This window comes from Actinobacillus suis ATCC 33415, assembly GCF_000739435.1.
Taxonomy (GTDB): domain Bacteria; phylum Pseudomonadota; class Gammaproteobacteria; order Enterobacterales; family Pasteurellaceae; genus Actinobacillus; species Actinobacillus suis.
On sequence record NZ_CP009159.1, the window covers coordinates 2017930 to 2075600 of the forward strand.

Sequence of the window (57671 nt, forward strand, 5' to 3'; positions counted from 1 at the left end):
AGACCGCTTGTTGAAGCGTTTAGCGAAACAAGCAGAGAGAGGAAATTTCTAGCCAGCTAACGCCTGATCAATCACCGCATAAACATCTTCTTTAGTTTGGCAACGTAAGATTTTGGCTAAATCGACTCCCGTATCACTGTCCGGATCATCCAATACTTGGGTAATTTCCATTAAACCTTCCATATGTTTATCCGAATCACTACCGGCTAAGGTGACAAATACCGAAACAGGCTCATCTTCGCCATCAAAATAAACCGGCTCTTTTAAAGTCACTAAGGCGAACGAGGTTTTAATCACACCTTCTTCCGGACGAGAATGCGGCATCGCTAAACCCGGTGCAAGAATGATATACGGTCCCATTTTTTCAATATTTTCAATAATACTGGTGTAATAACGAGGTTCAATCGCGCCTGATTTTTCTAGAACATCCGTGCCTAATTTAATCGCTGCTTTCCAATCTGCCGCACTTTGATTTAAAAGGATTGAGTTATTTTCGATAAGCGATTCTTTTAACATAGCTTTACTTCCTTCAAGTTGGATAGCTTTAAATCAAGGTAACCACCTCCCTTCTTGGAAGGTGGCCTTGAGGGTTATTGATATTTTTTGATAAGAGCCAATAACTCTTCACCAAAGGTATTCGGATTTAACATATTTTGTACGCCTAATACTGAGATATGATCATTTGCCACAATCTCATTTTGTAAGTGTTTAGAACATACGATGATATCTACCGAACCGACTTTACCTTTATGGTCGGTTACCGCACATGAATCCATCACATTTGGAATACCGCGTTTATCAAGGTATTGTTTAATTTTCATTTTCATCATCATTGATGAACCTTGACCCGAGCCACATACCGCTAAGATACGCACCGCTTTTACATCACCTTCCGCATTGCCTTCTGTAGCTTGAGCTGGTTCAGCTTCTTGTTCAGCCGGTTCACCGAAACCGTACAATTGGTCTACAGTTTTGCCTTCTGCTTTCGCTCTTGCTTCGTCAGCACGTAATTGTTTGCCCGCAAATGCCATATATACAAGCGCTAACACGATACATACGAAGGTTGCACCGGTCGGGCTAAAGAACATACCTTGGATAATCGGTGGGAATAATAACGCCCAGTCCGCCATACCCATCCAGCCGTTAAAGCCTGCACCACCTTCTGTGCTGGTAATTAAGCTTACTACCCATGCAGAACCAAGCACTTCAATAATACCCATCACGAAACAGATTTTCATTACCGCTTTCCAACCACCGAAATGGTTTGCGAATACACCGATTGTCGCATTAGAGAAGAACATCGGGATAAAGCCCGGAATAATTAATACCGCAGCTGAAGCGTCACCGCCACCGAATTGTTGATAAGCAATTAATGCGCCTACTGCAACAAACTGACCGATAGCACCCCACATGAAACCGAATACCACAGCATTTGGCGAGAATGCATAAGTTGCCGCACAGTCAATCGCTAATACTGCATTTGGAATTAAACGTTCGGAAATCCCTTTAAATGATTCAGATAATTCCGCTACGAACATACGTACACCAAGTACGATAACTTGGATTGCCACCGCAAATTTTAAGCCGGTTTCAAAGATGTAAATCGTCCAGTGCGTTTTACCTGCCATTTGTTGTAGGTTATCTAAACCGAATGACATTAGGATAATACCGAAGAACACTGTCATCACGATCGCGGTTGCAGAGATACTGTCGTGGAAAATATGTAACCATTTAGGTAAGTTGAGTTTATCAACCGTTTCTTCTTTTTTACCTAATTTCGGTGCAACTTTTGCTGCTAACCAAGATGCGAATTGTTGTTGGTGACCGATAGAGAAACCCGCACCGCCGGTAATTTGTTGAGTTGCTTGGTACATCATATTAGAGAAGATACCCCAATAGAGCGCCATAATGATTGCAGTATATACGACCACTTCCCACGGTTTTGAGCCAAGTACCCAGAACACTACCGCAACTAAGCCTGCTTGTTGGAACATAATATGACCGGTAAGCATAATGGTACGAATACCGGTAAAGTGTCTGAATAATACAAGTAGGATATTAAGGAATAAGGCTAAAATTACTGCATAACCCACATACGCATAAGCGTCACCCATGGTACTCATTGTCGCTTGCCAACTTGTATATGGGTCAATCACCGCACCTTTAAGGTTATGGTATTTAGATAAACCTTCGATAACCGGTTTAAAGTTTTGCACAAGCGTACCTGAACCGACTTGTACCAACATAAAACCGACGATCGTTTTAATGGTACCTTTAAGAATGGTAGTTGAATCTTTTTTTAGGAAAATGTAACCGATACAAGCGACAAGACCGAGTAACAGCGGTGCTTTCGAAAGAATCTGGTCATTGATTGCCATAAAGATACTCATTACTGTATCCATAGTGAGCCTCTCTTTTTATGTTGAGTAAGAATGATGAGATTTGGAAGATCTCGTTATTTTTAGATTGGTTAAGTTAAAGATTAAAAAAATATAGGCATATCTATACCTACAGAACAAATGATAAACAGTTATCGCACCTCAAAAAAGATTATTTTTGATTATTTGTGAGCAAGATCACATTTTATTTTTCATTTTCGTGATTTTCGTGTTCATTTGTTAAAAATATGTATAATCCTTTTTTCTCCCCTCTCGTCACAAACACAAATAACCTATTGATTTTATTAGAAAGTAATCGTTTGTTAAGTTTCAAAAAAACACAAGATAAATGAGAAGAATTCCTATCCATGCAGAATCGACGAAAAAATTAGAGGTAGATCACATTTTTTAAAAAAAGCGTTTTACAAAAAAATATGATTATTTATGATTGCACTTGATTAAATATTTCATCTTTTCCTTATTATACAAACTAGGAGTTTACTATGGCGAACGTTAATGAAATCACACGTGAAAGTTGGATTCTTTCTACCTTCCCGGAATGGGGTACTTGGCTAAACGAAGAAATTGAAGAAGAAGTGGTACCGGAAGATAACTTCGCAATGTGGTGGCTAGGTTGCGTAGGCGTGTGGATTAAAACACCTGCAGGTGCAAACATTTGTATGGACTTATGGTGTAGTCGTGGTAAGTCTACTAAAAAAGTAAAAGATATGGTGCGTGGTCACCAAATGGCAAATATGGCGGGTGTACGTAAATTACAACCGAACCTACGTGCGCAACCGATGGTATTAGACCCGTTTGCAATTAACGAAGTAGATTTCATTCTTGCGTCTCACTATCACAGCGACCATATTGATGTAAACGTTGCAGCCGCTATCGTAAACAATCCTAAGTTAAATCACGTGAAATTTGTTGGCCCATGGCACTGCGGTGAATTATGGAAAAAATGGGGTGTGCCGGAAGATCGTATCATTGTGGTAAAACCGGGTGACATTGTAAAAATTAAAGACGTAGAAATTCACGCATTAGATTCATTCGACCGTACTTGTTTAGTAACTTTACCGGTAGAAGGCGCAGAAGAACGTGGCGGCGAATTAAAAGGTTTATGTCCGTCTGACGAAGAAATGGGTCGTAAAGCAGTGAACTATGTATTCAAAACTCCGGGCGGTAACATTTATCACGGTGCAGACTCACACTATTCAATCCAATTTGCAAAACACGGTAAAGAATTCGATATTGATGTAGCGTTAAATAACTATGGTGAAAACCCAGTGGGTATTGCAGATAAAATGACTTCTATCGACTTACTCCGTATGGCGGAATGTTTACGTGCAAAAGTGATTATTCCGGTACACCACGACATTTGGACAAACTTTATGGCAAGTACGCAAGAAATCATTGATTTATGGCGTATGCGTAAAGATCGCTTACAATATAAATTCCATCCGTTTATTTGGGAAGTTGGTGGTAAATATGTTTATCCGCGCGATAAAGACTTAATTGAGTACCACCACCCACGTGGCTTTGATGATTGCTTCGAGCAAGAACCAAATATTCAATTTAAATCTATGCTTTAATTGAAGTTAAGCCACTCTTAATTCGAATTAGGAGTGGCTTCTTTAGTAATTGTTCATGATTTAAAACGTGATAAGAATGAAAAGGGAAATAGTCATGAATGAAAGTTTTAGACATAAAAAATTATTAGCCATGTTAGAAGCAAGACAAATGCTTTCTACCTTGGAAATTATGAATCTTTTAAATATTTCGCCGGCAACCGCCAGACGAGATATTAATAAATTAAGCGAACAGAAAAAATTACGCAAGGTGCGTAACGGTGCGGAAGCAATCGGCACACAGCATTCGTTAGAAAAAGATAAACCAATTAATAATTTTGAAGAAAAGCGCCGCATTGCCGAAGCGGCAAGCAAGTTATGTCGAGAAGGCGATAGCGTACTTCTCACCTGCGGCTCGACTATGCAATTACTTGGACAAGCGTTATGCGGTCAAAAATTGCAAATTATTACCAATTTTCTACCGCTTGCGAATTATCTGATTGAGCATCAACACGAAGATATCGTGATCATGGGCGGACAATACAATAAAAACAAAAAAATTACCCTATCGCTCAATCAACAAAATGAATTTACTTATGCGGCAAATATTATGTTTACCAGCGGTAAAGGCTTTACTCAAGAAGGTTTATTTAAAACCGATATGATTATTGCTAATTCCGAAGCGCAAATGTCATCGAAGGCGAATAAATACGTGGTATTGCTGGATAGCACCAAGCTCGGCACAGAAATCGGTATGTTATTCAAAGACATTCGCCACATTGATTTGCTGATCACCGGCAAAGAAGCTGATCCAAAAATTATCCAAACAATTAGAGATAAAGGGTTGGAAGTTATTCTGGCATAGCAACATTTAATTATATTCATAAAAACAAGCGGTTAAATTTACCTGATTTTTTACCAAAAGCATCATTCAAACCAGGGGATGAATATGAGAAAACATAAACTCGGTATCTATGAAAAAGCATTGCCAAAACATATTTCTTGGCAAGACAGGCTTTCTATTGCTAAAGCATGCGGTTTTGATTTTGTGGAAATGTCTGTTGATGAAACGGATGAACGCTTGGCCCGCTTAGATTGGACAAAAGAACAACGTATAGAATTAGTGAAAGCGCTCATCAATACCGGTGTAACAATTCCATCAATGTGTTTGTCCGGTCATCGCCGCTTCCCGTTCGGTTCTCGTGATGAAGCCACTCGTCAAAAAGCCTATGAAATCATGGAAAAGGCAATCCAACTTGCAGTGGATTTAGGTATTCGCACCATTCAATTAGCCGGCTACGATGTGTATTACGAAGAACAAGACGAAGGCACAATCGAACGTTTCCAACAAGGCTTAGAATGGGCGACCGAACTAGCGGCAAGTAACCAAGTTACTCTCGCAGTCGAGATTATGGATACTAAGTTTATGAGTTCGATTAAACGTTGGAAAAAATGGGACGAAATTATCAAATCACCATGGTTTACCGTCTATCCGGATATCGGCAACGTTTCGGCTTGGAATGATGATATTGAAGCGGAATTTGCCTTAGGCATCGATAAAATCTCGGCGATTCATTTAAAAGACACGTATAAAGTGACCGAAACGTGTAAAGGACAATTCCGTGATGTGCCGTTCGGTGACGGCTGTGTTGACTTTAAAGGTTTCTTTGAAATTCTCGCCAAATTAAATTATCGCGGTGCGTTCTTGATTGAAATGTGGACGGAAAAAGCGGAAGAGCCAATTGCAGAAATTATTAATGCTCGCCGTTGGATTGAACAAAAAATGAAAGAGGGTGGTTTCCAATGTTAACAGAATTATCTCCAAAATTATTGGCAATGCGTGATCGTGTATTTAAAGCGAATCTGGAATTACCAAAATACAAATTAGTGACTTTCACTTGGGGTAACGTGAGTGAAATTGATCGTGAAACCGGTTATGTTGCAATTAAACCTTCCGGTGTGGAATATGAAACAATGAAGCCAGAAGATATCGTATTTGTCGATTTGCAAGGTAACAAAGTATTCGGCGATAAAAAACCTTCGTCTGATACCGCGACCCATTTAGAGTTTTATCGCCAATTCCCGAATATCGGTGGCGTAGTACATACCCATTCACGCCATGCAACCGCATGGGCGCAAGCCGGTGAAGATATTCTTGCCTTAGGCACAACACAAGGTGATTACTTCTATGGTTCGGTGCCTTGTACACGCCGTATGACACCGGAAGAAATTGCCGGCGAGTACGAATTAGAAACCGGTAAAGTGGTGGTAGAAACCTTCCGTAAACGTGGTATTAATCCGGATATGGTACCGGGCGTATTAGTCCACTCACACGGGCCTTTCACTTGGGGTAAAGATGCGCATGATGCGGTACATAATTCGGTAGTGTTAGAAGAAGTGGCGTATATGAACTTCGTTAGCCACCAAATCCGTCCGAATATCGGTTCAATGCAACAAGAATTGCTTGATAAACATTACCTCCGCAAACACGGTGCGAATGCGTATTACGGTCAATAAGCTTTGTTGAAATTGTGTGTGTTTAAGCGGTCAAATTTGCAGAATTTTTTGCAAATTTGACCGCTTTTTGATCGGCTATTTCTGAATTAAATAGCGTAAAATTGGCCCATTTTGTTCCACGCTTAATAAACTATAACCGTGATTTTTAACATCTACGGGAATATTATTAATCGATTGAGCGCAATCACTTAACACTTCCAATACTTCACCTGATTTTAACGTCGGCATCGTTTCCAATGTTGCAATTGCCGGATACGGACAAGGTTCACCGAGCATATCTAAAGTGTAATCCGGTGTAATTTCCGAAGGGTGTTTATCTTGTTGTTGAATTACTGTAAAAGCCATAATATTTTCCTTATTTCTCAATCACGGCAAGCATTATGCCGTTGTATCACCTTGAATTGCAGCAAGGCGAGCTTTTGCCTTACGCAGAAAGCGTTTTTCCCACCAAACTACAAACACTAAACAAGCAATCATTAAGCCATAATTGAGTAATAAACCCGAGATAGGCCCGAATGATTTCAATAAATTGATTTTTTCATAATCTAATGCCAATACCGGTGCGAGACTATCCCACCAATATGCCAGCAAGGTTGAGCCGGCCACATTACCGACACCTACCCACATAAAATGGACCTGCCCTTCCATCGCTCGATACATCCAACCGGTTTCACAGCCGCCGGCAAGCACAATACCGAAACCGAACAACAAACCACCGATGACTGCATTTGGCCCCGCCCACATAATTTTCGGATTTGCTCCCAACTGAATATAGCTAAACACACAGATAGTACTCACCAACATCCCATAGATAATCGCCTTACCCATATAAGCACGGCCGGTTGCCCATAAGTCACGAAAGGCGGAAGTAAAACAAATTTGCGCCCGCTCAATTAGCAAACCGAATCCCAATCCGAATAACATTGCAAAACCTAATTTAATTGAACTTTGCATCACATAAAAAGAAGCAATCAACCAAATGGCAAAGATCAACATACCGAATCTAAAACGGTGTTTAGCTTGCTGAGGATCCGCGTGCTCTACTTTGCCCGCGCCTTTTTTGAGTTTCAACGGCGGACGAAATATCGGCAGTAAGGTAAATTTTACCCCTGCATAAGAGCCGATAGCGGTGGTTAATGTGAAAAACCAGGCATGTAATGAAAACTGAGGAATACCGGTAAACAACGAAGCCAAATTACAGCCCATGGCTAAACGTGCTCCAAAACCGGCTAATGCGCCGCCGATCAAGGCTTGTACAATACGAATCCGATTTTGCGGCATCCGAATCTTGATATTATTTGCCCAGAGCGCTGCGGCAATACAGCCGGCAAACATCCCCAGAATCATCAACCCGTCAATACGGCTGAAAATCGTACCGTCTAAACCAATAATTTTGTAATAGCCCCAGTCTGAGACATTTACCCCCATAGACTCTAGAATCTCTCCACCCCAACGAGTGAATTCTCCTGTCACGGCCCAATATGTGCCAGTCAGCCCAAAATAATAGGCAGAAAGGATACCCGCAGCAATAACCGCCGCAGTCGGATTCCAAAATCTAATCAGGTAATCTTGTTTGAATTGTTGCCATATTTCTAACATAAAATTTCCTAAATAGAATATGAAGAAAGGCAAGCAGGTATAACGATGAATAAATAGAATTGCGCCTAAAAGCGATGATTGAATTTGCTCATTTCCTATACACAAAACTTGCGATATAAATAAATGATGTCAAAAGACGTATAAATTCTAATCTTTTTAATTCCGTTGTCAATTTAGGCGTAAAAAAGCCCCGAGCTTATTTTGCTCGGGGCTTGGTTTTCATATAACAAGCGGTCAAATTCCGCCATTTTTTTGCAAATTATAGGATATCTAATAATTCCACTTCGAAAATTAAGGTTGCAAACGGAGGAATTGATGCACCTGCGCCACGCTCACCGTATGCTAACTCTTGTGGAATAGTTAAACGCCATTTTGAACCAACTGTCATTAATTGTAACGCTTCAGTCCAACCTTTAATTACGCCGCCAACCGGGAATTCTGCCGGAGTACCACGTTTTACAGAACTGTCGAACACCGTACCATCAATTAAAGAACCGGTATAATGTACACGCACTGTGCTGTCAGCCGTTGGTTTTGCACCAGTGCCTTCAGTTAATACTTCATACTGTAAACCAGACTCAGTAACTACAACGCCTTTTGCTTTCTTGTTTTCTTCTAAGAATGCTTTGTTGTCCGCTTCAATGGCTTTAAATGCTTCCGCTTGCGCCGCTTCTGCACGAGCGCCTAACTCTTGTAACGCTTTAGTCACTTCGTTAAGGTCAATTGCCGGTGGGTTTTGATTTAATACATCGTTGATACCACGTGCAACCGCTTCGGCATCTACTTCCATACCGCTACCTAATAATTGTTGACCGATTTGTAAACCAATACCGTAGCCACCTTTTGCTTCTGTGCTTTCTAAAGCAACTGCGTTGAAATCTAATGCCATTTGTTGTTTCCTTTTTTGTTAAAAAATATAAAGACGTTCAATGTTATGGGGGTAATTTTTGAAAATACAAGCCTGATAACAAAGAAAGCGGTCAAATTTGGCAAATTTTTTGCTAAATCCGACCGCTTGATTCGTATTGAGTTTAAATTAGAAAGTTAAATACGGTGCAACTTTTTGAATGGTTGCTTCACCGATACCAGAAATGTTTGATAATTCCGCTACATTTTTGATTTTGCCAACCTTATTACGGTAATCAATAATCGCTTGCGCTTTCGCTTCACCAATGCCACTTAATGTTTGTAGTGTTTTCGCATCCGCTGTATTCACATTTACTTTTGCCGATGCGGGCACTTTTGCGGCTGCCGATTTTGTTGCGGCCACTTTTTCAGCAGCACTTGCTTTCACTGCCGTTGTTTTCTCTGCTGCTTGCGCTTTAACCGCTTTCACTTTTTCTTTAGCGTTTGTTTTCACGTCATCTAATGCATTCGCTTTGCTCGCTTTAGACGTTTTTAACGCTTCTTTAGCGTTGGTTACTTTATCCGTCGCAGATGCTTTTACTTTCGCTAAGTTTTCTTTTGTCGCAGTCACTTTATCAGTTACTTGCGTTTTAGCGGTTGCTAATGTTTCTTTTGCTGTCGGCGCTTTGTTTGCTACCGAACTTTTTACTTGTGTAACTTGATTAGTTACCGCACTTTTAGCATTGTCTTTTACTGAAGTTAATGGGTTTGCCGTCTCTGCGAATGAAGTCGTAGAAACTGCCATTGCTACGCCTAAAGCTAGAAGAGTTTTTAATGATTTCATAATTTGCTTCCTATAAAAGTTACGGATATACAAAAGGGGAAAGTCGAGAGGTCTGCTCAACTTAAACTGAATTCTAAGACTGAATGCAAAAATATTAGTTCAAGTTTATTAGCCGACCGAATGAATATTGTACAGCATTTTGCCTAAAATTTTGTTCTAATAATAACCTTTTCGCCTATCATTAAGATAAGCGATTAAATGAGTGTGACAGGATAAAAATAATGAATATAAATAACGAATTATCACAAGCGATTTTAGCTACCGTGCAACAAGAAGTTGTACCGGCATTAGGTTGTACTGAACCGGTTTCTTTGGCTTTGGCATCTGCGGTAGCACGTCAATATTTAGGCGCATTACCGGATAGAATCGAAGCTAAGGTTTCGCCGAATTTAATGAAGAACGGAATGGGTGTAACCGTCCCAGGAACAGGTACGGTCGGCTTAACGATGGCGGCGGCAATTGGTGCAATTGGTGGCGATCCGAACGGTGGTTTAGAAGTCTTAAAACATATTACTACCGAGCAAGTAGAACTTGCTAAACAGATGATTAACGAGCAGAAAATTGAAGTCAGTATTTCTGACACTGAACATATTCTCTATTCCGAAGCGGCTTTGTTTAAAGCCGATCAGCAGGTAAAAGTACGTATCGCAGCTCACCATACCAATGTGATTTATATTGAGAAAAACGGCGACTTGCTGTTTTCCAAACCCTGCGTAGTGGAAAGCGAAAATGCAGAGAATGTCTTTGCAAATCTGACCGCAAAAGATATTTATGATTTTTCCTTAAATATTGCACTAGAAAAGATTCGCTTTATTCAACAGGCGGCGATTTTAAATAGCGCGCTTTCACAGGAAGGACTGAATCAAGATTACGGCTTACATATCGGACGTACCTTGCAAAAACAAATCGGCAAAGGGTTAATTAGCGATGATTTGCTCAATCGTATCGTGATTGAAACCACCGCCGCCAGCGATGCACGAATGGGCGGAGCAAATTTACCGGCGATGAGTAATTCCGGTTCGGGTAACCAAGGGATTACTGCGACAATGCCGGTTGTCGTTGTCGCTCGCCATTTAGCCGCTAGCGAAGAACAGCTCACTCGAGCCTTGTTCCTTTCGCATTTAATGGCGATTTACATCCATAGTAAATTACCAAAACTTTCTGCGTTATGTGCCGTAACCACGGCAGCAATGGGCAGCTGCGCCGGTGTAGCATGGTTATTAACCGGTAAATTTGAAGCGATCAGTATGGCGATCAGCAGTATGATCGGCGATATCAGCGGCATTATTTGTGACGGTGCAGCAAATAGCTGTGCGATGAAGGTTTCAACGAGTGTGAGTTCCAGTTATAAATCAATTTTAATGGCGTTGGATGATACCCAAGTGACTGGCAACGAAGGGATTGTTGAACATCAAATCGACCGTTCTATCAACAACCTTTGTGCGATCGCTTCTCGTAGTATGCAGTACACCGATCGTCAAGTGATCGAAATAATGGTGAGTAAACCTAAAACGCTCTAAACATCTTCTCATAAAATCATAGCGCTAATCTTATTACATTAGCGCTATGCTCTTAACGTCGAATCGCACAATCAAAATTACAAATTATATACAGTTCTATATTAACTTTTGACAATTATTGAAAAAAGCGATTCATAATTGAGCAATTGTAAGTTTTGAAATATAATCTATAGACTCTTTTTTTGATCGATACAGGGTTCTCAAAACGGATGCTTAGAATTATCAATAAAATTGTCTCATCTTCACTTTCAATAGCGTTTTTAGGAGCGCTTAGTTGGTCAGCCGCTTATTCCTATGGATGGGCACAAGCTTATTTCTACGGATTTTCGTGGTGGTATGTTGATGTTGGTGCCGGCAATGTCGCTCGTAGCTTAGGTTATGTGCTCTATGTCACTTTAGTTCTTTGTTCCACCTATTTAATCGGATTGTTCTTATTAGTAAAAGCCAAACCGTATCTCAGTCATTCTTGTATCAAAATGGTACGTGCAGGTATTTTATGTGCGGTAACCTTCTTACCCATTTTAATCGTTAGTACCTTAATTACCGGTAAAATCTATCAACTGGCAGTGATATCTTATTTCTGTACTGTCTTCATTTCTACGTTTTTATTCAGCAACCCGATTAACCGTCATATCGGTAACATTAATATTCATACGGCAATTAACTTTTTCCAAAGCCACAAAAACTATGTGATGATTTTTACCTACGCATACTTCGTGTTATTTGCTTTTCTGGTCGGTTACTTACGCCCTCACTTTAAAACACGTTTTAATATGCTCGAGGTAGATCATAAGATGTACTATGTACTAGCTAAATATAACAAGACCTTTATATTGTCTAAAGAACTAAAAATTGATAACGATGATTTTTATCTCTATGAATTAGTGCCGAACCAATTAGGACACGTTCAAATGGTTTGTATTAATCACCCGTTTTAAACGATAAATAAAAAAGCGGTTAGATTCTGCAAAAATTTTGCAAAATTTAACCGCTTGTTCAATAAATTACATTAGTTTTTCATTGATTGAACCGGTGCCGGAATTCGTCCGCCACGATTTACAAACACTTCGCACGAACCTTCTTTAACCGGCATAATCGGCGCATAGCCGAGTAAGCCACCAAATTCCACGCTTTCGCCAACGTCTTTGCCAGTTACCGGAATAATACGAACTGCTGTGGTTTTGCTGTTGATCATACCGATAGCCGCTTCATCGGCAATGATGCCGGAAATAGTGTGTGCCGGTGTTTTACCCGGTACGGCTATCATATCTAAACCGACCGAACAAACTGCCGTCATCGCTTCTAGTTTATCTAAGGTTAAAATACCGCTCTCTGCGGCTGCGATCATACCTTCGTCTTCCGAAACCGGAATAAATGCACCACTTAAACCGCCGACCGAGCTAGATGCCATCATACCGCCTTTTTTCACTGCATCATTTAACAATGCTAACGCTGCTGTCGTGCCGTGTGTACCGCATACACTTAAGCCCATTGCTTCTAAAATACGAGCAACGGAATCACCGATTGCCGGTGTTGGTGCGAGCGATAAGTCTAAGATACCAAACGGAATATTCAGCATTTTTGACGCTTCTTGACCGATTAATTCACCGACACGGGTGATTTTAAACGCGGTTTTCTTCACTACTTCAGCCACTTCGGTTAGTGTTGTCGCATTTGAATTTTCTAACGCTTCTTTCACCACACCCGGGCCGGAAACGCCCACGTTAATAATCGCATCCGCTTCACCTGAACCGTGGAATGCGCCCGCCATAAACGGATTATCTTCCACCGCATTACAGAACACCACGATTTTGGCACAACCAAAACCTTCTGGGGTAATGTCAGCAGTACGTTTAATCATTTCGCCGGCGAGTTTTACCGCATCCATATTAATTCCGGCACGGGTTGAGCCGATATTAATAGAGCTACATACGATATCGGTAGTTTTCATTGCTTCCGGAATCGAGCGAATTAAAACTTCATCGGAAGGTGACATGCCTTTTTGCACTAACGCAGAAAATCCGCCAATAAAAGAGACACCGATCGCTTTTGCTGCTCGGTCGAGTGTTTGTGCAATAGAAACATAAGAATCCGCTTTAGTTGCTGCTGCAATTTGTGCGATAGGGGTGACAGAAATACGTTGATTAACGATAGGTACGCCATATTTGGCAGAAAGGATTTTGGCAGTTTCGACTAAGTCTTTGCCGATGGTGGTAATTTTTTGATAAATATTTTGGTTTAATTGGTCGATATCAGCACTGATACAATCGTGTAAATCGATACCGATGGTAATGGTTCGCACGTCAAAATTTTGGTCGGCGACCATTTTTATCGTTTCAATAATTTCGCTGGATTGAATACTCATTTCGCCACTCCCTTAAATACGGTGCATTGCTTTGAAAATTTCTTCGTTTTGAATACGAATATCTAACGCAAGTTTTTTACTTTCTTGTGTGAAAAATTCGGCTAATTGTGGGAATGATTTTTCACATTTTGTTGTATCCACCAAAATCACCATGGTGAAAAAGTCATCCATTAATTGTTGGCTGATATTCACGATATTAATTTGATTTTCCGCTAAGATTTTCGATACATCGTACACGATACCTACACGGTCTTTTCCAATAACAGTAATCACTGAATTGCTCATTGTTGCTTCCTCGAGTTTGCATATTATTAAATAGGAAGAATGAGTATAGCGCTGTTTCAATTTTTTGACTAGATAAATTGCGCAAACGTTTGCGCAATTAAAATAAAAAACCACGGCAGAAATTCCGTGGTTAATGTTTAAACTAAATCGAATAATAAAAATTCAACATCGTTATCCGTCTCAATCGTCAATAATTGCTCAGCACGGATCCCTAACGCATCACTGGTTTCAACTTTTGTACCGTTTACGCTTAATTGACCTCTCACTACTTGTAACCAATATGAACGGTTGCTATCCAATTCAATTTGCGCACTTTGGTTTGCAGAATACTGATAACGCCAAAGTTTCATATCTTGATAAATCTTAAATGAACCTTGTTCGGCAGTCGGCGATAAAATTAACGTACCACCTTCACGATCGGCAAATTTATCTTGGCTGTAACGAGGCGTTACGTCTTTTTGATTCGGGATAATCCAGATTTGATAAAGATGTAGCGTATCTTCTAAGTCCGGATTCATTTCCGAATGGAAAATCCCCGTACCTGCCGACATAATTTGAAATTCGCCCGCTTTAACCTCGGTTTGATTCCCCATACTATCCTTGTGAGCGACACGCCCGTTAAGTACATAAGTGAGGATTTCCATATTATCGTGTGGGTGCATACCGAAGCCACGTGCCGGTGCAATAAAATCTTCATTAATCACACGTAAATGTGAAAAATGGATATGCTTCGGATCATAATAATTGGCAAAAGAAAAAGTATGATAACTTTCTAACCAATCAAATGAACCGTCGCCTCGCTCGTTTGCTTTTCTAACTTGTAACATTTTAAATTCCTTATACATTTGCTATTTTTTGCGGAAATTAGACCGCTTATGAACGGCGAGCATTTTAATGTTATTTTTAACGGTAAATAAATATATAATTTATTGAATAACTATTTACTATTAGTTAATAATATTCTTATTGCAAATGAATTTCAGAATCATTAATAGGATATATCTATTATGTAATGCATTTTGATTAGTTTTAACTATTAAAACCAATCACACTTATCAGTGATAACAATTAGACAGCAACATAACTTTCACTCATAATTCACCCAGTTAAATGATGAAAAAGAAAACAATAGGAGTATAAATTATGACAAATAAAACGATTACTTTCCCAGTATTAAAATTAAACACTCAAACACAAGAATTAAGTGCAGATATCAATAAAAATGCCTCTCATACCGTTCCCGGTTTAACCGTTTCTACCGGTCACTTAATCGCTGATGCGCTACAAATGCGTTTACAAGGTTTAAATGAATTATCCATGATCTTAAAACACGCACACTGGAATGTTGTTGGACCAAATTTTATTTCGGTACACGAAATGTTAGACAGCCAAGTGGATGAAGTACGTGATTTTGTTGATGAAATTGCGGAGCGTATGGCAGCATTAGGCGTTGCACCGAATGGTTTATCGGGTAATTTAGTTGCAACACGTCAAACGCCTGAATATCCGCTAGGCCGTGCCACAGCACAAGATCATTTAAAAATGGTTGATTTATATTACTCACACAATATCGAAGCGCATCGTGTGGTACTTGAGCATAACGGTCATTTAGATCCGATTAGCGAAGATTTATTAGTCGCACAAACTCGAGCATTGGAAAAATTACAATGGTTTATCCGTGCGCACTTAGATAACGGCAGCGGTAATATCTAATTAAAAATTGAACAAATCCCTCTAAGTAAGCGGCTAGTTGTTGCAATATGCAAACAATTAGCCGCTTTTTTATGACCTACCTCTCATTCTGAAATCAAGCCAATTTACATCTCCAATTTTTTAGAGTATGGTATTTCTTAGTATTTTAGTAAGGTATTAATATACTGACTAAAATCAATATCAACACAACTTAACTAAAATGGAGCTTCAATATGGCTGAACAAATCGTGCCTTCAAATGATGCAATTCTAAAAGCAGTACAAGATACTCTCGTGATTTCAACCACCGATTTACAAGGTGTGATTACCTATGCGAACGATTTATTTTGCAAACTTACCGGTTTTTCACGTGAGGAATTAATCGGTCAACCGCATAACATCGTACGCCATCCGGCAGTCGCAAAAGAAGTTTATAAAGAGATGTGGGATACCATTCAAGCAGGGAAAATCTGGACAGGTATCGTGCCGAACTGCGGAAAAGGCGGCGTTGTTTATGTGGTAGATACGACAGTTCAACCGATGTTTGATGAAGCGGGTAATATTACCGGCTATATTAGCGTGCGTCGCGTGATTAACGACTTAATGGATAATTTCGAAGCCGTTGAATTATCAAAAGAAATTTACGACGAATTCTACGATAAATAATTTGCTAAAGCGTACGCAATCTCTTCTGCGTACGCTTTTTAGTTCAGGAGAAGATTTAATGCAATCTATTTCTCATGTCCATATTGCTTACGGTTCAGAATCAGGTAATGCAGAACAACTCGCTCAGCAGCTTGCACAACAACCCTTTCTACAACCATATCAGCCAACTATCGCAACGCTAAACGAGACAGAACTCACTCACTTAGATCCACAAAGCCTGTTATTAATCATTACTAGTTCGTTTGGTGACGGTGAACCGCCAGAGAATGCGGAAGATTTCATTGAAAATTTCCTTGCAAATTCGACCGCTTATCAAGGACGTTACGCCATTTTTGGTTTGGGTGATGTCAGTTATGATAAGTTTTGCGGTTATAGTCGCAAGCTCGATCAATTCTTTCAAACGCAACAATTACCTGCATTGATTGAACGAGTGGATGCCGACCTAAACTATCAGGAAATTTTTAAACTCTGGCTCCCGTTACTCGAGCAAGCGCTGAATAAACCGGAAGCTGCGCCACTAACACATAAACTCTCCGTGAAAGTGTATGATGAAAACCAAACCTATGCGGCACAAGTGTTAGAGATTCAGCGATTAGCGCAGTCCGAGCCGGCGGTTTATCACCTACGCTTATCGCTTGAAAATAGCGGCATTTTTTACCAAGCCGGCGATTTAATTTATGTGCAAGTTCAACAGCAGGATGATTTACTCAATATGTTCGTCCAATGGTTTGGCGATGACAATGCGGCACAGCAATTACGCCATAAAGAGTTGCGCCTATTAACTAAAAACGCATTAAGAGAGCTGGCAAAAATTTGTTCGAATCATGCGTTAAAAGAGTTACTTAAAATTGCCAATAAAAAAGCGCTTGAACAATATCTTTACGGGCATGATTTACTCGATGTATTGCGTGATTTTGACCCGCAAAAAATCATCTCGCTTGCTGATCTGCAAGCTATTTTGCCGAATCTTACCGCTCGCGCCTACTCCATTAGCTCTTGCGGTAAAACGCATCCGGAATATGTCGACTTATGTATTCGCCAAGTACAATACCAGCTTGCTGACCGCCAATATTACGGTACGGCAAGCTGTCATTTGGCACAATTACAAGCGGGTGATTTTGTACAAATCTTTGCAAAAGCAAATCCTCACTTCCATTTGCCGGAAAATGATAAACCGATTGTGATGATTGGCTCCGGCACCGGCATTGCGCCTTATATCGGCTTCTTACAAAATCTTGCAGCACAAACATCCGCTCGTCAAACGTATCTGTTCTTCGGCGAACGGTATGCAGCGAAAGATTTTCTATACCAAACCGAATTGGAAAACTATCTGAAAGCCGGCACACTGACCCAGCTTTTCACCGCATTTTCTCGTGATCAAGCGGAAAAATTCTATGTACAAGATGCATTGGCACAACAAGCCGCATTAATTTGGCAATTAATTGAGCAAGGCGCTTATTTCTACGTATGCGGCAGCAAAACGATGAGTAAAGCGATTGATGAAACGTTATTGAATGTTGCGGCACAGGTTGGAAATCAGCCGAATATCGATGCGTTTAATAATATTGTTGCACAGCTTGTGGCGGATAAACGTTTGTTCCGAGACGTGTACTAGCCGGTAAAATAAACAAGCGGTCAAATTTGCAAAAAATCTTACAAATTGAACCGCTTGTTATATTTACCCATAGACGCAAAGTATCCGCTACGGAATATCATGCCCTTGCGAGGCCACATAAACGTTGATCCATTCCTCTTCACTAAGAGTAATATCCAATGCCCTTACTGCATTTTCAACTCGAGCAATCTGTCCGGAACCAATAATCGGCATAATCTTCGCCGGATGTGCTAAAAGCCAAGCGTAGCTCAAAACGTCCAATCGTTGTTCACCATATTTTTCACCAATTGTTCTCAATGCTTTTGCCACTTGTAGGCTTCGTTGGTCTTGATTAAAAATTTTACCACCTGCAAGTGGTGACCAAGCCATTGGACGAATCCGTTTTTCCAATAAGAAATCTAGCGAGCCGTCATCAAACGGTGCTAACTGCAAGGGGGAAATTTCAATTTGATTGGTTACTAACGGTAGGGAAAGATAAGATTGCAACATTGAGAACTTAGCCGGCGTGTAATTCGATACGCCAAAATGGCGCACTTTTCCGGCTTGATGTAAATCTTCAAACGCACGGGCAATTTGTTCCGGATCGGCACAAGGCGAGAGGCGGTGAATCAATAAAACATCCAGATAATCACTATTGAGTTGTTGCAAAGAACGTTCTGCCGACCAAACGATATGTTCATAACTGTTATCGTAGTGGTGTGTTTTGATAGCCGGTAACGTTTGGTTCGGGTATAAAATTCCGCACTTTGTAATTAACGTCAGTTTCTCACGCAAAGACTTATCCAGCGCCAATGCTTTGCCAAATTGTCCTTCGGATGTAAAACCGCCGTAACACGCAGCGTGGTCTAACGTATCAATCCCGAGTTCTAACCCCTGCTGCACAAAGCGTAACAGCTCCTGCGGTGTTTTCTGCCATTCATTTAATCGCCAAAATCCTTGAATCAAGCGGCTAAATCTCAGTGTCGGTGTGAGTTGAATATATTGCATAGCGGCTCCTATCACTCTTGTTTAAATAACAGTCAGTGTACGCCCGCGCATTTATTTATTCTATGCTTTTGATATATCCATTTAGATAAAAAAATACCTTTAGCGTATTACAAACCGCTAAAGGTATTTATATGTAAGAGCCATTGGTTCTCTAAGCATTACAGCAATAATGCCGAACCCCATTTAATAATATCGAAGAAGAATTTGTTATCATTCGTTGCAACACCGTCGCCGCTTTTCGCATCGGTTTTTACTTCTTCAACCATTCCGCTCTTATACTGACCTTTGACTACAGCCAAGTCATCTTTGGCTTGAGCACGTAGAATTTGGCACTGTTTATTGCTCATCTTTTCGATATCAGCCGGCGAATTTTTAAATTTCTTAAATTGATATTGTGCATAGCCCATAGACTTCTCATCGCCTTGCACGATCTTCACGTATTGTTCGCCAATTACTTCTTCCAACGGATAGAAGAACACATACTGTGAATGAATGTAAGCATCTTCTTTAGAAAAATGCGCTTGCTGAATACGTGTCAGATTCGGATAAATACACTGAGAAGCTTGTTCGCTTAATGCTACCCAACGTTGTGCGTCCTTATCCGATAACACATAATCGGCATTCGCAAATTCACCCGGAAATGCTTCTTGTTGTACCGATTTACCTGAGAATGAACAGCCTACGGTCAACACTGTCATTCCGACTAACATAATTTTTTTTAACATGGCTAACCTTGAATTAAATCTAAATAAAGGTGGCTGATTGTAGCATTTATCAATAAATGCGCAAACAAGCGGTCAAATTTACCTATTTTTTTGCACATTTAACACAAAGCCCTCTACAAAGAGAGGGCTTTATCTATATGGCACTATTATTTAACTAATTCGCCTTTCGCCTGTAAATCTGCATGATATGAAGAACGAACAAACGGACCGCAAGCAGCGTGTTCGAAGCCCATTTTTTCCGCTTCACTACGGAACATATCAAACTCTTCCGGCGGTACATAACGTTCTACTTTTAAGTGATGACGACTCGGTTGCAAATATTGACCGATAGTCAACATCGTTACGCCATGATCACGTAAATCCTGCATTACTTCTAAAATTTCTTCGTTGGTTTCACCAAGACCTACCATTAAACCTGATTTAGTCGGAATACCCGGGAATTCTTGTTTGAAGATTTTAAGTAACTCAAGCGACCATTTATAGTCTGCACCCGGACGCACTTCACGGTATAAACGTGGCACGTTCTCAAGGTTATGGTTAAACACATCCGGCGGATTTTGCTTTAAAATTGCAACCGCTTGTTCTACACGGCCACGGAAGTCCGGTACTAAAATTTCCACTTTACATTCCGGATTTAATGCTTTGATTTCACGTACAGTGGCAGCAAAATGCGCCGCACCGCGATCAGCTAAGTCATCACGGTCAACCGAAGTAATTACCACATATTTTAGCTTCATATCTTGTACGGTTTCCGCCACTTTACGCGGTTCTTCCGGATCTAACGGTAACGGTTTACCGTGTGCAACGTCACAGAACGGACAACGACGAGTACAAATTGCGCCCATAATCATAAAAGTTGCCGTACCGTGGTTAAAACATTCGTGCAAGTTCGGGCAAGACGCTTCTTCACACACAGAATGTAAGCCGTGGCGGCGCATACCGTGCTTGATACTATCAATTTTTGCCGAAGCCGCCGGTAATTTAATTTTCATCCAACTTGGTTTTGGTAATAACTCTTGGTCAGGGTCAATATTACGCACTTGGATTACAGAAGTTTTGGCTGCGTCGCGATATTTAACGCCACGCTCCATTTTAAATGCTTCCATTTTTGTAGGCTTAGTGCCTGTAGCAGTTGTCATTAAGTTCTATCCTTTTCTATGCAATTTTAAAGGGCGGAGATAAACCCCGCCCCTACACAGATCTTACAATTCTGATAATCTTTTTATTAACGGGCAAATGCCTTACGAACATTATTTGTTAACAATTTGTTGATCATTATACCCTAAAATGTTGCAAAAGTGAGCTACTAATTTAGGGGCAACTAAATCACATTGCGCTTCTGCTTCCACAATATAATCTTTCAATTGCGCCATTTCCAATCCGGCATAGCCGCACGGATTAATATTTCTAAACGGCGTTAAATCCATATTCACATTAAATGCCAAGCCATGAAACGAGCGACCTTGGCGAATACGTAACCCTAACGAACAAATTTTCTTACCGTCAATATACACGCCCGGTGCATCCGGTTTTGGATAACCTTCAATCCCATAATCCGCTAATGTTTTAACCACACATTGCTCCAAAGCGGTCACCAAATCTCGCACCGAAACCTCTTTACCTTGCGCTTTTAAACGTTTGATATCAATCAGCACATACATAATCTGCTGCCCTTCGCCGTGGTAAGTAATTTGTCCGCCACGGTCGGTTTGCACCACAGGAATATTGGTCGGATTAAGTAAATGTTCCGGTTTACCGGCAGAACCTTGGGTAAATACTGCCGGATGCTGGACGAGCCAGATTTCATCTGCAGTATTTTCATCGCGAGAATCGGTGAAATCTTGCATTTTGTGCCAGATTTCTTCATACGGTTGCACGCCAAGTTGGCGAATGATGAGTTGATTCATTAGATTATCTCCGTCCGGAAAAAGGGTTCTTATAAAACCATTCTCACGCCGGCAATTTTAGCAAGCTCAGTATAAAGCGTTTCAACTTGATCAATATGTTCGGCAATAATATCAATTGAAACCGAGTTATAAGTCCCTTTTGAGCTACGTTGCTGACGTGGGTTGTAATCGCCTTTTGCGTGAATTTGCGTTACCGCCACTACGTCATCCACTAAATCTTCACGATGTGTACCCACCACTTTAAATGTAAATGAACATGGGAATTCTAATAAATCTTTTAATTTTGCTTGGGGTAAATCTTGTAGGTTTACTGTTCTTGATTGTGTCATATTTATATCCTTCTCTCTTTTGCTATTAAGACCAAGCGGTATGATTTTGCAAATTTTTTGCGAAATCACACCGCTTGTTAATTTGTCGCCTGAATATGGGGGCGATTTTGAATATTACAAGCTAACAAAAATTAGTCGAATAAACTCTTAACCGTTAATACAACCCAGTCCCATGCTTTGCCGAAAATACCCGCTTCTGGCACATCTTGTAGCACTTGTAAATCACTGCTTGCAACATCTTTGCCATCTAATTGATAAATAACTTTACCGATTACCTGCCCTTTCGCTAATGGCGCTTCAAGGTTTTTACGCTCAAGTTCATAACGAGCTTTTAACTCCGAAGCCTTACCTTTTGGCACGGTCACAAAACTGTCTTGAACTGAACCAAGCTGGACTTTATCCGCTTCACCATAATAAACACTTTGTTCGGAAACCGCTTGACCAGCCGGCAGAGATTTAATTGTCTCAAAGTTTGCGAAGCCCCATTGTAACAATTTTTTGCTTTCGACTTCACGACCCTTATAAGTTTCTACACCCATTACCACCGAAATCAAACGCGTATTGCTGTTGGTCGCTGAAGCGACTAAGTTATAGCCCGCTTGGCTAGTATGACCGGTTTTCATACCGTCCACATTCATCGTTTTGTCCCACAATAAACCGTTACGGTTTGGCTGTGGTTTTTTAATGTTGTATTTAAATTCTTTTTCTGCGTAAATCTTATATTCTTCCGGCTGATCACGAATAATATGCGCACCGATAATTGCCATATCACGTGCTGAAGAATATTGGTTTGGCTCATCTAAGCCGTGTACAGTTGTAAAGTGGGTATTTTTAAGACCAAACTGCTGTGCAAATTTATTCATTTGGTCGATAAAGGCTTGCTGTGAACCTGACGTATGTTCCGCTAATGCCACCGCTGCATCATTACCCGATACGATAATCAAACCACGCATTAAATCCGCAACCGATACTTGCGTATTTAAATCTAAAAACATTAATGATGAGCCTGGGAATTTTTGTGCCCAAGAATTCTCAGTCACCGTCACCATATCGCTGTTTTTCACTTTACCTTGTTTAAGCGCGTCACCTACCACATAACTTGTCATCATTTTAGTTAACGATGCCGGATATTGGCGCTGATCAGGATTTAAACTTGCTAAAACATTGCCCGAGTTATAATCCATTAAGATATAACTTTGCGCATTTAATTGCGGTGCCGAAATACCGAAATCCACATTTGCGTCAGCAACGGCAAATTGGGAGAAAGCTAAAGCACAAAGGCCTACTGATTTAAATAATGTTTTTTTCATATAAAAGCATCCAATCCTTCAGGAAATGACAGGTTATATAACGTAAGCAAGGGTTTGTTGATTGCTCAACAAACCCTAATGCAAGAAAAGCTAAACGATTAACCATCTTCTCTTACTGCTTGAGTATTTTTCTTGTTTTTATTTAGCACTGCTAATTTGACGTGAGCCGTTCCGCTATTGTGCATTCCTAATTGGCGCGCTGCCGCTTTAGATAAATCCACTACGCGAGCGTGTGCATAAGGCCCCCGATCATTTACTCGTACCACAACTGAACGTCCGTTACGCATATTGGTCACTTCCACTAAAGTGCCAAACGGCAACGTTTTGTGTGCTGCGGTCATCGCTGAATTGCTAAACCTTTCGCCGTTTGCGGTACGGCGGCCGTTAAATTTATCTGCATAGTAGCTTGCGATGCCAGACTGATAATGGCTACGTGCAGTATTTTTATGTAATTCTTTAAGCGATCTGCTTTTAACTAGTGCGATTTTATTCGCTCTCGCTTTTGCCACTAAAGCGGCGTGTTTTACTGATTTTTGTGCAGTTTTAGCAATTAAATACTTCTTTACTGCGCTAGGTTTTGCGTGTTTGGTTGCTGCAACAGAATTCAATGATCCGAATGTTAAGAATCCAGCTAACAACAGGGTTACCATTTTACTTAATCGCATAAGTTTTCCTCATTTAGATATCGTACTGTGTAACGATGTGTTTTGCCCACAAAACAGGATTATCTTGTGGTGGCTGTTTATCTTTCTTTTGATAGATAACTGCTCTTGTATGTGCTTTTTGATACCGCAAAAAAGCAAAGGTTCAGACTTTATAAATCAGTCTGTAAAGTCTGACTAAAGTTTGCTGTAAGGATTATTTGTGTACGCACGCTTACGATGAACATAAGCGGACATCATTAATCCGAACGCAGCCATTAGGGTTACATAGGAGGTTCCCCCATAGCTAAACAGCGGTAAGGGTACACCAACTACCGGTAAAATACCACTCACCATACCAATGTTTACAAAAACATAAACAAAGAATAGCAGTGATGTACCGCCTGAAATCAAGCGTCCGAAAGCGCCGTCCGACTTAGCGCCGATAACCAATCCTCTAGCAATAATAAATAAATAAATCGCTAATAAGATCAATATACCAATCATGCCGTGTTCTTCGCTCAACACGGCAAAAATAAAGTCCGTATGCGGTTCGGGTAAGAATTCCAACTGCGATTGAGTACCTTCCATCCAACCTTTACCGTTAATCCCGCCCGAACCGATCGCAATTTTCGACTGAATAATATGATAACCGGCACCAAGCGGGTCTTTTTCCGGGTCAATTAAAGTCATTACACGGGTTTTCTGATAATCGTGCATCAGAAAAAACCACATAATAGGAATGAATCCCGTCAAGAAGACCACGCCGGCACTAATTAATTTCCAACTTAATCCGGCTAAAAACAGCACGAAAATACCGGCGGCACATACTAAAATCGAAGTACCTAAGTCCGGCTGCGCCGCCACTAATAAGGTTGGCACGATAATTATGCCCAATGCAATAAAGGTATCTTTTAAACTTGGCGGTAAAGCACGTTTTGCCAAATAAGTCGCCACCATCAACGGTACGGAAAGCTTAGCGATTTCTGATGGTTGGAAACGTACAAAACCCAAATTCAGCCAACGTTGCGCCCCTTTACTGGTCTCGCCGACCAAATCCACCAAGATCAGCATCACAATACAGACTAAGTAGAGATAAGGCGAGACTCGCTCATAAAAACGAGGCGGAATCATTGCCATAAAAAACATGACTCCCAAACCAAGCGTCACTTGAATCACTCGGTTAGAGAACATCCGCTCACTTCCGCCACTGGCACTATATAACACTAACAGCCCGTAACCGGTGATGGATAACAGACCTAGCAATAGCCATAAGTCGAGAGAAAAAATTTTCCAGAAAAGTTTTTTAAAGCCACTATTCATTGTGAGTATTTCCTTGCTCGCTTATAAGCGGTTGAATTTGCTCAATATTTTGCGAAGGTTGTTCCGACGTTCCGATCGGTTCTTTTAGCGTTTTGCTTAATGCAAAATCCATCACTTGGCGCGCCACCGGTGCGGCATTTGAACCGCCACCGCCCGCATTTTCTAAAATAATCGCCACCGAAACTTTCGGATCTTCATATGGTGCATAACTAATAAACCACGCATGGTCGTGTAGTTCTTTTTTCAACGCATTCTTATTGTATTTACCACCGTTTAAGTTAAATACCTGCGCCGTACCGCTTTTACCTGCGGCACGATAAAACGAACCGCCGGCTTTGCGTCCGGTACCGTTTGCCGCATTCACTACATTGTACATTCCGAATTTTGCCACTTGCCAAAAACGCTCCGGCACGCCTTTAATATCTTCATATTTAAGCGGGTCTTTATACGGTTCGACTTTATCGCTGCTGATCACTTCCATCATTAAATGCGGCGTATTAACACGACCGTTATTAATTAATATCGCTTGTGCTTTTGCCACTTGTAACGGTGTTGCAATCCAGTAACCTTGACCGATCCCTACCGGAATGGTATCACCTTGTACCCAAGGCTTTTTATGACGGCGTTGTTTCCACTCACGATTCGGATACACACCGGCGGATTCTTCAAAAATATCAATCCCCGTTTTCTGCCCAAAACCGAATTTACGCATCCATTCCGACATTTTTTCAATACCGGTATCATACGCAAGTTGATAGAAGAACGTATCGGAAGACTCGGCAATCGCTTTATTCACATTGGTTGAACCGTGACCGCCTTTCTTCCAATCTCGATAACGTTGTGTGGTACCGGGTAATACCCAAAATCCCGGATCGTAAATCGCCCCATAAGGCGTAATTTTGCCTTCCGCCAATCCCATCACCGCATAAAACGGTTTTACCGTAGAAGCCGGAGGATAAGTCCCTTGCGTGGCACGGCTATATAACGGACGGGCAGGATCTTCCAATAATCGTTTATAATCCGCCCCCGAGACGCCGCCGACAAATAAGTTATTGTCATAGCTCGGGTTGGTTACCATCGCCAATACACTGCTGTCACGAGGGTCAAGCACTACGACCGAGCCTTTTTGGTTGCCCAACAAATTCTGAATATATTGTTGTAACTCAACATCAATGGTTAAGCGAATACTACTGCCCGCCACACCCGGCTGATCACGCAATTTGCGAATCACTTTGCCTCGGTTATTGATTTCTACCTCTTCAAAACCGGTTTGTCCGTGTAATTGGTCTTCGTAATATTTTTCGATGCCCAATTTTCCAATATCGTGAGATCCGGCATAATTACCGAATTTACCCTCTTCCTCGAGCTTTTTCTTATCTTTTTCGTTGATTTTCGCCACATATCCAATAATATGAGTTAGCGTTTCTCCATAAGGATAATTACGTTTGTAGTACGCCTGTACGTCTAAACTTGGGAAACGATATTGGTTTACCGCAAAACGTGCCATTTGCTCTTCGTTTAAATTGCCCTTTAATAAAATCGGCGTATAACGAGAGGTACGTTTTTTCTCTTTACGGAATGCTTCCACATCTTCATCGGTTAGCCCAACCACATCACGCAATTCAACTAAGGTTTCTTCCAGGTTTTCCGTTTTCTCAGGAATGATATAAAGCCCGAAATAGGTAATATTTTCGGCTAATACTTTACCGTTGCGGTCATAAATCAAACCGCGGGTAGGCGGAACCGGGAGCAATTTGATACGGTTGCCGTTGGAACGAGTTTGGTAATCGTCATAATTCACAATCTGTAAATGATACAAATTGGTTAATAACACGCCCGTAAGCGCCAATACCCCAATAAATGCGACTAATGCACGACGAGCAAACAGATTGCTCTCCGCTTGCCCATCTCGCACTTTCTCACGAGGCTTTGGATTGGTTAATTTTCCGAGTTTACCAAACATTGTTTATCTCATTTTGTTCTAGAGCGAACGGAACAAGCGGTCAAAATTTTAGCATTTTTTACCATGTCCATTCGAGATCAAGCTATTCTCGATGATAAGGGTGATTTGTTGTCAGTGACCACGCACGATATAAACTTTCCGCTACGATCACTCGCACCATTGGGTGCGGTAAGGTTAGAGGTGAAAGCGACCAACTTTGTTCCGCTGCTGCTTTACATTCCGGCGAAAGTCCTTCCGGCCCGCCAATCAACAAGCACACATCTCGTCCGTCATTTTTCCATGCTTCCAATTGGCTCGCCAATTGTTCGGTTGTCCAAGGTTTGCCCGGAATATCCAACGTCACAACTTTGCCTTTACCGGCAGCCGCTAACATCGCTTTGCCTTCTTGCTCTAAAATGCGTTTAATATCCGCATTCTTACCACGTTTACCGGCAGGAATCTCAATCAGTTCAAAAGGCATATCTTTCGGGAAACGGCGTTGGTATTCTTCGAAACCGACCTTCACCCAATCCGGCATTTTTTGTCCGACCGCAATTAATTGTATTTTCATTGTGCTACCACAAAAATGACAGTTATGCCCAAAGTTTTTCTAATTGATACATTTCACGGGCATCCGCTTGTAATAAATGCACGATCGCTTGACCGAAATCGACCACGATCCAATCCGCCACCGCTTTACCTTCTTCGCCAAATACTTCAAAGCCCGCTTGTTTTGCTTCTGCGCTTAAACGATCTGCGGTTGAAGCCACGTGACGTACCGAAGTACCGGTTGCGATAATCATAGTATCGGTAATGCTCGATTTACCACGCACATCAATCGCTAAAATATCTTTCGCTTTTAAATCATCTAAAGTTTTTGTTAAAAATTCGACTAAATTTTGTTCCACGTTCAGTTCTCTTTCAAATTTACTAAAATACAAATGTTAAATTTTAACACAAATTCGTTGCAATATAACAAATAGACAAAAGTAAAGCGGTCGTATTTGCAAATTTTTTTACAAATACGACCGCTTGTATTTAACCGGCTTAGAGCTGTGCCATTTGTTCTAATAACTGAGGCGATTTATCCACCATACGAAGCAACAGTACCGCTTGTGGATTCGGTTTGGTTTTGCCTTGCTCCCACCCTTGATAAGTCCGCACGGAAGTATGCAATTTATGCGCAAAAACCGCTTGCGACAGATTTAATTTTTCTCGAATCAATTTAACTTCAGACGGGCTAAGTTCTACTGGTTCAGGCTTTTCTAATACCGTGGTTCGCAGGGTGATTTTGCCTTGGATATGTTTTTCATAAGCATCAAGCCCTTCCATTAAATCATCAAAAAGTTTTCCCATTACTACTCCTTATCTCTAATTCAACAATACGCTTCACTTTATTCGCTAACATATTGCGTTCCGTATTAGATAAATCTGATTGTTCATCTTTACCATATGCGGTAACCAACAAAATTTTTGAATAATTCACAATATGATAATAAATTACCCTTGCTCCACCTCTCTTACCTTTATTTCGTTGCATATCTGCAATTCTAATTTTGCGTAAGCCGTTCGTACCTTGGATTAAATCTCCTTTATTAGGATTTTCTAATAGCTCATTCTGAAAATGTCTATATTCTTCATCACTAAGGTGCTTTTGTCTATATCGCTCAAAAGGTGGTAATTCTACAAAAACTAACTTCACTGTTTCCTCACTATACGCTTAAAGCGTATGATTTTCAACCAATGAAAGATAGCTTATAAATGTTTGGTTAATATACAACTTTATTATTTTTCTTTTGCGATCAAGATCGAAAATCCACTTCATTCGTCTCAAAAAATAAGGCTAGTGAAAACTCACTAGCCTTTTTACTCTTCTTAAGCCATTAATTTTTTTAAGCGATATAGCTCATCCAACGCTTGGCGGGGGGTGAGTTCATCGGGGTCTATGCTCATTAATGCTTTTTCCAGTTCGCTTTGTTGTACCGCAAGCGGTTGAATTTGCGGGACTTCTTGCAAATCCGCGCTGAATAAGAGATCGCCTTGCGGATTATCGTGCGCTTCTTTGGTTTGTAATGAAATTTCTTCCAAATGCGCTAAACGCTGTTTCGCCAATTGAATCACCTGTTTCGGCACACCGGCAAGCGCCGCTACTGCCAAACCGTAACTTTTACTTGCCGCACCTTCTTGTACGCTGTGCATAAACACGATGGAATCCTGATGTTCTCGGGCATCTAAATGCACGTTCGCTACACCTTTTAACTGACTTGGTAAACTGGTCAGCTCAAAATAGTGCGTCGCAAATAAGGTAAGCGATTGGGTTTTCTTGGCTAGCCATTCGGCACACGCCCACGCCAGCGATAAACCGTCATAAGTTGAAGTACCACGCCCGATTTCATCGATCAGCACTAAGCTGTTTTCGGTTGCCTGATGCAGAATATTCGCCATTTCGGTCATTTCCACCATAAAAGTCGAACGGCCTGAGGCTAAATCATCACTTGCGCCGATACGGGTAAAAATTCGGTCTAATGCGCCGATTTCCGCACTATCCGCCGGAACAAAACTGCCGATATACGCCATTAGACTGATCAATGCAATTTGACGCATATAGGTACTTTTACCGCCCATATTCGGGCCGGTTACCACCAATAAATGACGTTGTGCGTTTAAGAATACCGGATTAGCAATAAACGGATCCTTTAACACTTGCTCCACCACCGGATGGCGACCGCCTTTGATATTCACACCTCGTTGTAAGCTGAAAGTCGGGCGCACATAGTTCAAACTTTCCGCTCGCTCGGCAAGATTGGTCAGTACGTCTAATTCGGATAACGCCATTGCCGCTAATTGCATTTCGCCCAAACGAGGCATAAGTAAATCGAACAACTCATCATAAAGTTGCTTTTCTAACGCCAATGACGCACCTTTTGCTTTCAGAACCTTATCTTCATAGGTTTTCAGCTCAGGAATAATATAGCGCTCGGCATTTTTCAGGGTTTGGCGGCGTACGTAGTGCATCGGGGCTTTATGCGCTTGCCCTTGGCTAATTTGAATATAGTAGCCGTGTACCGCATTAAAGCCGATTTTAAGCGTATCAATACCGGTTGCTTCTCTTTCTCGAATTTCGAGGTTTTCCAAATATTGCGTTGCACCGGCAGAAAGCTCTCGCCATTCGTCCAACTCCGCATTGTAACCTTCTGCAATCACACCGCCGTCACGAATTAATTGTGGAGGCGTTTCAATAATCGCACGCTCAAGCAGTGCGTGTAATTCGCTGAAATCGCCTATTTGTGCCACAAGTGCATCAAGCGAAGCGGTCAAATTTTTCGCATTTTTTGCAATATCAGGCAATTGAGCCAAGGCGGTGCGCAAACGAGTTAAATCACGTGGGCGAGCCGAGCGCAATGCAACACGAGCAAGGATTCGCTCCATATCACCGACATTTTGGAGTAACGGCTGAAGCAGTTCGATACGTTGCTCTTTTTGTAAAGTGTCAATTATATCTTGACGCTTTTTCAACTTTTCTAGGTCACGAATCGGTTGATGAATCCAACGTTTCAGCAAACGGCTGCCCATTGGCGTAACACATTTATCTAAAACTGCCGCTAACGTATTTTCCGTTCCGCCGGCTAAATTCTGGGTCAGTTCTAAGTTACGGCGAGTTGCCGCATCCAGCAAAATAGTGTCACTATTTTGCGCCAAATGAATACTGTTGATATGTGGTAAGGCGGTACGTTGTGTTTCTTGTGCATAGTGTAAAACACAACCCGCCGCACATAATGCTACGACTGCTTTTTCTACTCCGAAACCGGCTAAACTTTGCGTACCGAATTGGCGATTTAATAAATTAATCGCCGTGACTAACTCAAACTCCCACACCGGACGGCGGCGTAAACCTTTATAATTATTTAGAATTTCAGCAGCAGAAAAGTCTTCCGCATAGAGAATCTCCGCCGGTTGTAAGCGTTGTAATTCAGCAGCGAGCGCTTCTTTATTTGGTAATTCGGTAATTAAAAAACGCCCGGAAGTCATATCTAGCGTGGCAATCGCAAACACGCCTTTTTCTTCATAAATCGCAGCGACTAAATTGTCCTGACGTTCCGGTAATAACGCTTCATCACTTACGGTACCGGGGGTAACGATACGTACCACTTTACGTTCAACCGGCCCTTTGCTCGTTGCTGGATCGCCAATCTGCTCACAAATCGCCACCGATTCGCCCAATGCGACCAATTTAGCTAAATAGCCTTCTACCGCATGATAAGGCACGCCCGCCATCGGAATCGGCTCGCCTGCCGATGCACCTCGTTTGGTCAAAGAAATATCTAACAACGCCGCCGCTTTTTTGGCATCGTCATAAAACAACTCGTAAAAATCGCCCATACGATAGAACAACAAAATATCAGGATTTTGCGCTTTAAGTTGCAAATATTGCGCCATCATCGGCGTGTGTTTAGAAAGATCTTGAGTCATGGCTTCGCAGTTAAGTTAGTCAAAATTGGCAGTTAGTGTAACAGATTGAGGGAGTGGAAAAAACTGCGGAGCATAAAAGGAATGATTAAGGGAATGATCAGATAAATGAAACAAGCGGTCTAAATTTGCAAAATTTTTGCTAATTTAAACCGCTTGTCATAAGGTTTAATCCGCACGAATTTGATGTAAGAAGCGTTTAGTGCGTTCGTGTTGCGGATTTTGGAAAAGCTGTGCCGGCGAGCCTTGCTCGACAATTTCACCGCCGTCCATCACGACCACTACATCCGCTACATCTAATGCGAACTTGATTTCGTGCGTAACCACCACCATTGTCCAGCCTTCTAGCGCCAACTCTTTCATGGTATTCAACACGTCTTGCACTAATTCCGGATCAAGCGCCGAAGTCGGTTCGTCAAATAACATCAATTCTGGTTGAATCGCTAACGCACGTGCAATGCCGACACGCTGTTGCTGACCGCCGGATAATTGGAACGGGTAAAGCTGTGCTTTATCGGATAAACCAACTTTTGCCAATAATTTCTCAGCTTCCGCTTTAGCTTGTTCTGGCTTTTTGCCTTGCACAAATACCGGGCCTTCCATCACATTTTCTAATGCGGTTTTGTGTGGAAATAAGTTGTAATTTTGGAACACCATACCTGATTTACGGCGTAAGGCAAGAATCTGTTTTTTGATATTTTTTGCCGAAAAATCCACGCTTAACGGCTCTGAACCGTCAAACGTGATTGTGCCTTGCTCCGGCATTTCCAGCGCATTTAAACAGCGTAAAAACGTAGTTTTACCGGAACCGGACGGCCCGAGAATCACCACTACCTGACCTTTTTTAATTTCCAGATCAATGCCACGTAAAATCGTGTTGTCGCCAAAGGTTTTATGAATATTGCTAATTTTGATCATTTTGTTTTCCGTGGTTAGCCATTATTTCGCCACAAAGCGGTTAAAGCGGCGTTCGAGTTTTGCTTGAATCAAGAAAAGCACCCAGCAGAAACACCAGTAAATTAAACCTGCTTCAATATATACCGGCAAGAAGTCGTAAGACATATTCGCCATTTGTTGTGCGACACGGAACATTTCCGTTACCGTTACCACAGAAGCCAATGAAGTATCTTTAAACAAACCGATAAAAGTATTGCTTAACGGCGGTACAGCCACGCGAATCGCTTGCGGGGCAATAATACGGCGGAAGGTTTGCATATAGGTCATACCGATGGTATAACCGGCTTCCCATTGTCCTTTCGGCACGGAAGAAATTGCCGCACGCACGGTTTCCGAACCGTATGCACCGATATTCAGCGAGAAACCGATAATCGCCGCCGGAATCGGATCAATATACACACCGATCGCCGGTAAGCCGTAAAACACCACCGAGATTTGCACCAACATCGGCGTGCCTCGGATAATCGAGATATACACTTTCACAATCGCAAGAGCAATGCGATGCAACATACCATTTACTGGGGTAACTCGGATCAACGCCACGCCGACCGCAATCGCCATACCGATAATAAAAGAAGCGATTGCTAACGGAATGGAAACCAAGACCGCCGCTTCGACCATTGGGAAGAAAGCATCCATCACCAGTTTCACACGAGCCTCATCCATAAATGGAATTTGCAGTAATAAATTTTCTAACACAAACTATCCTAATAAAAATTGATTTAATGAAATTCTAAGGGATATAGATAGAAATGTATACGTCTAGACGTCTAAATAATCTAAAAAGAAAAACAAGCGGTCTAAATTTGCTAAAAATTTGCAGATTTAGACCGCTTGCTTCAAAGCGTCTGAACGTATTGAGTTATTTCACACTAATATCACGACCAAAGAATTGTTCGCCGAGCTTTTTCAACGTACCGTCTTTTTGTAACTCAACAATTGCCGCACTAATTTTGTTTAACGCTTCTTGGTTACCTTTGTTCGTCACTAAACCGGCACCCACTTTTTCAGGTGATTCCCAAACAATTTTTAAACCTGATTTCGGGTTTTTCTTCAGATAATCCAATAACGCAAGATTGTCGTTGAAAGTTGCATCCGCACGTTTTTGTTGAATGAGCAATAAGCCTTGCGCCATACCGTCAATCGGCACAATGTTCGCACCGTTATCACGCGCTAATTCGCCGTAGTTTGAGCTTAATGTTTGAGCGGTTTTTACGCCTTTAACATCCGATGCCTGCTGGATTTTTTCTTCATCGTTGCGCACCACTAACGCCGCACCAGACCAGCTATACGCTTCCGATTTATCAAAAGTCGCTTGACGCTCCGGTGTGGTTAAGCCCACTTGGTTTGCCACTAAATCGAAACGATCCGCTTTTAAACCGGCTAACATTGCGTCCCATTGCGTTTCTTTAAACTCAACTTTAACGCCTAATTTTTCTGCAACCGCACGAGTTACTTCCACATCATAACCGGTTAATTTACCGCTTGCATCATGATAAGTGAACGGTGCATAAGTCCCTTCAGTACCGACTGTAATCGTACCTTTGGCATTAATTCTTTCGAGTAACGTTTCTTTAGCAAACGAAGTTGCTGATGTCGCAAGTGCAATCGCAGAAACCGCAATCACTGATAATTGTTTTAACATAGTAGGAACCCTCTTAATTCGAGAAAATTAATAGATAAAATATATGATGTTGTGTTTTTTTCGAATTATTAGAGAAATTTATGCAGGCTTCAAATAACTAAATGGAATAATAATTAGCTAAATGTTGTAAGGATGTTAATTTGAACGAATTGGATGTAAAACAAGCGGTCGAATTTTCATAAAATTTTGCAAAAAAGTAACCGCTTGTAATCAAGACTAGACGAGATATGCGCCGCAACAATGTTTAAATTTTTTAGCCGAACCGCAGACGCAATTCTGTTTTTGCGAAGGCAGCGGCACCGTTGGGTCAACAAAATACCAGCGGTTATTTACTAACACAAACAGTGACAATTCGTGGTGTGCTTCTACGCCGTTTTCAGTATCAAATAATGCTTTAAACTCAACCAGACTGTGGATTTTACTGATATTCGGCTTGTGAGAGAGAATTTCTAATCCCGCCCATTTGGTGCTTTCACCCCACGCTTTCATCGCTACCTGATCCAAAAATTTCTGCTGGCTAGGAACGGTGGTCTCCACAATATAATCAATATTGACCAGAGTATAAGCCGCATAGCGTGAACGCATTAACAGCTCCGCCGTTGCCGGATAAGCTTGCTTGAGATGAAACGGTTGGCAACATTCTACATAATGCTTACCCGACTGACACGGACAAGCGGTTAAATTTTCTGACATTTTTGCATTCCTCTTTTTAGGCACGATATTGTAACGATGAAACAAATGAAATACAGCAAAAATCCCATCCCTCTAAAAAGAAAAGAGCACATTTAATCATGTGCTCTTCTGTTAGAAAATCTAATTAGTGCAATTCCTCTCGAGTAGGAATCGAACTTTGTGCGCCCATACGGGTGACTGAAATCGAAGAGGCTTTGTGGGCGAACATTACCGCATCTCGCATAGACTTGCCTTCTAATAAAGCAACCGCCAGTGCGCCGTTAAAGGTATCGCCGGCGGCGGTGGTGTCTACCGGTGTGACTTTAAAGCCGGCAATAATTTCGCCGTTGCCGTTTTCACTTAAAAACGCCCCTTTCGATCCCAAAGTAATTAACACGGTTTGAATACCTTTTTGATGGAACACATTCGCCGCTTGTTTGGCGGTTTGTTCATCGACCACTTGAACGCCTGTCAGTAAGGCAGTTTCGGTTTCATTTGGGGTAATCATATCGATATTCGCTAAAATTTCGTCCGAGAGCGGCTGTGCCGGTGCCGGATTTAAAATCACTTGGGTGTGATGAGCTTTCGCAATTTTTAGCGCTTTTTCGACCGCTTGTAACGGCGTTTCTAGCTGAACCAGTAGGCAATCCGCACTTTCAATCGTGGCTTGATGTTGTGCCACCACGCTTTCATCTAGCTTTGCATTCGCACCGGCGGAAATCACAATGCTGTTTTCGCCTGAATCCGCCACTTGAATCATCGCAATGCCGGTCATTTGATCAGCCACTTCAACAATGTGTTCGGGATTAATGCCGTCTTGCACAAACGCTTGTTTCATTGCTCGCCCAATATCATCAGCGCCGATACAAGCGATAAAATCTACATCAACTAATGATGCATCTCGCACACGAGCCGCTGCTACCGCTTGGTTCGCCCCTTTGCCACCATAAGCAATATGATAATGACCGCCTTTCAGCGTTTCGCCCGCTTTTGGGAAATAAGGGACTCGAATAACATGATCCGCATTTACGCTGCCCAACACACAAAGTTTTTTCATAACTACCTCAAACCGACCTCACACAAACCTAGCGATGCCGGAACCGTCAAAATAACGGATCCGGAGCCAAAATTACTGACTAATTACTTTTAACGGTACAGGGATTTTCGCTTCGACTTTTTCGCCTTTAAGTAATTTATCCGCAGTTTCCACACCTAACTCACCGATTTTATCCGGTTGTTGTGCGATGGTTGCCGCCAGTTTTCCGCCTTTTACCGCTTTCACTGCATCATCCGTACCATCAAAGCCGACAACGATAATATCTTTACCTGCCGCTTTAATCGCACGTAATGCGCCTAATGCCATTTCATCATTTTGTGCAAATACCGCTTTTGCTGCACCGTGGCTTGCCAGTAAGTTTTCAGTTACGTTTAAGCCTTTAGTACGGTCAAAATCCGCCGGTTGGCTGGCCAATACTTCAAATTGGTTTGCCGCTACCGCTTGTTTAAAGCCTTCACCACGCTCACGAGCCGCGGAGGTACCGGTAATACCTTCCAATTGAATAACTTTGGCATTTTTACCGACTTTCTCCGCGATAAAATCGCCCGCCATTTTACCGCCGGCAACATTATCGGAAGCGATGTGGCTCACCACTTCACCTTTATTCGCACCACGGTCTAAAGTGATTACCGGAATATTTTTCTTATTCGCAATCGCCACCGCATTACCAACCGCTTCCGAATCTGTCGGGTTAATCAGTAATACTTTCGCACCGCGCACTGTGAGATCTTCCACGTTCGCTAATTCTTTTGCCGGGTCATTTTGGGAATCTAACACCACTAATTTGTAACCGAGGTCTTTGGCTTTTTTCTCCGCACCTTCTTTTAAGGTAACGAAGAACGGGTTATCCAGCGTAGATACCGCTAACGCCAATGTGTCTTGCGCCATTGCTTTTGCACCGAATGCCAAACCTAGAGCAAGTGCTAAAGAAGTTAATTTTTTCATAGGAATCTCCTTTTGAGAGTAGGTTACGCTTTTTTACGGCCAAGGAAGTTATCCAAAATAACCGCTGCTAAAATTACTAACGCTTTTGCGACAAGCTGATAGTAAGAGTCAATATCTAATAAATTTAAGGCATTACTGAGGAAGCCGATAATTAACGCACCGATTAATGTGCCGATAATACGACCTTTACCGCCCATTAAACTGGTTCCACCAACTACAACTGCAGCAATCGCATCAAGTTCATAACCGGTACCGGCGGTCGGTTGTGCCGAACCTAAACGAGAGGTGACAATTAAACCTGCTAGTGCTGCTAACACGCCGCTGACTGCAAACACAAACAGTTTGATTTTATTCACGTTGATACCGGAAAGTGCGGTTGCCGATTCGTTACAGCCAAGCGCATAAATATAACGACCGATACGAGTTTGGGTCAGAATAAACCAACCGATAGCAAATAAGATAAACATTAACCAAACCGGCACCGGCACACCGAATAATTCGCCGGTACCAATCTCGGCAAAGTAATCGGCATTGTCGGAAAAACCGGTAGAAATCGGGCGACCTTCCATATAAATCATGGTGACACCTCGCAATAACAACATAGTGATTAACGTTGCCATAAAGGCTTGTACTTTACCGAAGGCGACTAATGCACCGTTTAACAAGCCGATTGCCGCACCGAATAACAATACCGCCGGTACCACTAAATAAATCGAGAGATCTAAACCGATTAAAGTTGCCGCTACCGCTCCAGTGAGTGCTAAGACCGAACCGACCGAAAGGTCAATGCCTGCAATTAAAATCACAAACGTCATACCGATCGCAATAATCGCATTCACTGACGTTTGGCGTAAAATATTCAATAAGTTATCGACACTAAAAAAATTCGGATTTAAAAATGACACCACCGCAATTAATGCGAGTAATGCAATGATAGAACGTTGTTCTATCAGGAATTTTTTTAGATTAAATGCTTTGTTCATATTGATTCCTTTTGCAAAATTCTTGCTAAATTTGACCGCTTGTAAAAGCGCCTAACTTATTTGCCGATTGCGGCGGATAATAATTTTTCTTGGGTTGCTTCCGTGCGAGAAAACTCGCCACGAATGTCGCCTTCTCGCATTACAATAATGCGATCGGACATCCCTAATACTTCCGGCATATCGCTTGAGACTAAAATAATACTCAAACCTTCAGCTTTGAATTTATTAATCAGCTGATAGATTTCTTTTTTCGCCCCTACGTCCACACCTCGGGTCGGTTCATCTAAAATCAACACGTTCGGACGTGTCATTAAGCCTTTGGCAATCGCCACTTTTTGCTGATTACCGCCGGATAATTCGCCGATAATCTTATCCGGACTTGGGGTTTTGATATTAAACAGATCGATAAAATCCACCACGGTCATATTCTCTTTTTCGTGGTTAATACGTCCCCAATTCGATAAATATTCCAAAGCGGTCAGCGACATATTTTCTTTGACCGACATACCTAAAATTAAGCCGTCGCCTTTACGGTCTTCCGAAATATAGACAATACCGTTATTTAAGCCGTCTTGGCTGGAGCGGTTATCAATCGTTTTGCCGTCTAATAGCACTTCGCCGGCGGTTTTCGGTAATGCGCCGTACAATACCTTCATCAGCTCGGTACGCCCTGCGCCCATCAAACCGGAAACACCTAAAATTTCGCCTTTATGCAATTCAAACGAAACGTTATTCACACCGCTACCTGATAAATTTTTAACCGATAAACAAACCTCGCCGATCGGATTATCAATATGCGGATATTGATCTTCTAACTTACGCCCAACCATCATCTCAATTAAACGATCTTCGGTTAAATCCGCCACTGTACTTTCACCGATAAATTGACCGTCACGTAATACGGTTACATCATCACAAATTTGGAAGATCTCTTTTAAACGGTGAGAAATATAAACAATGCCTCGTCCTTCCGCTTTGAGTTCTCGAATTACACTAAACAATGCTTCGGTTTCGGTATCGGTCAGCGCATCGGTTGGTTCGTCCATCACAATCACCTGTGATTCAAAACTCAAGGCCTTGGCGATTTCCACCATTTGTAATTCGCCGATCGATAATTCGTTTGCTGCTTGGCGACTGGAATGTTTTACCCCGAGACACGCCAACAAGCGGTCGGATTCCTCATACATCTTGCGCCAATCAATACCGCCCCAAGCATTGGTAAATTCACGCCCGAGGAAAATATTTTCCGCAATCGACAAGTTACCCAAAATATTTAGTTCTTGATGAATAATGCTTAAACCGGCTTCTTGCGAGGCTTTTGGATTGGCAAAGCTGACCGCTTTACCAAGGTATTCAATCGTACCGGCATCACGCTGATAAATACCGGTCAAAATTTTCATCAGTGTCGATTTGCCCGCACCGTTCTCGCCCATTAGCGCCATTGCTCTGCCCGCATAAACATTTAAACAGGCATTTTTTAACGCTTGCACACCAGGAAAGGCTTTATCAATTCCGCTGATTTTCAACAAGGTTTTCATAGTTTCCTCGCTCTAGAACGGTACGCCTGAGTAAAGAATCACATTCGCATACGGCGAACATTCACCGGTACGCACCACCGCTTTCGCTTGATTACTACGTTGCTTAAATTCACTGTGCGCCACGTATTCCACCTCAATTCTACGCCCTTGCTCTTGCTCAAGTTCATCAATAATTTCAATTAACTGCTGTTCAATGGTCGGGTTAAATTGTTTAATTTCTTCCGCCAATAAAATACGTTCGACAAAGAGTTCAGTTAGCACCACTTCCAAAGTAGATAAAAAACTTGGCACACCTTTAGTAAGGGCTAAATCAACACATTGTTGTTCAGAAGGAATCGGTAAGCCGGCGTCACAAATGGTTAAGCCGTCCGTATGCCCTAGGCTGGCAATCACACCGGAAAGTTGTGCATTTAATACCGCTGTTTTTTTCATATTTCCTCCTTTTAGGTTACTTTTTATTTTATCGAAACGTTTCGATGAGTAAAAAATAGAAAAAATCACGAAAAAAAGCAAACGTTTCTTGTCGGATTTGAGAGGTCTATCACAAATTTTTTAAAAGGAACGGCGAACGACAAGTTCGGGGGTAAGTTCGATTTCTTGATAGGCTTTATCCGGCTGATGAATACGGGCAATCAACTGTTCCACCGCATTTTTTGCCAAACGGGCTTTGGGTTGATGAATCGTAGAAAGCGGCGGAGCGAGATATTGTGCTAATTCGATATTATCGTAACCGATCACCGCAATATCTTGCGGAATACGCAAACCGGCTTGCCAAGCGGCTTGATATACGCCAATGGCAATGCTATCGCTCATCGCAAAAATCGCTTGAGGGCGAGAATTCAGCGCCAATAATCGGCTTGCACATTCCAAACCGGCTTGATAATCAAAATGACCTTCAACTATCCATTCGGAACGAATTTGCAAATTTGCCTCTAAAATCGCCCGCTTGTAACCTTGTAAACGGTTTAATGTATGGGATTTCGATTGTTCGCCGGTAATCACCGCAATCTCGGTATAGCCGGCATCAATTAACGCTTTTGTCGCAAGATAACCGCCTAATTCCGAATTTTCATGCACTTTGTCCGCTTTTAGCGCCTGTTGCCACCAGTCAATCACCACCATCGGTAATTGAATATTTGCCATCACGCTTTCATCTAAATCTTGCGGTTCGGAACACATCAATAATAAACCGTCCACTTGTTTGCGTAACAAGCGGGCTAAATGTTGTTCCAAATTGGTACTGTTACCGTCAGTGTTTACCAAAATTAAATGATAGTTATGTTGCTCGCAATAACGCTCAACATGACGCACCACTTCCGCAAAAAACGGGTTACTGCTGGTGGTAACTAACATGCCGATTGTGTTGGTTTCTTTTACTTTCAGGCTGCGAGCCACCAATGAAGGCGTGTAATTGAGTTCCGCCACCACTTTTTCGATCCGCTGGCGAATTTCGTCACTCACAAAACGTGAGTTATTGATCACGTGGGAGACGGTGGAAGTGGAAACGCCCGCAATCCGAGCTATATCTTTCATTGTTGCCATAAAATTGCCTTCATAGGTGTTTACAAAATAGGGTTTTGCAAAATTTTGCTAAAATCTTACCGCTTGTCATTTTGCAAATAAAACATAAAATCATACTTTCCGTTAAAATAGCGACATACTTCACAAAATTTAATCCTATGAGCAAACATAAACGCCCGACTTTACAAGATATTGCCGAACATTTAGGCATTACCAAAATGACAATTAGTCGCTATTTACGCAATCCGGCTTCGGTGGCGGAAGATACCGGTAAACGAATCGCCGTTGCGATTGAACAATTCGGTTATATTCCGAATCGTGCACCGGATATTCTGTCCAATGCAAAAAGTAAAGCGATTGGCGTGTTGCTGCCGTCTTTAACCAATCAGGTATTTGCCGATGTGTTAAAAGGGATTGAAAGTGTAACTGATGCTGCCGGTTATCAAACCATGCTCGCCCACTACGGCTATAGCGAACAAAAAGAAGAACAACGCATTGAATCACTCCTTTCTTATCATGTGGATGGATTGATCTTATCGGAAAATCACCATAGTGAGCGTACGCTCAAAATGTTAAGTGTCGCAAAAATCCCTGTGATTGAGATTATGGATACCAGTGAAAAAGGGCAACAACAAGCGGTTGGTTTTGACAATATTTTTGCTGCTCAAGCCATGGTTGAAACCATGATCAAACGTGGTTGCCGCCAAGTGGTTTATTTTTCGGCAAGAATGGATAAACGTACTCGTTTAAAAATGCGTGGTTACGAACTTGCCATGCAAAAGCATAAACTAACGCCTTACACTATTGCAACAGAAGAATCCTCTTCATTTACGTTAGGTGCTCGTCAATTACACATTGCGTTAGAAAAATATCCGAATATCGACGGTATTTTCTGCACCAATGACGATTTGGCGATTGGCGCACTGTTCGAATGCCAACGCCTAGGTATTAAAGTGCCGCAACAAATTGCAATTGCCGGCTTTCACGGACACGATGTTGGTCAATCGATTACCCCACAATTGGCGAGCGTGATAACTCCTCGGTTTGAAATCGGCAAAGTTGCCGCCCAGCAATTACTAAATCGAATTAATCACCAAACGCCACAAGATGAAATGATTAATCTTGGCTATAAGATTCATATCGGTGAAACAATTTAGGCGATAAAAAAGCGGTCAAATTTCGCAAAAAATTTGCAGAAAATGACCGCTTGTTCTACTCAACATTCCGTCCTATTTAATCCCGTTATCTTTATCACTGAGCTTGAATTGCCTGTACGCACAGTTGTACCACATCGTCAAAACTGCCACTAATATCAATCGAAATCACATCTGGTTCGTCCGCTTGAGGAATTTCTAACGTATCAAACTGGCTTTTCAGCATTTCTGTTTTCATAAAATGGCCTTTGCGTTTTTTCATTCGCTCTAAAATCAGCTCAAATGAACCGTGTAAATGAATAAACGTCACCTTTTGATTGCCTTGGCGAATTTGATCACGATATTTCTTTTTCAATGCCGAACAAACAATAATTCCGATTTCATTTTTTTGTTCTAAGCTAAATGCAGCATCATTAATCCGTTCCAACCATGGGAAACGATCTTCGTCATTTAACGGTTGTCCTTGACCCATTTTGAGGATATTCGCTCTCGGGTGCAGATCATCGCCATCAATCAATTTAATGCCTAAACGGCGCGCCACTTCACTGCCTATTGTGGTTTTACCGGTGCTTGATACACCCATTAAAATAAAACTTTGACCAGATTTCATTTGAGCTTCCTCCTATTTCCTTTCAACATAACAGATTTTTTTGCCTTATGTTACAGGTAACATTTAAATTTGTGATGTACTTCGCAAATTTAAAATTAATTCTAACAATCTATTTACATCGCAAACGATTAAATTTATGTTACCAGTAACAATTTAATACTTCTGTTCGAGGTTCTTATGTTAATTTTCATTATGGCGGTAGCGATCATTGCGCTATTGGTATTGATCATAAAATTCAAAGTACATGCGTTTGTCGCATTACTGATTGTCAGTTTATTAACTGCACTGGCTGCAGGTATTCCGGTGGATAAAATTCTGCCAACTTTACTTAGCGGTTTCGGCAATACATTGGCATCAGTCGCCTTATTAGTCGGTTTAGGGGCGATGATTGGCCGTTTATTGGAAATTACCGGTGGGGCAAAAGTATTAGCTGATACGCTGATCAATAAATTCGGCGAACAAAAAGCACCATTCGCATTAGGTGTGGCGGCATTACTCTTCGGTTTCCCGATTTTCTTCGATGCCGGTCTGGTGGTGATGTTACCGATTGTATTTAGCGTAGCAAAACAATTCGGCGGTTCGGTATTACGTTATGCCTTTCCGGTTGCCGGTGCGTTTGCGGTGATGCACGCTTTTCTACCGCCACATCCGGGTCCGGTCGCTTCCGGTGATCTACTTGGCGTGAATATGGGATTAATGGTGATTGTCGGTTTAATTTGCGCTATTCCAACTTGGTATATTGGTACTTACCTCTTCAGCATGTTTATCAGTAAACGCATTCATGTAGAATTACCAAAATCATTCCTAAATGCTTCAGCAATTAGTGAAACCTCGGTACAAACACCACCATCGTTCAGACGTGTTCTCTTTATTTTAGTATTACCGATCTTCTTAATTTTATTTGATACCGGTTTAAATACATTAAGTGTGGCTAAAGTGATTGACGGTTCTGAACTTTGGGTACAAAGCCTACGTTTAATTGGCAAAACCCCCGTAGCGTTATTAATCACTTTATTACTAGCGATTATGTTATTACGTGGTGAGCGTAGCTACGAACAAATCGAAAGTTTATGTAACAATGCATTAGGCCCTATTTGTTCGATTATTTTGGTAACCGGTGCGGGCGGTATGTTTGGCGGTGTATTACGTGCCAGCGGTATCGGCGATGTCTTATCTTCAATGCTCTCGGATACCGGTATGCCGATTATTGTGGCGGCATTTATTATTGCGGTGGCGATGCGTGTCGCACAAGGTTCAGCAACTGTAGCATTAACCACTGCAGCGGCATTAATTGCACCAAGTGTTGCGGCTTCAACCGATTTAAGTCAATTTGACCTTTGCTTTATCGTGATTGCAATTGCTTCCGGTGCGACAGTACTTTCTCACGTAAATGACTCCGGTTTCTGGTTAATGAGCCGCTTCCTAGAAATGGATACCAAAACCACATTAAAAACCTGGACGGCATTAGAAACCTCCATTGGTGTAGTCGGTTTTATCATTGCTCTGATCGGTAGTATTTTGCTTTAAAAATCACAAGCCCTTTGTTATTAACAAAGGGCTTTTTTTATAAAAAAACTGATCTAGATCTCATATTTATCATTATCCATTTGCAAAAAAGCAAACGATTACATATTCTCGCAACACCGCTAAAGCGGTTTAGCAAATTAAGAAATTATACAAATACAGAGGTGAAAAATGGTGCATTTGATCATTGCCGCTCATGGAAAATTAGCCCTTGAGTTGGTCAATTCCGCACAAATGGTATATGGAGAAACGGATAATGTTCATCCGGTTATCTTTGTGCCGGGAGAAGGTCAAGATACGCTAGTCGAAAAATATGAAGCGATTATTGCCACGCTTCAGCCTACCGATAGCGTCCTGTTCTTGGTCGATTTATTTGGCGGTAGCCCGTACAACGCAGCAGCCAGAATTGTCGCAAAACGTCCACAAGACGATATTGTGACCGGTACTAACCTACCAATGTTACTTGAAGTTATGGATGCTTCAGCCGATGCAAAAACGGCAACCGAACTTGCTGCAACGGCAAAAGAAGTCGGACACTTAAGCGTTAAAACTTTCCATACTCCACAACCAACATCTCCAGTTCCATCAGAAGAAGCCTCTTCCGAAGAATCCTCATCTCTTCCTGCCAATTTCGATCCAAACGGACGTATGAATATTTCATTAATGCGTATCGACAGCCGTTTAATTCACGGTCAAGTGATGACATCTTGGGCGAAAACGGTGAAATGCGAAGCAATTTTTGCGATCAGTGATGAAGTGGCAAATGACGATATTCGCCGTGAATTATTGCTACAAATCGTTCCTGAACATTTAAAAGGCTATGTGATTACGGTCGATAAAGCGATCAAAGTCTGGCATAACCCTAAATACGCCGATAAAAACATTATTTGGTTGGTCACCAACCCGTCAGATATCGTTCGCTTAATTGAAGGCGGCGTGAACATTAAAAATGTCAATGTCGGCGGTATGACTTTCCGTGAAGGCGACAAACTTATCTCTCAAGCGGTGGCGATTAACCAAACCGATTTAGCCGCCTTCTACAAACTCCTCGAGTTAGGCGTAGATATGTCGTTACAACAAGTGGCGGCAAACAAAAAAGAACCGCTTGATAAAGCACGTCTTGATGCAATCAAATTCTAATTAAGGATTTTCTTATGACTAGTATTGAAATTATTTTAGTAACCTTAGTCGCTGCAATCTGCGGTATGGGTTCCGTACTTGATGAACGCCAAACTCACCGCCCGCTTGTGGCTTGTACCTTAATCGGCTGGGTGTTAGGCGACTTACAAACCGGTATTATCGTGGGTGGTACACTTGAAATGTTAGCATTAGGCTGGATGAACGTAGGCGCGGCAATGGCACCTGATGCTGCATTAGCATCTGTGATTGCAGCAATCTTAGTGATTAAAGGCGGTCAAGATAAAGGTACGGCAATCGCTATTGCAATTCCAGTAGCAGCTGCGGGTCAAGTATTGACTATCTTCGTGCGTACTTTAACCATCTTCTTACAACATAAAGCGGATAAATTTGCCGAACAAGCAAACTTCCGTGGCATTGAGTTCTGTCACTTTGCCGGTCTTTCTTTACAAGCGTTACGTGTAGCAATTCCAACTTTCTTCGTTGCATTGGTAGCAGGTACGGATACTGTAACCGAAGTGTTAAATGCGATTCCTGAAGTCGTAACCCGTGGCTTGCAAATCGCTGGTGGCTTTATCGTGGTGGTAGGTTATGCGATGGTTATCAATATGATGCGTGCCGGTGCGTTAATGCCGTTCTTCTTTATGGGCTTTGTGATTGCATCATTCTCAAACTACAACTTAGTCGGTCTTGGTTTCTTAGGTGCATGTTTAGCGATGCTTTACATCCAATTAAACCCACAATTCAACCAATCGGTAGCAGCGCCTCGCACCACTAAAAAATTAGCGGATAACGAGTTAGAAGGTCTATAAGGAGCAAATTATGTCAGAGAAAAAACAACTTACCAGTGCAGATATTCGAGCGACTTATTGGCGTTCAACTTTCCTCTTAGGATCATTTAACTTTGAACGTATGCAATCAATGGGCTTCTGTGTATCAATGATCCCAACGATTAAACGTCTTTACAGCCGTAAAGAAGATCAAGCGGCAGCATTAAAACGCCATTTAGAGTTCTTCAATACGCAACCATGGGTCGGTTCAGCAATTATGGGCGTAACCGCAGCGATGGAACAAGAACGTGCGAACGGTGCAGCGATTGACGATGCGGCAATTAGCGGGGTAAAAGTCGGTTTAATGGGGCCGCTTGCTGGTGTCGGCGACCCGATTTTCTGGGGAACATTACGTCCGGTATTAGCCGCTCTCGGTGCAGGTTTAGCGATTAGCGGTAGCATTTTAGGTCCATTATTATTCTTTATCGGTATTAACCTTTGTCGTGCCTTAACTCGTTGGTACGGTTTCAAATACGGTTACCAAAAAGGGACGGAAATCGTTTCGGATATGGGCGGCGGCCGTCTGCAAAAAGTCACGCAAGGCGCTTCTATTCTCGGTTTATTTGTGATGGGTTCCTTGGTGTCGAAGTGGACCAGTATCAACATACCGTTTGAGCTTTCTCGCTATAAAAACGCAATGGGTAAAGAAGTGGTTACCACCGTGCAAAGCGTACTGAATGACTTATTACCGGGGCTTGCAGCGTTATTGCTTACCTTCTTATGTATGTGGTTATTACGTAAGAAAGTAAATGCGATGTACATTATCTTCGCACTATTCGGCGTCGGTATTTTAGGCTATTGGTTAGGTATCTTAGCTTAATCATCCCATACAAATGATTTACCCCCTCTTTATCCTAGAGGGGGTATTTTTTATAATACAAGCGGTCAAATTTACAGGAAATTTTGCAATGGATTTAAAGAAAGCATTAAAAGCGCCAGAACAACAATATATCAAAAACAGTTCGATGTTAGTTACCGCATTATTTATTATTGCTGGCGTTTTATATTACCCAACTGACGGCTACGGATCGGTGATTGCACTTGCATTAGCGATTATTGTGATGTTCGGGCAAAAGATGTTAATTAGTCAAACTCGTAAATATTTTGCGGAGATGTATGCGGCAAAACAGCAATATGAGCAGAGCAAAAACAAAGATTATTTAGAATTTATCCGCTTGCGCGGCACACAAATGTTAAACGACAATAAAGTGCTTTCCGAGCAAGCAAAACACGAAATAGACACATTACTCAATTTTGTCAAACAAAATAGCCAATAATGGATAAGCGGTCGTATTCTTGCAATTTTTTGCCAAAAGACGACCGCTTGTTCTTTATGGAAATAGCTTATTTAGTACTAATGCAATGCCATCCTCATTATTTGATGCCGTCACATAGCTCGCTGCAGCTTTAATCTCATCCGGCGCATTCGCCATCGCCACGCCGAAACCTACATACTGTAACATATCAAGATCATTAAAATTATCGCCGAAGGCAACGATATGTTCACTAGTGATCCCTAGTTTTTGTTGCATAAAGCGGATCGCTTTCGACTTCGTTGCCTTACTATTCATGATCTCTAAATATTCCGCCTTAGAACGATGAATGGAAAGTTGTGGAAAAAGTGATTTCAATAACGTTTCTAATCGCAAAATTTCATCAGCCTCACCCATAACCAAGATCTTATGAACATTGGTAAGTTTTTCGGCTTTTTTAACCGCTTGTAAACCGGTAATTTCCCCCTCTTGCTTGGTCCAATAATTATCAACATCATTACTAAACCATAAGGTATTCGCATAGTAATTAATAGATAAATGCTGAAAACTTTGTAGTTGCAGATCTAATTGAATAAGATCCGTTTCATTGATGGAGATACTATAAAGAGGGGTTAGATTACGATCTAAAATTAATGCACCGCTATAACATATAATAGGCTGATTCGCTTGAAGCTGTTGAGAATAAGGAGTGATAGCTAGAGGCGGGCGAGCGGAGACAAGAATAAAGGGAATGTTCTGTTGAGCGATACGCTGAATAGCAGCTGCCGTTTTAGGTGTTATTTGATGCTGATTATTGAGCAACGTGCCGTCAATATCGCTAAAAACGGCTTGATAGTGAGTCGTTTGCATTATCTTCACTCCATTTTTATTTGTTAACTAGTATGCTTACTATACGCCTTTTAAATGAATTTTTACATCAATAATTTATTTTTTCGTTTGTGGATAACTTTATATTTTCCTCTTTAAAACTTGAGATCTATTCTAGAATAACTTTAAATTTTTACCCTTCTGTGGATAACTAAGCCTTTTATCCACAATTAAGATCATAATAACATTCAAGATCTTTACACAAAAAGATCTTCTGTAACGCTATGATTCTATTATGAAAAATAGACTTATCCTCAAATATCTAAAGCACTAATAACTATAACAATAAAGATCTCTATATATAGATCTATATTACTATTAACGATCTGCGGATCCGAACTTAAGATCACGTTTCAGATCCAAAATTGCATTTTCCAGATCGATATGTTTTAAGGTAGAATAGCGATCTTTTTATTTAGGCGAAACAGAATATAAAACAGCAAAGGCAAAGAATATGATTTATCGTGAAATTTACGATGTAATTGTGGTTGGTGGAGGCCACGCAGGGACAGAAGCAGCGCTTGCTCCTGCTCGTATGGGACTAAAAACCCTACTCTTAACACATAATGTAGATACTTTAGGACAAATGTCTTGTAACCCAGCGATTGGTGGTATCGGTAAAGGCCATTTAGTAAAAGAGATCGATGCTATGGGCGGTTTAATGGCAATAGCTACTGACCAAGCGGGGATCCAATTCCGTACTTTAAATAGCTCGAAAGGACCAGCCGTACGTGCGACTCGAGCACAAGCCGACCGTGTGCTTTACCGCCAAGCTGTACGAACTGCATTAGAAAATCAGCCAAATTTAGATATTTTCCAACAAGAAGTGGTTGATATTTTAGTTGAAAATAACCGTGCGGTGGGCGCTGTAACTAAAATGGGGCTCACCTTTAAAGCTCGTTCTGTGGTATTAACGGCAGGTACTTTCCTTGCCGGTAAAATTCATATTGGTTTAGATAACTATGCTGGTGGTCGAGCAGGTGATCCTGCTGCAACGATGCTTGCAGATCGTTTACGTGATCTAAATTTACGCGTTGATCGTCTTAAAACAGGTACGCCACCACGTTTGGATGCTCGTACGATCAATTTTGACGTATTGGCTAAACAACATGGCGATGCAGAATTACCTGTAATGTCATTTATGGGCTCAGTTGATCTTCATCCGCGTCAAATTCCTTGCTATATCACACATACCAATGAACAAACGCACGATTTGATCCGCAATAGCTTAGATCGTAGCCCAATGTACACTGGTATCATTGAAGGGATCGGTCCTCGCTACTGCCCGTCTATTGAAGATAAAGTGATGCGTTTTAGTGATCGCAACAGTCACCAAATTTATCTCGAACCGGAAGGTTTAAGTACAATTGAAGTTTATCCGAACGGGATTTCAACCAGCTTACCGTTTGATGTTCAAATGGGTATCGTAAATTCGATGAAAGGTTTGGAGAACACTCGTATTATCAAACCGGGTTATGCGATTGAGTATGATTATTTCGACCCTCGTGATCTTAAACCGACTTTAGAAACCAAAGCGATTGAAGGCTTATTCTTTGCCGGCCAGATTAACGGTACAACAGGTTATGAAGAAGCGGCAGCACAAGGCTTGTTAGCAGGTATTAATGCCGCATTACAGGTTCAGGGCAAAGAGGCATGGTTCCCTACACGTGATCTTGCTTATACCGGTGTATTGGTTGACGATCTTTGCACGCTCGGCACTAAAGAGCCGTATCGTGTCTTTACCTCACGTGCGGAATATCGTTTATTGCTACGTGAAGATAACGCTGATATCCGTTTAACCCCGATTGCACACCAATTAGGCTTGATTGATGATGCACGTTGGGCGAGATTTAATCAAAAAATGGAAAATATCGAGCGTGAGCGCGAACGTCTAAAACAAATTTGGATTCACCCGCAATCGGAACATTTAGCGGCAGTCAATGAATTGGTAAGTAGTCCGCTTACCCGTGAAGCAAGCGGTGAAGACTTATTACGCCGTCCGGAAGTGACCTATGACAAACTTGTGCAAGTCGCTGCTTTTGCGCCTGCTTTAGACGATAAACAAGCAGCTGAACAAGTTGAAATTTCGATTAAATACCAAGGTTATATCGAACATCAGCAAAATGAGATTGAACGTCATAAACGTCATGAAAATACTTTAATTCCGGCTGAATTTGATTATGACAAAGTTGAGAGCCTATCAAACGAAGTGCGTGCGAAGCTGATGCAACATCGTCCGGTTTCGATTGGGCAGGCAAGCCGTATTTCAGGTATTACACCGGCTGCGATTTCAATTCTGCTGGTGAATTTGAAAAAGCAAGGTATGTTGAAACGAGGCGAATTATAATTTGCTGATTAGGAAGCACGGAATATACGGAAATTAATTTAATGATTATTTTCAGTATGTTCCGTGTTTTATTGTGTAAAACATAAGGATTTTGCAAAATGAAACAAAAATTAGACCGCTTGCTGGTACAAGCTCAAATTAATTTGACCGATCAGCAGAAAGAGCAATTGGTTGGTTTTGTGCGTTTATTAGATAAATGGAATAAAGCCTATAACCTTACTTCTGTGCGCAACCCGGATGAAATGTTAGTGAAGCATATCTTGGACAGTTTAGTGGTAAGCGAGCATTTACAGGGCGAAAAGTTTATTGATGTAGGAACAGGACCAGGATTACCGGGGATTCCGCTTGCGATTGCAAATCCTGATAAACAATTTGTGTTATTAGATAGCCTTGGCAAACGAATTACCTTTATTAAAAATGCATTACGTGAATTAGGAATTACAAATGTAACCCCTGTTCTTTCTCGCGTAGAGGAATATACGGAGCAGACCTTTGATGGGGTGTTAAGCCGAGCTTTTGCCAGCCTAAACGATATGGTGGATTGGTGTTACCATTTACCGAATCCGCAAGGTAAATTTTATGCGCTTAAAGGGATTTATGCTGAAAGTGAAGTGCAAGACATTAAAAAGCCGATTCAGTTAGAGCAAGTGCTTACACTCACAGTTCCAGAATTAATCGGAGAACGTCACTTAGTTGTACTTATGAAGTGATGATGGAGTGCCGTCAAATTTGGGATGTTTGTATTAAGTGATACTTTTTACTTTTGGAATAAAAGGTATTATTTATATGCTAGTTATAAGTCTTCTTATTATAGGAAAATTTCCAAATTTTTGTTGATAATGTAAATAGAATGTGAAAAAAGAATACTGGCGACAGCTTACTTTTTCTTATGTTTTTCTATAAAAAAATGCAATGTTAACCTTTTTGTAACAAAAAAGGCAAAAATCGCTTTTTTGTGAAGTTTTCATATTTTAATCTATTGTTTTGTATCGTATAATCTGAAGAAACATTTCATTTTTTACAGAGGGCATTAGCCTGTTGGATAGGAAATAAGATGTCTACTGTAATAAATAAAGCCAAACAACACTATATAAGAGCATTAAAAATCGAGAGTTTACTTCTCCTAAGTACAGTCGGTTTCTTGATAGTTTGGAAAGGTGTTGATGGTATTTCATTCTTGGGCGGTGCTTTATCAAGTTTTCTCCCTCATTGTGTCTTTGTTTATTGGATTTTTTTCAAAAAGACTACAAAAAATCAGTCAAGAATGGGCGCATTTTACCGTGGTGAAGGATTAAAATGGTTAATCACTATTTTATTAGTGGTTATGTGTTTTAAATTACTTCCTTCTCTCCATATTGTTCTGTTTTTTGTAGGGTATTTAATGGCATTATTTTTTAATAATGTCATTCCGTTTATTTTAAGTAAACGAACTCATTAATTTTTTATTCTAAAAGGATTCATTATGGCTGGAACTACCGCAGAATATATTAGCCACCACTTGAGTTTTTTGGCTTCGGGTGATGGCTTTTGGGCTGTGCATTTAGATACGCTCTTCTTTTCTCTTCTTGCTGGAGTTATTTTCCTTTTTGTATTTTCTAAAGTTGCTAAAAATGCGACTGCCGGAGTACCAGGAAAATTACAATGCTTAGTGGAAATTATTATTGAATGGGTTGATGGTTTAGTTAAAGATAACTTCCATGGACCTCGTAATGTAATTGCTCCACTTGCACTCACTATTTTCTGCTGGGTATTTATTATGAATGCCATTGACTTAGTTCCAGTAGATTTCTTACCTCAGTTAGCGAATATGTTAGGTATTCATTACCTTCGTGCCGTACCTACAGCTGATATCAGCGCTACATTAGGTATGTCTATTTGCGTATTCTTCTTAATTCTGTTCTATACCGTAAAATCAAAAGGTTTTAGCGGCTTAGTAAAAGAATATACGTTCCATCCGTTTAATCATTGGGCATTTATTCCAGTAAACTTTATTCTTGAAACGGTAACTCTACTTGCAAAACCGATTTCTTTAGCATTCCGTTTATTCGGTAATATGTATGCGGGTGAGCTAATCTTTATCCTTATCGCAGTAATGTATATGGCGGATAACTTTGCATTACAAGCGTTAGGTATTCCATTGCATTTGGTTTGGGCTATTTTCCATATCTTAGTTATTACGCTTCAAGCCTTTATTTTTATGATGCTAACGATTGTTTATTTGAGTATCGCTTATAACAAAGCGGATCATTAAACGAACCTAAAGAGCGGTTAAATTTTCTCAATATTTTGCAAAAGTTTGATCGCTTGAATTATTTGTATTAACAACAACCTGCCTTCGGGCGAATTCCTCAATCTTAATGGAGAACATTATGGAATCAGTAATCACAGCAACAATTATTGGTGCATCAATCTTATTAGCTTTCGCTGCTCTTGGTACAGCTATCGGCTTTGCTATCTTAGGTGGTAAATTCTTAGAATCATCTGCTCGTCAACCTGAATTAGCAAGTAGCTTACAAACTAAGATGTTCATCGTGGCAGGTCTTTTAGATGCTATCGCAATGATCGCTGTAGGTATTTCTTTACTTTTCATCTTCGCGAACCCGTTCATTGATTTATTGAAATAAGTCGGGTCTCTCTTTTCCGTTATTCTTTGAATAACTTAACCGACTTTTAGGAGGGCGTTGTGAATTTAAATGCAACACTAATTGGTCAACTTATTGCATTCGCACTGTTTGTTGCGTTTTGTATGAAATATGTTTGGCCACCGCTTATTAAAGCGATCGAAGAGCGCCAAGCGAATATTGCTAACGCTTTAGCATCAGCTGAAAAAGCGAGACAAGAACAAGCAGATTCTAAAGCTGCAGCGGATCAAGAAATCCTCAAAGCAAAAGAAGAAGCACAGAAAATTATTGATTTAGCAACCAAACGTCGTAATGAAATTTTAGAATCTGTACAAGCAGAAGCTGAAATTGAACGTCAACGTATTATTGAACAAGGTCGCGCAGAAGTAGAAAGCGAGCGTAAACGTGTTCAAGAAGAGCTTCGTCAAAAAGTGGCTGCATTGGCTGTTGCCGGCGCAGAGAAAATTGTTGGTCGTTCTGTTGATCAAGCAGCGAACAATGACATTATTGATAAGCTAGTTGCAGAACTATAACAAGGTGGGGCAGATGTCAGAATTAAGTACAGTAGCTCGCCCCTACGCTAAAGCAGCTTTTGATTTTGCTTTAGAGCAAGGTCAGTTGGATAAATGGCAAGAAATGTTACAGTTTTCAGCATTAGTTGCTGAGAATGAACAGGTGGCGGATTATATTAATTCGTCTCTTGCAAGCGGTCAGATTTCGGAAACTTTTCTCCAAATTTGTGGCGACCAGCTTGACCAATATGGGCAAAATTTTATTCGTGTAATGGCTGAGAACAAACGTCTTGTTGTGTTACCTGCGGTACTTAATGAATTTATTAAGTTACGTGCGCAACATGAAGCGGTAAAAGATATTATCGTTGTTTCAGCAAGCGAATTAAGTCAAGCACAAATCGATAAAATCGCAAGCGCGATGGAAAAACGCTTAAATCAAAAAGTACGTTTAACTGTTCAATTAGATAATTCTCTCATTGCCGGCATTATTATTAAATATGATGATGTAGTCATTGATGGTAGTAGCCGTGGTCAGTTAAATCGCTTAAGCCAAGCGTTGAGCTTGTAAGAGGAATAAAAAATGCAACTAAATTCAACTGAAATTAGTGAATTGATTAAAAAACGTATTGCCCAATTTGATGTGGTGAGCGAAGCTCAAAGCACAGGGACAATCGTTTCAGTAAGCGATGGTATTATTCGTATCCATGGTCTTGCTGATGTAATGCAAGGTGAAATGATCGAATTACCTGGCAATCGTTATGCTATTGCGTTAAACCTAGAACGTGATTCTGTAGGTGCGGTAGTAATGGGGCCTTATGCTGACTTAGCTGAAGGTATGACGGTTAAATGTACCGGTCGTATCTTAGAAGTTCCGGTAGGTCGCGGTTTATTAGGTCGTGTGGTAAATACACTTGGTCAACCGATCGATGGTAAAGGTGAAATCGATAATGACGGTTTCTCTCCGGTTGAAGTTATCGCGCCGGGTGTTATCGACCGTCAATCAGTAGATCAACCTGTACAAACCGGTTATAAAGCGGTTGACTCAATGGTTCCAATCGGTCGTGGTCAACGTGAGTTAATCATCGGTGACCGTCAAACAGGTAAAACAGCATTAGCAATCGATGCGATCATTGCACAGAAAGATTCTGGTATTAAATGTATCTATGTCGCAATCGGTCAAAAAGCATCTACTATCGCTAACGTAGTACGTAAATTAGAAGAACATGGCGCATTAGCAAATACAATCGTTGTTGTAGCATCAGCTTCTGAATCTGCGGCACTACAATACCTTGCACCATACTCTGGTTGTGCAATGGGTGAATATTTCCGTGATCGCGGTGAAGATGCGTTAATCGTTTATGATGATTTATCTAAACAAGCGGTTGCTTATCGTCAAATTTCATTATTATTACGTCGTCCACCAGGTCGTGAAGCTTTCCCAGGTGACGTATTCTACCTACACTCTCGTTTATTAGAGCGTGCAGCACGTGTAAGTGCAGATTATGTAGAGCGTTTCACTAACGGTGCGGTAAAAGGTCAAACTGGTTCATTAACTGCATTACCGATTATCGAAACACAAGCGGGTGACGTATCAGCGTTCGTTCCAACTAACGTAATTTCTATTACTGACGGTCAGATCTTCTTAGAATCAAGCTTATTTAACTCAGGTATCCGTCCTGCGGTAAACCCAGGTATTTCGGTATCTCGTGTAGGTTCTGCCGCGCAAACTAAAGTAATTAAGAAATTATCAGGTGGTATCCGTACCGCATTAGCTCAGTATCGTGAATTAGCAGCGTTTGCTCAGTTTGCTTCAGATTTAGATGATGCAACACGTAAACAACTTTCTCATGGTCAGAAAGTAACAGAATTACTTAAACAGAAACAATTTGCGCCAATGCCTGTAAGTGAACAAGCATTAGTTCTTTTTGCGGCTGAATTCGGTTATTTAGATGATGTAGAACTTGAGCGTATCGGTTCATTCGAGTCTGCATTACTTGCTTACGCAAATAGCAATCACACTGATTTTATGAAGGATTTAGCAAAATCTGGCGATTATAACGATTCAATCAAGGATCAATTAAAAGCTATCGTAGAAGACTTCAAAAAGAACGGTGCGTGGTAATCACGACTAGCGGAGAAAGATTATGGCAGGTGCTAAAGAGATAAGAACCAAAATTGCGAGTGTGAAAAATACCCAAAAAATCACCAAAGCAATGGAAATGGTTGCTACCTCTAAAATGCGTAAAACGCAAGAGCGTATGGCTGCCGGTCGTCCTTATTCGGAAACAATCCGTAAGGTGATTAGCCATATTGCTAAAGGAAGCATTGGTTATAAGCACCCGTTTTTAACTGAACGAGATATTAAAAAAGTTGGTTACTTTGTCGTATCAACCGATCGTGGCTTATGTGGCGGTCTTAATATCAATTTATTCAAAGCGACTTTGAATGAATTTAAAACGTGGAAAGATAAAAACGTTAGTGTTGAGCTTGGCTTAGTAGGTTCAAAAGGTGTGAGCTTTTACCAAAGTCTCGGTTTAAATGTGAGATCTCAGGTAACGGGCTTAGGTGATAATCCTGAAATGGAACGTATTGTCGGTGCGGTTAATGAAATGATTAACGCTTATCGCAATGGTGAAGTGGATGCGGTTTATATCGCTTATAACCGTTTTGAAAATACGATGTCGCAAAAACCTGTTATTGCACAATTACTTCCATTACCTAAACTAGAAGATGATGAATTAGAAACTAAAGGTTCATGGGATTATATCTATGAACCAAGTCCACAAGTTTTATTGGAGAGTTTACTTGTTCGTTATTTAGAAACTCAGGTATATCAAGCAGTTGTCGATAACCTTGCTTCTGAACAAGCCGCTCGAATGGTAGCAATGAAAGCCGCAACAGATAATGCGGGTACATTAATTGATGAATTACAATTGGTGTATAACAAAGCTCGCCAAGCAAGCATTACAAATGAATTAAACGAAATTGTTGCGGGTGCCGCAGCAATTTAATGGAGAATAGGTAATGGCAACAGGAAAAATTGTACAGATTATCGGTGCGGTAATCGACGTTGAATTCCCGCAAGATGCAGTACCAAAAGTATATGATGCCTTAAAAGTTGAATCAGGTTTAACCCTTGAGGTTCAACAACAATTAGGTGGTGGACTTGTGCGTTGTATCGCATTAGGTACATCAGACGGTTTAAAACGTGGCTTAAAAGTTGAAAATACGGGTAACCCGATTCAAGTACCAGTTGGTACGAAGACTCTTGGTCGTATTATGAACGTATTAGGTGAGCCGATCGATGAAAAAGGTCCTATTGGCGAAGAAGCTCGTTGGGATATTCACCGTGCAGCACCAAGCTACGAAGAACAATCAAACAGCACGGAATTACTTGAAACCGGTATCAAAGTTATCGACTTAATTTGTCCATTCGCAAAAGGTGGTAAAGTTGGTTTATTCGGTGGTGCGGGTGTAGGTAAAACCGTTAACATGATGGAATTAATCCGTAATATCGCAATCGAACACTCTGGTTACTCAGTATTCGCTGGTGTTGGTGAGCGTACGCGTGAAGGTAATGACTTCTATCACGAAATGACGGATTCTAACGTATTAGACAAAGTATCACTTGTTTACGGTCAGATGAATGAGCCACCAGGTAACCGTCTTCGTGTTGCTTTAACAGGCTTAACTATGGCGGAAAAATTCCGAGATGAAGGTCGTGATGTATTATTCTTCGTAGATAATATTTACCGTTATACCTTAGCTGGTACAGAGGTATCTGCATTATTAGGTCGTATGCCATCTGCGGTAGGTTATCAGCCGACACTTGCAGAAGAAATGGGTGTATTACAAGAACGTATTACTTCGACTAAAACAGGTTCTATTACCTCTGTTCAAGCGGTTTACGTTCCTGCGGATGACTTAACGGACCCTTCTCCGGCAACAA

General features: G+C 41.2%; 60 protein-coding genes (1 of these 60 running past the window's edge). 25 read left to right on the forward strand and 35 right to left on the reverse strand.

Translation table 11 applies throughout. The features are described 5' to 3' along the window. Positions 1-48 precede the first annotated feature (48 nt). On the reverse strand, positions 49-516 hold the full coding sequence (locus tag ASU1_RS09290; RefSeq protein WP_039195481.1) for a PTS sugar transporter subunit IIA: 468 nt from the start codon (positions 514-516) through the stop codon (positions 49-51). Positions 517-590: 74 nt separating this feature from the next. Further along, complete coding sequence (locus ASU1_RS09295) at positions 591-2402, reverse strand: PTS ascorbate-specific subunit IIBC (protein WP_015674122.1); 1812 nt, start codon at positions 2400-2402, stop codon at positions 591-593. 479 nt (positions 2403-2881) lie between these two features. On the opposite strand from ASU1_RS09295, the gene ulaG reads away from it, so the two are divergent. From ulaG to ASU1_RS09315, 4 genes are all read left to right on the forward strand, one after another. Beyond that, positions 2882-3973 carry an L-ascorbate 6-phosphate lactonase gene (gene ulaG, locus ASU1_RS09300; RefSeq protein ID WP_015674123.1) on the forward strand — a complete coding sequence of 364 codons (1092 nt, stop codon included), beginning with the start codon at positions 2882-2884 and terminating at the stop codon, positions 3971-3973. A 94-nt stretch (positions 3974-4067) separates the two neighbouring features. After that, positions 4068-4814 (forward strand): HTH-type transcriptional regulator UlaR, encoded by a 747-nt coding sequence (gene ulaR, locus ASU1_RS09305; protein ID WP_015674124.1) that lies wholly within the window; start codon positions 4068-4070, stop codon positions 4812-4814. Positions 4815-4898: 84 nt separating this feature from the next. Continuing rightward, a complete protein-coding gene (locus tag ASU1_RS09310) occupies positions 4899-5759 on the forward strand; it encodes an L-ribulose-5-phosphate 3-epimerase (protein WP_015674125.1) in 861 nt (286 codons plus the stop codon). Continuing rightward, positions 5753-6466: an L-ribulose-5-phosphate 4-epimerase gene (locus tag ASU1_RS09315; protein WP_005609131.1), complete on the forward strand. Its 714-nt coding sequence runs from the start codon at positions 5753-5755 to the stop codon at positions 6464-6466. The genes ASU1_RS09310 and ASU1_RS09315 overlap by 7 nt, the downstream gene beginning before the upstream one ends. A gap of 75 nt (positions 6467-6541) precedes the next feature. Here ASU1_RS09315 and yedF read toward each other — a convergent pair whose 3' ends face one another. The 4 genes from yedF to ASU1_RS09335 form a co-directional block, all read right to left on the reverse strand. Continuing rightward, complete coding sequence (yedF, locus tag ASU1_RS09320) at positions 6542-6811, reverse strand: sulfurtransferase-like selenium metabolism protein YedF (protein WP_015674126.1); 270 nt, start codon at positions 6809-6811, stop codon at positions 6542-6544. Positions 6812-6844: 33 nt separating this feature from the next. Further along, positions 6845-8065 (reverse strand): selenium metabolism membrane protein YedE/FdhT, encoded by a 1221-nt coding sequence (yedE, locus tag ASU1_RS09325; RefSeq protein ID WP_015674127.1) that lies wholly within the window; start codon positions 8063-8065, stop codon positions 6845-6847. A 259-nt stretch (positions 8066-8324) separates the two neighbouring features. Next, entirely contained in the window at positions 8325-8954 is a 630-nt protein-coding gene (locus tag ASU1_RS09330) for a BamJ family beta-barrel-assembly machinery protein (RefSeq protein ID WP_015674128.1), read from the reverse strand. 147 nt (positions 8955-9101) lie between these two features. After that, positions 9102-9755: a helix-hairpin-helix domain-containing protein gene (locus ASU1_RS09335; protein WP_015674129.1), complete on the reverse strand. Its 654-nt coding sequence runs from the start codon at positions 9753-9755 to the stop codon at positions 9102-9104. 221 nt (positions 9756-9976) lie between these two features. Here ASU1_RS09335 and ASU1_RS09340 point away from each other — a divergent pair, with 221 nt between their 5' ends. Both ASU1_RS09340 and ASU1_RS09345 read left to right on the forward strand, forming a co-directional pair. Continuing rightward, entirely contained in the window at positions 9977-11275 is a 1299-nt protein-coding gene (locus tag ASU1_RS09340; RefSeq protein WP_015674130.1) for an L-cysteine desulfidase family protein, read from the forward strand. A gap of 209 nt (positions 11276-11484) precedes the next feature. Next, complete coding sequence (locus ASU1_RS09345) at positions 11485-12213, forward strand: hypothetical protein (protein WP_015674131.1); 729 nt, start codon at positions 11485-11487, stop codon at positions 12211-12213. Between the two features lie 71 nt (positions 12214-12284). Here ASU1_RS09345 and ASU1_RS09350 read toward each other — a convergent pair whose 3' ends face one another. From ASU1_RS09350 to ASU1_RS09360, 3 genes are all read right to left on the reverse strand, one after another. Further along, complete coding sequence (locus ASU1_RS09350; protein WP_015674132.1) at positions 12285-13640, reverse strand: PFL family protein; 1356 nt, start codon at positions 13638-13640, stop codon at positions 12285-12287. A gap of 12 nt (positions 13641-13652) precedes the next feature. Continuing rightward, positions 13653-13925, reverse strand: coding sequence for an ACT domain-containing protein (locus tag ASU1_RS09355; RefSeq protein WP_015674133.1), 273 nt, complete (start codon positions 13923-13925; stop codon positions 13653-13655). Between the two features lie 137 nt (positions 13926-14062). Then, entirely contained in the window at positions 14063-14752 is a 690-nt protein-coding gene (locus ASU1_RS09360) for a pirin family protein (RefSeq protein ID WP_015674134.1), read from the reverse strand. A 316-nt stretch (positions 14753-15068) separates the two neighbouring features. Between ASU1_RS09360 and ASU1_RS09365 the strand changes: the two genes are divergently transcribed. The 3 genes from ASU1_RS09365 (at position 15069) to ASU1_RS09375 (ending at position 17897) form a co-directional block, all read left to right on the forward strand. Continuing rightward, complete coding sequence (locus ASU1_RS09365; protein ID WP_015674135.1) at positions 15069-15638, forward strand: Dps family protein; 570 nt, start codon at positions 15069-15071, stop codon at positions 15636-15638. 212 nt (positions 15639-15850) lie between these two features. After that, entirely contained in the window at positions 15851-16282 is a 432-nt protein-coding gene (locus ASU1_RS09370) for a PAS domain-containing protein (RefSeq protein WP_015674136.1), read from the forward strand. 58 nt (positions 16283-16340) lie between these two features. Continuing rightward, positions 16341-17897 carry a diflavin oxidoreductase gene (locus tag ASU1_RS09375; protein WP_015674137.1) on the forward strand — a complete coding sequence of 519 codons (1557 nt, stop codon included), beginning with the start codon at positions 16341-16343 and terminating at the stop codon, positions 17895-17897. Positions 17898-17984: 87 nt separating this feature from the next. Here ASU1_RS09375 and ASU1_RS09380 read toward each other — a convergent pair whose 3' ends face one another. From ASU1_RS09380 to ASU1_RS09495, 24 genes are all read right to left on the reverse strand, one after another. Continuing rightward, complete coding sequence (locus ASU1_RS09380; protein WP_015674138.1) at positions 17985-18884, reverse strand: aldo/keto reductase; 900 nt, start codon at positions 18882-18884, stop codon at positions 17985-17987. Positions 18885-19042: 158 nt separating this feature from the next. Then, the gene (locus ASU1_RS09385) at positions 19043-19609 is read right to left on the reverse strand and encodes a DUF5358 domain-containing protein (RefSeq protein WP_039195486.1); all 567 of its coding nucleotides are present in this window, start codon (positions 19607-19609) and stop codon (positions 19043-19045) included. A gap of 146 nt (positions 19610-19755) precedes the next feature. After that, positions 19756-20748: a lipoyl synthase gene (lipA, locus tag ASU1_RS09390; protein ID WP_039195488.1), complete on the reverse strand. Its 993-nt coding sequence runs from the start codon at positions 20746-20748 to the stop codon at positions 19756-19758. Between the two features lie 111 nt (positions 20749-20859). Beyond that, complete coding sequence (lipB, locus tag ASU1_RS09395) at positions 20860-21516, reverse strand: lipoyl(octanoyl) transferase LipB (protein WP_015674141.1); 657 nt, start codon at positions 21514-21516, stop codon at positions 20860-20862. Positions 21517-21545: 29 nt separating this feature from the next. After that, positions 21546-21845, reverse strand: a complete 300-nt coding sequence (ybeD, locus tag ASU1_RS09400) for a DUF493 family protein YbeD (protein ID WP_005621036.1) — start codon at positions 21843-21845, stop codon at positions 21546-21548. Positions 21846-21976: 131 nt separating this feature from the next. Beyond that, positions 21977-23155, reverse strand: a complete 1179-nt coding sequence (locus ASU1_RS09405) for a D-alanyl-D-alanine carboxypeptidase family protein (protein ID WP_015674142.1) — start codon at positions 23153-23155, stop codon at positions 21977-21979. A gap of 98 nt (positions 23156-23253) precedes the next feature. Then, the gene (locus tag ASU1_RS09410) at positions 23254-23820 is read right to left on the reverse strand and encodes a septal ring lytic transglycosylase RlpA family protein (RefSeq protein WP_015674143.1); all 567 of its coding nucleotides are present in this window, start codon (positions 23818-23820) and stop codon (positions 23254-23256) included. Positions 23821-23994: 174 nt separating this feature from the next. Next, positions 23995-25119, reverse strand: coding sequence for a rod shape-determining protein RodA (gene rodA, locus ASU1_RS09415; RefSeq protein ID WP_015674144.1), 1125 nt, complete (start codon positions 25117-25119; stop codon positions 23995-23997). After that, positions 25112-27082, reverse strand: coding sequence for a penicillin-binding protein 2 (gene mrdA, locus ASU1_RS09420; protein ID WP_015674145.1), 1971 nt, complete (start codon positions 27080-27082; stop codon positions 25112-25114). The genes rodA and mrdA overlap by 8 nt, the downstream gene beginning before the upstream one ends. Positions 27083-27164: 82 nt before the next feature. Beyond that, complete coding sequence (rlmH, locus tag ASU1_RS09425) at positions 27165-27632, reverse strand: 23S rRNA (pseudouridine(1915)-N(3))-methyltransferase RlmH (RefSeq protein WP_005598965.1); 468 nt, start codon at positions 27630-27632, stop codon at positions 27165-27167. A 22-nt stretch (positions 27633-27654) separates the two neighbouring features. Beyond that, complete coding sequence (gene rsfS / locus ASU1_RS09430) at positions 27655-27969, reverse strand: ribosome silencing factor (RefSeq protein WP_015674146.1); 315 nt, start codon at positions 27967-27969, stop codon at positions 27655-27657. Positions 27970-28108: 139 nt separating this feature from the next. Further along, on the reverse strand, positions 28109-28417 hold the full coding sequence (locus ASU1_RS09435; RefSeq protein WP_015674147.1) for a helix-turn-helix domain-containing protein: 309 nt from the start codon (positions 28415-28417) through the stop codon (positions 28109-28111). Continuing rightward, complete coding sequence (locus ASU1_RS09440; RefSeq protein WP_015674148.1) at positions 28401-28763, reverse strand: type II toxin-antitoxin system RelE/ParE family toxin; 363 nt, start codon at positions 28761-28763, stop codon at positions 28401-28403. Before ASU1_RS09440 ends, ASU1_RS09435 begins: the two co-directional genes overlap by 17 nt. A 173-nt stretch (positions 28764-28936) precedes the next feature. Continuing rightward, positions 28937-31531 (reverse strand): DNA mismatch repair protein MutS, encoded by a 2595-nt coding sequence (gene mutS / locus ASU1_RS09445; protein ID WP_039195494.1) that lies wholly within the window; start codon positions 31529-31531, stop codon positions 28937-28939. Between the two features lie 165 nt (positions 31532-31696). After that, on the reverse strand, positions 31697-32446 hold the full coding sequence (locus ASU1_RS09450; protein WP_015674150.1) for an amino acid ABC transporter ATP-binding protein: 750 nt from the start codon (positions 32444-32446) through the stop codon (positions 31697-31699). 21 nt (positions 32447-32467) lie between these two features. Beyond that, positions 32468-33184 (reverse strand): amino acid ABC transporter permease, encoded by a 717-nt coding sequence (locus ASU1_RS09455; protein WP_005605560.1) that lies wholly within the window; start codon positions 33182-33184, stop codon positions 32468-32470. A 163-nt stretch (positions 33185-33347) separates the two neighbouring features. Continuing rightward, the gene (locus ASU1_RS09460) at positions 33348-34130 is read right to left on the reverse strand and encodes an amino acid ABC transporter substrate-binding protein (RefSeq protein ID WP_015674151.1); all 783 of its coding nucleotides are present in this window, start codon (positions 34128-34130) and stop codon (positions 33348-33350) included. 216 nt (positions 34131-34346) lie between these two features. Further along, entirely contained in the window at positions 34347-34823 is a 477-nt protein-coding gene (locus ASU1_RS09465; RefSeq protein WP_015674152.1) for a YchJ family protein, read from the reverse strand. A 124-nt stretch (positions 34824-34947) separates the two neighbouring features. Next, on the reverse strand, positions 34948-35859 hold the full coding sequence (gene rbsK / locus ASU1_RS09470; protein WP_015674153.1) for a ribokinase: 912 nt from the start codon (positions 35857-35859) through the stop codon (positions 34948-34950). Positions 35860-35931: 72 nt separating this feature from the next. Continuing rightward, positions 35932-36804 carry a ribose ABC transporter substrate-binding protein RbsB gene (rbsB, locus tag ASU1_RS09475; RefSeq protein WP_015674154.1) on the reverse strand — a complete coding sequence of 291 codons (873 nt, stop codon included), beginning with the start codon at positions 36802-36804 and terminating at the stop codon, positions 35932-35934. A 23-nt stretch (positions 36805-36827) separates the two neighbouring features. After that, positions 36828-37787 (reverse strand): ribose ABC transporter permease, encoded by a 960-nt coding sequence (rbsC, locus tag ASU1_RS09480; RefSeq protein ID WP_015674155.1) that lies wholly within the window; start codon positions 37785-37787, stop codon positions 36828-36830. 56 nt (positions 37788-37843) lie between these two features. Continuing rightward, entirely contained in the window at positions 37844-39325 is a 1482-nt protein-coding gene (rbsA, locus tag ASU1_RS09485) for a ribose ABC transporter ATP-binding protein RbsA (protein ID WP_039195498.1), read from the reverse strand. A gap of 12 nt (positions 39326-39337) precedes the next feature. Continuing rightward, positions 39338-39757, reverse strand: coding sequence for a D-ribose pyranase (gene rbsD / locus ASU1_RS09490; protein WP_015674157.1), 420 nt, complete (start codon positions 39755-39757; stop codon positions 39338-39340). Between the two features lie 120 nt (positions 39758-39877). Then, on the reverse strand, positions 39878-40867 hold the full coding sequence (locus ASU1_RS09495; RefSeq protein ID WP_015674158.1) for a substrate-binding domain-containing protein: 990 nt from the start codon (positions 40865-40867) through the stop codon (positions 39878-39880). Between the two features lie 137 nt (positions 40868-41004). Between ASU1_RS09495 and gntR the strand changes: the two genes are divergently transcribed. Continuing rightward, positions 41005-42003 (forward strand): gluconate operon transcriptional repressor GntR, encoded by a 999-nt coding sequence (gene gntR / locus ASU1_RS09500; RefSeq protein WP_015674159.1) that lies wholly within the window; start codon positions 41005-41007, stop codon positions 42001-42003. 94 nt (positions 42004-42097) lie between these two features. Here gntR and ASU1_RS09505 read toward each other — a convergent pair whose 3' ends face one another. Further along, the gene (locus tag ASU1_RS09505; protein ID WP_015674160.1) at positions 42098-42610 is read right to left on the reverse strand and encodes a gluconokinase; all 513 of its coding nucleotides are present in this window, start codon (positions 42608-42610) and stop codon (positions 42098-42100) included. Positions 42611-42787: 177 nt separating this feature from the next. On the opposite strand from ASU1_RS09505, the gene ASU1_RS09510 reads away from it, so the two are divergent. From ASU1_RS09510 to ASU1_RS09530, 5 genes are all read left to right on the forward strand, one after another. Further along, complete coding sequence (locus ASU1_RS09510; protein WP_015674161.1) at positions 42788-44137, forward strand: GntP family permease; 1350 nt, start codon at positions 42788-42790, stop codon at positions 44135-44137. 168 nt (positions 44138-44305) lie between these two features. After that, complete coding sequence (locus tag ASU1_RS09515) at positions 44306-45274, forward strand: mannose/fructose/sorbose PTS transporter subunit IIA (protein ID WP_015674162.1); 969 nt, start codon at positions 44306-44308, stop codon at positions 45272-45274. A gap of 14 nt (positions 45275-45288) precedes the next feature. Then, a complete protein-coding gene (locus ASU1_RS09520; RefSeq protein WP_015674163.1) occupies positions 45289-46083 on the forward strand; it encodes a PTS mannose/fructose/sorbose transporter subunit IIC in 795 nt (264 codons plus the stop codon). A gap of 10 nt (positions 46084-46093) precedes the next feature. Then, complete coding sequence (gene manZ, locus ASU1_RS09525; protein ID WP_015674164.1) at positions 46094-46921, forward strand: PTS mannose transporter subunit IID; 828 nt, start codon at positions 46094-46096, stop codon at positions 46919-46921. 88 nt (positions 46922-47009) lie between these two features. After that, a complete protein-coding gene (locus ASU1_RS09530; protein ID WP_015674165.1) occupies positions 47010-47378 on the forward strand; it encodes a hypothetical protein in 369 nt (122 codons plus the stop codon). Between the two features lie 54 nt (positions 47379-47432). Here the strand turns inward: ASU1_RS09530 and ASU1_RS09535 are convergent, their stop codons facing one another. Then, positions 47433-48224: a Cof-type HAD-IIB family hydrolase gene (locus ASU1_RS09535; RefSeq protein ID WP_015674166.1), complete on the reverse strand. Its 792-nt coding sequence runs from the start codon at positions 48222-48224 to the stop codon at positions 47433-47435. Between the two features lie 472 nt (positions 48225-48696). Between ASU1_RS09535 and mnmG the strand changes: the two genes are divergently transcribed. The 10 genes from mnmG to atpD form a co-directional block, all read left to right on the forward strand. After that, positions 48697-50589: a tRNA uridine-5-carboxymethylaminomethyl(34) synthesis enzyme MnmG gene (gene mnmG, locus ASU1_RS09540; RefSeq protein WP_015674167.1), complete on the forward strand. Its 1893-nt coding sequence runs from the start codon at positions 48697-48699 to the stop codon at positions 50587-50589. A gap of 98 nt (positions 50590-50687) precedes the next feature. Next, a complete protein-coding gene (gene rsmG, locus ASU1_RS09545; RefSeq protein ID WP_015674168.1) occupies positions 50688-51299 on the forward strand; it encodes a 16S rRNA (guanine(527)-N(7))-methyltransferase RsmG in 612 nt (203 codons plus the stop codon). A gap of 344 nt (positions 51300-51643) precedes the next feature. Then, positions 51644-52027 carry an ATP synthase subunit I gene (locus ASU1_RS09550; protein ID WP_015674169.1) on the forward strand — a complete coding sequence of 128 codons (384 nt, stop codon included), beginning with the start codon at positions 51644-51646 and terminating at the stop codon, positions 52025-52027. A 24-nt stretch (positions 52028-52051) separates the two neighbouring features. Further along, on the forward strand, positions 52052-52840 hold the full coding sequence (atpB, locus tag ASU1_RS09555) for a F0F1 ATP synthase subunit A (RefSeq protein ID WP_015674170.1): 789 nt from the start codon (positions 52052-52054) through the stop codon (positions 52838-52840). Between the two features lie 118 nt (positions 52841-52958). Continuing rightward, positions 52959-53213 carry a F0F1 ATP synthase subunit C gene (gene atpE, locus ASU1_RS09560; protein ID WP_005599073.1) on the forward strand — a complete coding sequence of 85 codons (255 nt, stop codon included), beginning with the start codon at positions 52959-52961 and terminating at the stop codon, positions 53211-53213. A gap of 59 nt (positions 53214-53272) precedes the next feature. Then, on the forward strand, positions 53273-53743 hold the full coding sequence (gene atpF, locus ASU1_RS09565; RefSeq protein ID WP_015674171.1) for a F0F1 ATP synthase subunit B: 471 nt from the start codon (positions 53273-53275) through the stop codon (positions 53741-53743). A 13-nt stretch (positions 53744-53756) separates the two neighbouring features. Continuing rightward, a complete protein-coding gene (gene atpH, locus ASU1_RS09570) occupies positions 53757-54290 on the forward strand; it encodes a F0F1 ATP synthase subunit delta (protein ID WP_015674172.1) in 534 nt (177 codons plus the stop codon). A gap of 12 nt (positions 54291-54302) precedes the next feature. Beyond that, the gene (gene atpA / locus ASU1_RS09575) at positions 54303-55844 is read left to right on the forward strand and encodes a F0F1 ATP synthase subunit alpha (protein WP_015674173.1); all 1542 of its coding nucleotides are present in this window, start codon (positions 54303-54305) and stop codon (positions 55842-55844) included. A gap of 22 nt (positions 55845-55866) precedes the next feature. Next, positions 55867-56733: a F0F1 ATP synthase subunit gamma gene (gene atpG / locus ASU1_RS09580; RefSeq protein ID WP_015674174.1), complete on the forward strand. Its 867-nt coding sequence runs from the start codon at positions 55867-55869 to the stop codon at positions 56731-56733. 13 nt (positions 56734-56746) lie between these two features. Beyond that, positions 56747-57671, forward strand: the 5' portion of a protein-coding gene (gene atpD, locus ASU1_RS09585) for a F0F1 ATP synthase subunit beta (protein WP_005599061.1). The gene runs 449 nt beyond the window's last position; the window shows 925 of its 1374 coding nt (coding positions 1-925); it begins with the start codon at positions 56747-56749; the stop codon falls past the right edge of the window.

Excerpts from the sequence above, each read along its gene's own strand:
- ASU1_RS09290 (WP_039195481.1), bottom strand. The coding sequence starts at position 516 with ATGTTAAAAGAATCGCTTATCGAAAATAACTCAATCCTTTTAAATCAA.
- ASU1_RS09295 (WP_015674122.1), bottom strand. The coding sequence starts at position 2,402 with ATGGATACAGTAATGAGTATCTTTATGGCAATCAATGACCAGATTCTT.
- ulaG (WP_015674123.1), top strand. The coding sequence starts at position 2,882 with ATGGCGAACGTTAATGAAATCACACGTGAAAGTTGGATTCTTTCTACC.
- ulaR (WP_015674124.1), top strand. The coding sequence starts at position 4,068 with ATGAATGAAAGTTTTAGACATAAAAAATTATTAGCCATGTTAGAAGCA.
- ASU1_RS09310 (WP_015674125.1), top strand. The coding sequence starts at position 4,899 with ATGAGAAAACATAAACTCGGTATCTATGAAAAAGCATTGCCAAAACAT.
- ASU1_RS09315 (WP_005609131.1), top strand. The coding sequence starts at position 5,753 with ATGTTAACAGAATTATCTCCAAAATTATTGGCAATGCGTGATCGTGTA.
- yedF (WP_015674126.1), bottom strand. The coding sequence starts at position 6,811 with ATGGCTTTTACAGTAATTCAACAACAAGATAAACACCCTTCGGAAATT.
- yedE (WP_015674127.1), bottom strand. The coding sequence starts at position 8,065 with ATGTTAGAAATATGGCAACAATTCAAACAAGATTACCTGATTAGATTT.
- ASU1_RS09330 (WP_015674128.1), bottom strand. The coding sequence starts at position 8,954 with ATGGCATTAGATTTCAACGCAGTTGCTTTAGAAAGCACAGAAGCAAAA.
- ASU1_RS09335 (WP_015674129.1), bottom strand. The coding sequence starts at position 9,755 with ATGAAATCATTAAAAACTCTTCTAGCTTTAGGCGTAGCAATGGCAGTT.
- ASU1_RS09340 (WP_015674130.1), top strand. The coding sequence starts at position 9,977 with ATGAATATAAATAACGAATTATCACAAGCGATTTTAGCTACCGTGCAA.
- ASU1_RS09345 (WP_015674131.1), top strand. The coding sequence starts at position 11,485 with ATGCTTAGAATTATCAATAAAATTGTCTCATCTTCACTTTCAATAGCG.
- ASU1_RS09350 (WP_015674132.1), bottom strand. The coding sequence starts at position 13,640 with ATGAGTATTCAATCCAGCGAAATTATTGAAACGATAAAAATGGTCGCC.
- ASU1_RS09355 (WP_015674133.1), bottom strand. The coding sequence starts at position 13,925 with ATGAGCAATTCAGTGATTACTGTTATTGGAAAAGACCGTGTAGGTATC.
- ASU1_RS09360 (WP_015674134.1), bottom strand. The coding sequence starts at position 14,752 with ATGTTACAAGTTAGAAAAGCAAACGAGCGAGGCGACGGTTCATTTGAT.
- ASU1_RS09365 (WP_015674135.1), top strand. The coding sequence starts at position 15,069 with ATGACAAATAAAACGATTACTTTCCCAGTATTAAAATTAAACACTCAA.
- ASU1_RS09370 (WP_015674136.1), top strand. The coding sequence starts at position 15,851 with ATGGCTGAACAAATCGTGCCTTCAAATGATGCAATTCTAAAAGCAGTA.
- ASU1_RS09375 (WP_015674137.1), top strand. The coding sequence starts at position 16,341 with ATGCAATCTATTTCTCATGTCCATATTGCTTACGGTTCAGAATCAGGT.
- ASU1_RS09380 (WP_015674138.1), bottom strand. The coding sequence starts at position 18,884 with ATGCAATATATTCAACTCACACCGACACTGAGATTTAGCCGCTTGATT.
- ASU1_RS09385 (WP_039195486.1), bottom strand. The coding sequence starts at position 19,609 with ATGTTAAAAAAAATTATGTTAGTCGGAATGACAGTGTTGACCGTAGGC.
- lipA (WP_039195488.1), bottom strand. The coding sequence starts at position 20,748 with ATGACAACTGCTACAGGCACTAAGCCTACAAAAATGGAAGCATTTAAA.
- lipB (WP_015674141.1), bottom strand. The coding sequence starts at position 21,516 with ATGAATCAACTCATCATTCGCCAACTTGGCGTGCAACCGTATGAAGAA.
- ybeD (WP_005621036.1), bottom strand. The coding sequence starts at position 21,845 with ATGACACAATCAAGAACAGTAAACCTACAAGATTTACCCCAAGCAAAA.
- ASU1_RS09405 (WP_015674142.1), bottom strand. The coding sequence starts at position 23,155 with ATGAAAAAAACATTATTTAAATCAGTAGGCCTTTGTGCTTTAGCTTTC.
- ASU1_RS09410 (WP_015674143.1), bottom strand. The coding sequence starts at position 23,820 with ATGCGATTAAGTAAAATGGTAACCCTGTTGTTAGCTGGATTCTTAACA.
- rodA (WP_015674144.1), bottom strand. The coding sequence starts at position 25,119 with ATGAATAGTGGCTTTAAAAAACTTTTCTGGAAAATTTTTTCTCTCGAC.
- mrdA (WP_015674145.1), bottom strand. The coding sequence starts at position 27,082 with ATGTTTGGTAAACTCGGAAAATTAACCAATCCAAAGCCTCGTGAGAAA.
- rlmH (WP_005598965.1), bottom strand. The coding sequence starts at position 27,632 with ATGAAAATACAATTAATTGCGGTCGGACAAAAAATGCCGGATTGGGTG.
- ASU1_RS09435 (WP_015674147.1), bottom strand. The coding sequence starts at position 28,417 with ATGGGAAAACTTTTTGATGATTTAATGGAAGGGCTTGATGCTTATGAA.
- mutS (WP_039195494.1), bottom strand. The coding sequence starts at position 31,531 with ATGACTCAAGATCTTTCTAAACACACGCCGATGATGGCGCAATATTTG.
- ASU1_RS09450 (WP_015674150.1), bottom strand. The coding sequence starts at position 32,446 with ATGATCAAAATTAGCAATATTCATAAAACCTTTGGCGACAACACGATT.
- ASU1_RS09460 (WP_015674151.1), bottom strand. The coding sequence starts at position 34,130 with ATGTTAAAACAATTATCAGTGATTGCGGTTTCTGCGATTGCACTTGCG.
- ASU1_RS09465 (WP_015674152.1), bottom strand. The coding sequence starts at position 34,823 with ATGTCAGAAAATTTAACCGCTTGTCCGTGTCAGTCGGGTAAGCATTAT.
- rbsK (WP_015674153.1), bottom strand. The coding sequence starts at position 35,859 with ATGAAAAAACTTTGTGTGTTGGGCAGCGTAAATGCGGATCATGTTATT.
- rbsB (WP_015674154.1), bottom strand. The coding sequence starts at position 36,804 with ATGAAAAAATTAACTTCTTTAGCACTTGCTCTAGGTTTGGCATTCGGT.
- rbsC (WP_015674155.1), bottom strand. The coding sequence starts at position 37,787 with ATGAACAAAGCATTTAATCTAAAAAAATTCCTGATAGAACAACGTTCT.
- rbsA (WP_039195498.1), bottom strand. The coding sequence starts at position 39,325 with ATGAAAACCTTGTTGAAAATCAGCGGAATTGATAAAGCCTTTCCTGGT.
- rbsD (WP_015674157.1), bottom strand. The coding sequence starts at position 39,757 with ATGAAAAAAACAGCGGTATTAAATGCACAACTTTCCGGTGTGATTGCC.
- ASU1_RS09495 (WP_015674158.1), bottom strand. The coding sequence starts at position 40,867 with ATGGCAACAATGAAAGATATAGCTCGGATTGCGGGCGTTTCCACTTCC.
- gntR (WP_015674159.1), top strand. The coding sequence starts at position 41,005 with ATGAGCAAACATAAACGCCCGACTTTACAAGATATTGCCGAACATTTA.
- ASU1_RS09505 (WP_015674160.1), bottom strand. The coding sequence starts at position 42,610 with ATGAAATCTGGTCAAAGTTTTATTTTAATGGGTGTATCAAGCACCGGT.
- ASU1_RS09510 (WP_015674161.1), top strand. The coding sequence starts at position 42,788 with ATGTTAATTTTCATTATGGCGGTAGCGATCATTGCGCTATTGGTATTG.
- ASU1_RS09515 (WP_015674162.1), top strand. The coding sequence starts at position 44,306 with ATGGTGCATTTGATCATTGCCGCTCATGGAAAATTAGCCCTTGAGTTG.
- ASU1_RS09520 (WP_015674163.1), top strand. The coding sequence starts at position 45,289 with ATGACTAGTATTGAAATTATTTTAGTAACCTTAGTCGCTGCAATCTGC.
- manZ (WP_015674164.1), top strand. The coding sequence starts at position 46,094 with ATGTCAGAGAAAAAACAACTTACCAGTGCAGATATTCGAGCGACTTAT.
- ASU1_RS09530 (WP_015674165.1), top strand. The coding sequence starts at position 47,010 with ATGGATTTAAAGAAAGCATTAAAAGCGCCAGAACAACAATATATCAAA.
- ASU1_RS09535 (WP_015674166.1), bottom strand. The coding sequence starts at position 48,224 with ATGCAAACGACTCACTATCAAGCCGTTTTTAGCGATATTGACGGCACG.
- mnmG (WP_015674167.1), top strand. The coding sequence starts at position 48,697 with ATGATTTATCGTGAAATTTACGATGTAATTGTGGTTGGTGGAGGCCAC.
- rsmG (WP_015674168.1), top strand. The coding sequence starts at position 50,688 with ATGAAACAAAAATTAGACCGCTTGCTGGTACAAGCTCAAATTAATTTG.
- ASU1_RS09550 (WP_015674169.1), top strand. The coding sequence starts at position 51,644 with ATGTCTACTGTAATAAATAAAGCCAAACAACACTATATAAGAGCATTA.
- atpB (WP_015674170.1), top strand. The coding sequence starts at position 52,052 with ATGGCTGGAACTACCGCAGAATATATTAGCCACCACTTGAGTTTTTTG.
- atpE (WP_005599073.1), top strand. The coding sequence starts at position 52,959 with ATGGAATCAGTAATCACAGCAACAATTATTGGTGCATCAATCTTATTA.
- atpH (WP_015674172.1), top strand. The coding sequence starts at position 53,757 with ATGTCAGAATTAAGTACAGTAGCTCGCCCCTACGCTAAAGCAGCTTTT.
- atpA (WP_015674173.1), top strand. The coding sequence starts at position 54,303 with ATGCAACTAAATTCAACTGAAATTAGTGAATTGATTAAAAAACGTATT.
- atpG (WP_015674174.1), top strand. The coding sequence starts at position 55,867 with ATGGCAGGTGCTAAAGAGATAAGAACCAAAATTGCGAGTGTGAAAAAT.